We start from the raw sequence: 57671 nt of genomic DNA, 5'->3' as shown, positions 1-57671 counted from the left end.
GTATGCCACCGGCAAATGTAGCTACCGTGCTGAAATCACTCGAAATTCTTCAGGAAGAACCATGGCGCCTCGAACGGCTGGAGGAAATCTCCAACTATATGCGAACCGAACTCAGAAACCTTGGTTTTAACGTCTGGACAAGCCAGACCCCGATTATTCCGGTTGTGATTGGTGATATGTTCGACTGCTTTAAATTCTGGAAAGCCCTGTTTGAAGAAGGAGTGTATTCCAATGCAGTCGTTCCGCCTGCTGTACCACAAAATCAGGCACTTCTGCGAACAAGCTACATGGCCACCCACACAGACGAGCATCTCGACCAGATTTTGAGTGCATTCCGAAAAGTGGGAATAGACAGGGGAGTCATTGATCAAAACGGACATTCACTGATTGAACAATCCTGACCGCGGTGGAAAGTAAAAAAAGCACAGACGCCGTAACTGTTGTAGAAACGAAAAGTGAGAAGTCCAGTTTTCTAGAATTCCCATATTCACACTATAAAGAAGATCAATACTGGGTTCCTCCGCTGAAAATCGAACAGAAAAAACTGATCGATACAGATAAAAACCCTTTTTACAACAATGCGGAGATTGAGCTTTTCCTGGCCTACCACAACGACAAGCTTGTTGGAAGGGTTGCAGCAATTATTGATCACAGGTACAATAGGTATCACAATTCTAAAACCGGTTTTTTTGGATTTTTTGAGTGCATCAACAGGGAGCAGACTGCTGCATTGATGTTCAGAATCGTGGAAGACTGGTTAAGATCTCGTGGCATGGAAGAAATTCTGGGGCCAGCGAATCCCGGTATGATGGATGAAATAGGGATTTTGGTCAAAGGATTTGCAAAATATCCATCCATACTGATGCCTTATCATAAAGAGTATTACGATCCGCTTTTGAAATCTGTTGGCCTCGAAAAAGCGAAGGATCTTTTTACATACGATGTGAACCAGGATAATGTCAATCGTGAACGGATGAACAGGGCTGTTGAGATTGTGTCTAAACGATTGCCCGACATAAAGATTCGTAAAATTCGACTGAAAAAAATCAAGGAAGAGATAAAGATCATCCAGGAAATTTTCAATGCCGCCTGGAAAAATAACTGGGGATTTATCCCGCTCAGTGAAGAGGAGTTTGATTACCTGGCGAAAGATCTGAAAGCTATTGTGGATGAAAACTACGCACATATAGCTGAAATTAAAGGGCGGCCAGTTGCTTTTTCGGTAGCTCTGCCCGACTACAACCAGGTATTCAGGGATATGGACGGTACCCTGTTCCCAACAGGGATCTTCAAAATTTTATGGAATCGCCGAAAGATTACAAAAATTCGCACGGCGCTGATGGGAGTTTTACCAGAATACCAGGGGAAAGGGATTGACGCACTTCTGCACCGGGAATCTATCGAAAATGGATTGATAGATAACCGATACGCATCAGAGATTGGATGGATTCTGGAAGATAATGTTCAGATGAACAGAGTTGCGGAAAAAATTGGCGGTGAACACGATAAAACCTACCGAATGTACACCAAATCATTGCTTTCCTGAGGACCTCATTTTTCTGATTGAACGGTAAAAATCATATATTCAGGTACTGACTACAACCTGAATAAATAATTCAATCTGATGAGTGAATACCGAGTAGAAAAAGATTCCATGGGCGAAGTTCGCGTCCCTGCCAAAGCGTACTACGGAGCCCAAACCCAGCGGGCATTTGATAATTTCCCAATCAGTAATCTTACATTCAGCAGGGAGTTTATTTCTGCACTCGGCCGTGTGAAATCGGTTGCAGCAAAAGTGAATGCTGAACTGGGCCTGCTTGATGCCGGTATTTCAGAAGCGATACAAAAAGCGGCAAAAGAAGTCATTGACGGTGCATACGATCACGACTTTATTGTAGATATTTTTCAAACCGGTTCCGGTACTTCATCAAACATGAATGCCAACGAAATCATAGCAAGGCGGGCGAATGAACTCTACTCAGGCTCAGAAGGGCCCGTGCACCCCAACGATCACGTAAATTTTGGTCAAAGTTCTAACGACGTAATTCCCACTTCTATCCGTGTGGCGGCCGTACTTGCCGTGAATGAAGAATTGATTCCCGCCCTGAAACATCTGCACAAAACACTTACAAAAAAAGGCAGTGAGCTCAAGCACGTTGTAAAAACCGGGCGAACTCACCTGATGGATGCTATGCCGGTGACCATCGAACAGGAATTCAGCGGGTATGCGCGGCAGATTGAGCTCGGAATAGAACGGCTTGAATCTGCATTAAAACGAATGAGGGAACTACCCCAGGGTGGTACTGCTGTTGGTACCGGAATTAATACAGATCCCAAGTTCGGAGCCGAATTCGCAAGGGAGATGTCAGATCAAACCGGGATCGATTTTTCGGAAGCCAGTAACCATTTTGAGGCTCAGGCCACGGTTGATGCACCAGTGGAGCTGAGTGGTCAGCTAAAAACAATAGCCGTTGGACTGATGAAAATCGGAAATGATTTCCGCTGGATGAATTCCGGACCAAATAGTGGTTTGGGCGAAATTCAGCTGGAAGCACAGCAACCAGGATCCTCGATTATGCCGGGCAAAGTAAATCCTGTTATTGAGGAATCACTCACAATGGTTTCTGCACAGGTAATCGGAAACGACGCAGCAATTACCGTGGGCGGACAGGCAGGTAATTTTGAATTGAATGTGATGCTTCCTGTCGTCGCTCATAACTTACTCGAATCCATTCGAATTCTGGGTAATGCAGCTGCAAATTTTGCGGATAAGTCTGTGAAAGGGTTTATTGTAAAAGAAGAGCAGATCAATCAGATGGTTGGAAAAAACCCGATCCTGGTAACTGCACTGAATCCGCTGATCGGATACGATAAAGCCGCAAAAATTGCTAAAAAAGCATATGCCGAAAACCGGGCAGTTCTGGAGGTGGCAAAAGAATTAACCGATTTAAGTGAAGAAGAACTAAGCAAGGCTCTTGATCCGTTAAATATGACAAAAGGTGGGTTTGTGGATTAAAAAAGCGGTTTTATTAAAAAAATCTCTTTGGTTTATGCCCGGTAACACCTTATTATTCCGCCGCAAATATGGGCATTGAATTTCAGCTGAACTGAACACTATATTTGTCTGAATCATCTAAATGACATTATGACGAAAACGAATGAAATAGCGCAGAGTACATTTTCGAAAAAAGAAGTCAGTGAAATATTAAATGACTATACGCTTGCCTGGATCAGTCGTCATATATCTATTCTCGGGAGAAAAGAAGTTCTGACCGGAAAGGCAAAATTTGGAATATTTGGTGACGGAAAAGAGCTCCCGCAGATTGCGATGGCAAAATTTTTCCGCGAAGGGGATTTCCGTGCCGGTTACTACAGGGACCAGACATTTATGCTCGCAATCGACGGGGTAACGGTAGAGCAATTTTTCTCCCAGCTTTACGCTAATCCCGATATTGAGAAAGATCCCAATTCAGGTGGCAGGCAGATGAATGCGCATTTCGCCACACGACTTTTGAATGAAGACGGATCATGGAAACCGCAGACGGAAATGAAAAATACCGCAGCCGATCTTTCTCCAACAGCCGGTCAAATGCCAAAACTGTTAGGGTTAGCCCAGGCTTCAAAAGTATACAGAGACAATGAATTGCTTCACGACAGAACAAACTTTTCCCGAGACGGGAGGGAAGTGGCGTGGGGAACCATTGGTGATGCAAGTACCTCTGAAGGGCATTTTTGGGAGACAATGAATGCCGCCGGGGTTCTGCAAATTCCGATGATTGTATCGGTGTGGGATGATGGCTATGGAATTTCAGTTTCAAAAAAATATCAAACCATTAAAGAGAGCATCTCCAAAGCTCTGCGCGGATTTAAGCGTACAAAACATCAGCCCGGCTTTGAAATTATCACAGTAAAAGCGTGGGATTATGAAGGGTTGATTGATGCATACAAAGAGGCGTCCCTGATAGCCCGTGACGAACACGTTCCGGTTCTCGTCCATGTTGAAGAAGTTACACAGCCTCAGGGACACTCCACATCAGGATCGCATGAACGATACAAAAGCGAAGAGCGCCTTGAGTGGGAAAAGGAGCACTGCTGCAACTACCAGTTCCGCGAATGGATACTTTCCAGGGATATTGCCACAGAAGAGGAACTGGATGCCATTGAACAGCAAGCTCTCGAAACTGTAAAAAAGAAGCAGAAAAAAGCGTGGGAGGAGTTCCAGGAACCGATTCAAGCTCAGAAAAAAGAGCTGGATACTCACCTGGGGAAGCTAATTAAAGCGCATAGTGATCTGCACAGACTCAAAACCTTGCGGAAAGATCTGAGAAGAAAAACTCGGCCGTACCGAAGGGATATCATCTCTATCGCCAGGAAAATTTCGATGGCTCTGCGAAGTGAAAATTCCAAAACCTTAACTGAGTTCAGGTCGTGGCTGGATAAACGAATACATGAGAATATTGAAATTTTCGATTCACACCTTTTAAGTGAAACATCCAGCTCTCCACTGTTAATTGAAGAGAATAAACCTGAATACTCTGAATCTCCCGCTAAAGTGGATGGCAGAGTTGTACTGCGAGATAATTTTGATGTGCTTTTTGATAAATATCCGGAAGTACTGGTGTTTGGAGAAGATGCAGGTCAGCTTGGGGATGTAAACCTCGGCCTCGAAGGGATGCAGGAGAAATATGGTGAAACAAGAGTTTCTGACACCGGAATCCGGGAAGCAACCATTCTGGGGCAAGGTATGGGGATGGCACTTCGCGGGCTCAGGCCTATTGCCGAAATTCAATACCTGGATTATCTTCTGTACTGTTTCCAGGGCATGAGCGATGACCTGGCTACTCTGCGGTACAGAACAAAAGGAGGGCAGGCCGCACCTTTGATTGTCCGCACCCGCGGGCATCGGCTTGAAGGAATCTGGCACGCCGGATCACCTATGGGTATGATACTGAACGGAATCCGGGGTATGCATGTATGCGTGCCGAGCAATCTGACTGACGCCGCTGGTTTTTACAACACCCTGCTGCAGGGTGATGATCCCGCATTGGTAATTGAGCCGCTGAACGCTTACCGGCTAAAGGAGAAACTGCCCGATAACCTGGGAGAATTTACCGTGCCGCTTGGAATTCCGAAAATTGTACAGGAAGGCGAACACATCACACTTGTCTCTTATGGTTCAACGCTGAACCTGGTACATTCTGTTCTGCCCGAACTTGAAGAAGCCGGAATTTCAGCGGAACTAATCGACGTTCGGACCCTGCTTCCGTTCGACAGAGATCACCAGATTGTGAACTCGCTGAAAAAAACGAACAGGATTCTTTTTATTGATGAAGATGTACCCGGTGGGGCAACGGCATTTATGATGCAGCATGTTCTGGAAAAGCAGAAAGGGTATTACTATCTCGATTCAGAAGCGAAATGTCTCACGGCAAAAGCGCATCGTACAGCGTACGCAAGCGATGGGGATTATTTCACAAAACCGAGTGCTGAAGATGTAATTGAAACGGTTTATAGTATCATGAGCGAAAGCAATCCAACGAAATGGGTGCCACTCGAAAGCTGATCAGTGAGAGGGGAGGGATATACGCGGCATTTAAGGATGACCTTCCTGGTGTGTATATCACAACTTCGCATTTCTTTCAAAGCCGGAAAAACTCCGGCTTTTCTATTTAAAGGATAATCCAGTCTGCAAAGATAAATATCCACACCAGGGGCAGATATGCGAAAGAGTAGAACATCACACCTTTAGCGGTGGAGATATCCCGTTTTAAGGTGAATTTGATCCCATACCATAGAAATCCTGCCGTAGTAACCATCGCGCCTGCCAGGTAGATCCAGCTAACAAGGTCCATTACAAAAAGTTTGTAGACGGTGGGGAAAAGGATCAAAATAGGGAGAATCACCCAGATGGATGCTTTGATACCGTGTGGGTCGTTTTTGGGCAGCATTTTAAAACCGGCATGTTCGTAATCTTTTCTGCAAACCCATGCAATTGCGATCACATGCGGAACCTGCCAGCAAAAGACAATTCCGAAGAGAATCCACATCCCGTGTTCAAACACAGTGCCTGTGGCTGCAGCCCATCCGCCAACTACGGGAAGTGCGCCCGGTATAGCCCCCACAAAAACATTCAGCGCTGAAATTCGTTTCAGCGGAGTGTATGCAAAAAGGTAGATGATCGTGGTTACAAGTGACACAATTCCGGCAACGATATTTACCATTGCAAGCAGGTAAAAAAGTCCCGAAAAAATCAGAACTGAGGAGAAGATCAAACTGTTACGGGAAGTAATCCGGGCGTCGGGAAGGGGTCGCTTGCTGGTGCGATGCATGAGACCGTCAAGTCCGCGCTCTATAAACATGTTGTGCGCCGAAGTTCCTGCAGCGATCAGGTAGGTTCCCAGCAGCGCATGAAACATCAGCACATAATTGAGTGAACCGGCAGTACCCATAATGAAACCGATCAGCATACTGGCAACCACACTGAGGGTAATGCCCGGTTTGGTCAGTTCATAATAGTCTTTGGCGGCTTCGAACCAAAAACTGAAAGATTCCGATTTTATGCGTGTATTATCCATGCAGATGATTAAAATATGACAGCCTTTAATTTACCCTTTTTCGAATTGAGATGTTACCTTAATATCCCCTTCAAAAAATCAGGCTATATTCAAGCGGAATATCTACGCAGCTGTTGTTTGATTACATTAATGCCGTACCAGATATCAGATATGAAAATCTAACTTTTTTGTGAATACTGAATGAAACTGAATCTCTACCAAAAAACGGCTCTCACCACTGTAATTGCAACTTTAGTTCTTATTCTGGTTGGAGGACTGGTCCGTGCTGCAGGTGCCGGGCTTGGCTGCCCCGACTGGCCGCAATGTTTCGGGATGTGGATTCCGCCCACAAGCGCTGCGGACCTTCCGGCCGGCTATGATGCATCACTCTTCAACCCGGTTCATACCTGGCTGGAATATGTTAACCGATTGGTTGGCGTGTTGATTGGGTTTTTAATCACCCTCACATTTGTTTTCTCATTTCGGTACAGAAAAACGGATCCGCTCATCACCTGGATTTCAGGGCTGGCATTTTTCCTGGTTCTTGTGCAGGGCTGGCTGGGCGGACAGGTGGTGCGATCCGGACTCAGCGCAGGAATGATTACCATCCATATGGTACTCGCGATGGTGATTGTAAACACGCTTTTGTTTGCAACATTTCGGGCGATGAATGACCGGCTCTCGATGACTTTGAGTCCCTCAACCCAGAAGCGCCTTCTCTGGATTTCAGGAGCCGTACTTTTTCTCACGTTGATACAACTTGTGCTCGGCACCCAGGTTCGCGAACAGGTGGATGTTGCCAAAAATGTACTGGATTTGCCCCGGGAGAGCTGGCTCGATACATCCACATGGCTTTACTCGATCCACAGAAGTTTCTCATGGCTGATTATTATTCTGGGCGGTCTGCTGGTCTATCAAAACAAAGTGCTGAAAGCTCCCCGGAAATTAATAACTACAGGATATGTGATTTTCGGGTTGATTATTCTGCAGATGTTCATCGGGTTTGGAATGGAGAGGCTTGATATCCCCGGAGTACTGCAGCTTCTTCACCTTGTGAGCGTGGCGGTACTGATCTGTGCAGAATTTCTGTATATGCTGATGGTGGGATTTTCACACAAAAAAGAGCAAATACCGAAAATCTCAGAAAAGAAAGCCGATCAGGTTACCGTGTGAAAGTCAACCTAAACCTGATAGGTTTGAGGAATAAAAGCGTTGTTATGAAGTTAAAACCGAATAAACCTGGCAGGTTTTACCCGACATTTCATCGATGATTCGATATAAAAATTTTGACCCTAAAAAAGACCCTAAAGCTTTTCCAAAAGTTTGTTTAGAAACAGGTTCACCTCGCGTAAGTCTTTCTGCATGTCAATGGGCAGTGCCTGCTGATCCTGATTTTGATCTTCCGGTGCTCCCTCTTCAATGATTTTTTTAGCACCGGCAGTACTGTATTTTTTAGTTTGAATCAGATCTTTAAGGCGCAGAACAAAAGAGATATCCTCTTCCCGATAAGTACGGTTCCCGGCTTTATTCTTACGGGGGGTCAGGTCGTTAAAAATCGTTTCCCAGTAACGCAATACGTGCGGTTCTATCGAAGTTATTTCACTAACTTCGCCAATTGAGTAATAGAGTTTCTTCATAGCACTGAAATCTGTTATTTTGCGTCTTATTTTATTTCGGTAGAATGATAAGTTTTTAAAGCATATGCAAGCCTTGGCTGAAGAAGATAAAGATAAAGTGATACATTCTGCACATAAACCGCAAGTTAGCGTAGTGATTCCACTGTTCAATGAAGAGGAATCACTAACTGAGCTTGTGGAGAGAATTAAGAAGGCGCTGACCGGCTTCAAATTTGAAGTATTACTGATTGATGACGGATCGGACGACCGTTCCTGGCAGATAATCGAGTCGCTGTCTTCCGAAATCCCGGAAGTGGAAGGTGTGAAGTTGCGCAGAAATTACGGCAAAAGTTCTGCCCTGCAGGCTGGTTTTCATTCGGCCCTTGGGGATTATATCATCACGATGGATGCCGATCTTCAGGATGATCCCTTTGAAATTCCAGCCATGATCGAGAAATTGGAAAACGGTGCTGATCTTGTCAGTGGCTGGAAAAAGAAGCGGCACGATCCGATCAGTAAAACCGTTCCATCCCGGTTTTTTAATACGGTAACAAGCTGGACCACCGGCATCAAACTAAACGATTTCAATTGCGGGCTGAAAGCGTATCGCCGGGAGGTTACCGAGCATATCCATCTCTACGGCGAACTACACCGCTACGTACCTCTGCTCGCTAAATGGCAGGGTTTCGATAAAATTGAAGAGCAGGAGGTAAAACACCATCCGCGCAAATACGGAAAGACCAAATTTGGACTTTCACGGTTTATGAATGGATTTCTTGACCTGTTGACCCTTCTTTTTGTGAATCGCTATATGCAGCGCCCGATGCACTTTTTTGGTACTATCGGGGTTCTGCTAACCGTAGTAGGAATGGTGATAAATACATATATTGCCGCGCTCAAAATATTTTGGGGTCAGCCAATAGGTGATCGCCCGTTAATCTTTTTAGGAATCCTTCTTGTTGTAATCGGCGTGCAGTTCTTTTCAATTGGATTCCTCGGGGAGATGGTGAACAAAAACAGGGTTCATAAATATATGCCCGGAATTGAGAAGAAAACCGGTGTATGAGTACAATCGAATATGATCCGGTGAAAGATAAATTCTCTTCGATCATTAAAAACTCCCGGTTTTTACGGCGCATCTTCTATTTTCTGCTCGATCTGTTTTTCCTTCGAAGCTGGCATCTGCGTCGGCTGATCAGAAAAACAGGCAGCGAACTTGATAAACAGGGAGAATGGGACCTCCTGGATGCAGGATCAGGATTTGGGCAGTACGACCGGTTTATTCTGAAGAGCTTCCAAAATGTGAAGGTTGATTCGGTGGATGTTAAAAAGGATTACCTGGAAGATAGCCGCCACTATTTCAAAAAGGAGATCGAAAAGGGAAGAATCCGTTTTTATCCGGCCGACCTGCTGGAGTTCAAATCAGATAAACTCTTTGATATGGCGATCTGTATCGATGTGCTGGAGCATATCGAAGAAGATGTGAAAGTGATGGAAAACATTGCCGGTACTTTAAAGCCGGGGGGATATTTTTTGATGCACTCTCCATCACACTACTCCGAAGAAGATGGCGATGAGGATGATACGTTTGTAGGCGAACACGCTCGTCCCGGATACTCGAAAGAAGATATTTCTGAAAAGTTGAAAGCAGCAGGCTTTAAAGTAGAAAAGGTGCATTACACCTATGGATTCTGGGGCCACAAAGCGTGGATTCTTTCTGTAAAGTGGCCGATGATGGGATTCAATAAACTGGGCCTCGTTGCTGCTTTCCCTCTGCTGCTTTACTATCCGATTACGCTTCCGTTCTGCTTGTTGATGAATTTCGCAGATCTCTATACCCGTAATGAGAAGGGGAATGGAATTTATGCGTTGGCTAAAAAGGCTTAAAACTGAATCTTAGCCATGGCATTTCTAAGGGCTGATAGCCTCTCTGAATGAGAGAAGCCACTTCCTGGCGTTTCATCATAAGTGGTTTAATTCCCCGACCCTCTGGGTCGTAAAAAGATAAAAGTCCCCCTTTGAAGGGGGAAGCGAACGGAGTGAGCTGGGGGATGATCGAGTAGGCGTTGATTCAAGCAAATTAACAATTTTTATGGGCTCAAAACTCTACAAGTCATCCCCCATTGCCCCCTTCGAAGGGGGACACTCCAAAATAAGCTTTGTATTGACCAAAAAGTTAAGGGTTCTTATTTGATACCTCGCGGGCTCTGCCCCGAGGTAGTTCATTTTGCAATACGGTGACAGTGCAGAAATACGATGTCTTGTTAAGGGCAGCTCACCAGACCTGCAACACCGCGAACGCCATAAGCTTCCGGTGCCGCCCGGTCAATAATGAGTGTGCTGGATCAACACATCGAGATTTTCAGTTGGAGCGAAATTCCCCCAAACATCTCAACGGATAGAAATTTTAGGGATTACCATTCTTGAACCTGGGGTTCTTCCAATAGAATGTCTGAGGAAAGACCATCCTCAAATTCTATCTGATCAAGCGGGAAATCAGATAAAAAGACAGCTCCTGTGTGGAGGCCCCTGAAAAGCAATGGTGTGCCGTCGAAAGAATCCTCCAGTGTTACATTCTTCATCGTTAACTCAAAAGCATCCTCTACAATCATTGCCCTTTTAGTTGAATGGATCTCAATATTTTCGAAAGTAACATCTTTCACTCTTGTTAAACGAACTCCTTCCTCTGAACTGGCAACAACGATATTTTTCAGGTTGATATTTTCAAGCCATTTTTCAGGCAAACCGGTCATAACAATGGCATTTGGCACTCCATCAATATGTATATCCGAGATGTAAATATTACGGAATTGGGGGGAAGGCCCGGTTACCTGTGGTCCGGTATAAAAAGTGTTGAAGTTGATTGCTTCATAGGTAATATTCCTCATTTCGATGTCGTGAATGTAGATGTTTTCCACAACGTTTCCACGGCCTCTTTCGGTTTTAAACCGCACACCACGATCACTTCCATCAAACAGTGCGTTGTGTACATAAACGTTCTTTATTCCTCCTGATGTTTCACTTCCAAATACAACTCCGCCGCTGCCGGTTCTGACATCTCTTGCTTCAAAATTTCGAACGACAACATTTTCGGTGGGAATATTGATATTGAGTCCATCCTCATTCAGGCCAGATTTTAATACCACGGCATCGTCGCCGGTTTCAAAATGATTGTACTCAATCAATACATCTTTGGATGAATCAATCACCACACCATCACCGTTTGGAGCCATCAGGCTATTAATTCTGATGTCCCGTACTATAATTTTATTACTATAAACCAGGTGCACGTTCCACATGGGGGAATCATTCAGGGTGACGCCTTCAACAAGAATGTTTTCAGATTCCCAGAAAATGACAAAGTTTGGCCTCATACCTTCCATGCCTGAACCTTTTCCAAAATCGCGGCGTGAGAGCGGAACTTTCGATGCAATAGCTCTGGGAGGTGCGCCAAGTTCTCTGTACCATTCCCACCAGTGTTCTCCCTGTGCATCCAAAACGCCTTTTCCTGTAATTGCTACATTAGAGAGCTGGTATGCATAAATCATTGGGGAGTAGTTAAAAGCCTCCACACCCTCATGGCGTTGTTTCACTACCGGCAGATAATCCTCCTTATCTGTACTGAAATAGATCGTTGCCCCTTCCGATACATGTAAATTTATATTACTCATCAGATGAATGGGTCCGGACAGCCAGTCACCTTCCGGCACCAATACTTTGCCGCCGCCAGCATCATAAGCCGCTTCAATCGCTCTGTGAAATGCATCTGTATTTTTGTGGCTCTCATCCTCAGCCATTTTCACAGCTCCATAATCCCTGATGTCAAATGTTTGATCCGGGAATTCCGGTCTTTCAAGAACCGGCATCTCGAATGGGGGAGACATCGGGGCAATCTCGAATGGAACGTCGCTTTGTTGAGCAAAACAATTCGAAAAAGTATAAATAAAGAGAACGACGATCGATATTAAAAATTTACAGATTGGAGGAGGTGAATTTTTCATAGGGATTAATTTCTTTATCAGTATTATGGGTTTAAATTCAAATTAAACAGTTGCTTATTGTCTTTGAATAGTAGCCTGATATCTAATGGTACTCTTTTTTGAATAGATGATGATTGACAGCCTCGGCACTTTAAGTTACCGGTTAAATTATATATATTATTTCCTGTATATGCAAAGTTTGTAGCGTTTTAGACTCCATAACTCTCATAAAAATGCTTTGAAATATACTTGAGGAGTCTGTTTAATTTTTATATATCGAAATGAATGCATTAAAACTCAGTTACCGGATGGTGATTTTTTTTATTACGATAGCTGTGCTGTTCAACAGTCAGGTCGGAAAGGAGTTAAATGCAGCATCTATCTGGGATCTCAATTGTGAATCCATTGAGCTATCCTCTGAAATATTACAGGTGGTGATACAGTTTGCCGAGAATGTATTAGAAAATGGCAGGGATCGATATGGAGAGGTTCATTCACCATTGTTTGCAGATGGAATTTCAGTTGAAACGGGAGAGCCTGTCAGATGGGATTTTTATGAAGGTGAATCATGGATTATATCGAATTTTGCCAGCCAGCAAAACCTGATGCGGGTTTTAACCGGACTATCAGAGGTAACCTGTGATATGAAGTATAAGAATGCTTCTGCCGAAGCCGTGCAATATATGTTTGATCATCAAACCGGCTCGAATGGCCTGTTGTACTGGGGCGGGCATCAGTTTGTAGATTTGGAATCGATGCAGAATCAGTTTGATTCTAGGCCTCATGAATTAAAGAATCACTTTCCGCTATACAAGTTTATGTGGGAAGTTGACCCGAAATCAACCCGACAAATGTTAGAGGCGATTTGGAACGCACACATACTAAACTGGAATCTGCTGGATCTGAACCGTCACGGAAATTACGATCTGGAGATGGGTAAACTTTGGGATCATGAATTCGATCATCCAGATCCGTTTTTTGAAGGGCTGGGGCTGACGTTTATAAATGCGGGATCGGATATGATACAGGTTGGTATGGCTCTCTACCACCTGGATGACAATGAAAAAGCCAGAACATGGGCTGCGAGACTTTACGAACAATATGTGAATGCGCGACACCCTGAGACCGGACTTGGCGTTTATCAGTACAGCCAGCCCAAACAGCGGAATATACCACCAGGAGAGGGGCCGCTTGAAGAGGAGCTTACCTATTCAAATTATGGTGACCGGGCAAAAAATCAATTTGGCAGTGTGTATGGAGATATTGCATTGGAGGGAAATGTATTGTGGGGCGGCCGTGTACGCACTATTTATGGGCAAAGCGCAGTAATCTTACTCCATATTGCTGAACAACTCCATGGCACAGAAATCGGCCAGGATTTTCTTGAGTGGACTGTCGATGGTATGAAAGCACTGGCTCACTATGCTTACAGTCCTGAGGACAACTCATTTCTTCCTATGTGGGCAGATGGAAGAGATTTAACCGGTGAAACTTATCCAAGAACCGGATATTACGGGGAAAAAGGTACTGAATTTCGATCCGTGAAACCCGATGGAACCATGATGATTTCGTATGCCCGGGCAGTGAGATTAACCAATGGAGACGGCAAAATCTGGAACGTTTTAAGGCATATGTTTATAGATGAAGGCCTGGGAGATCCGGGATCAACTCCTTTTGATACACCAGCTTTAAATTTTGCAACCTCCATTACGGATCCTGATATTTTAATATCTGTACTTGATATTTATCAGTTAACAGGTGAAGAGCCATTCCTGCAGCTTGCAGAAAGAATTGGAAATAATATAGTTGCAGAGAGATTTCATAAAGGATATTTTTTGCCGACTGCTAAACATAAGTATGCAAGGTTTGATGCTCTTGAACCTTTGGCTTTACTACACCTCGTTGCAACGCGATATGGCAAATCAGACCTTATACCCGCTTACCTTACAGGGTCAGGAAGTACAGATGGTGAAAAATTTGTTGATGAAATTGATGGAAGGCCTACGGATCGGCTGATCTATGAACAAACGATAGACTAACTTAAATACTTCAATATAGAACCCGATAATAAAATCCGGAAAATGATCAGGATCAGCGAGTAGATTTTTTATCCATACACCGTGTAATTAAATTCCCTGATTTATTGTCTCTGTCTTGAAGGGCTGTTTTTTAAAAAAAGGAATGCAAGAATATATAGTTATTGTTTAATTTTAAACTAAACTCCATTTACCGACTGAAATTGGGAGGCCGTTTAACAACTACTGAGGTGAAAACTGATCCTATATCAGAATCAATACATAAATAATTAAACTGGAAATTTGATGAAAAATGTTCGATTAGTTGATATTGCGGAAAAACTGAATATTACTAAAGTCAGCGTATCTAAAGCTTTACGTAATCATCCCGATATTTCGGAGGGCACAAAAGTAAAAGTTAAGGAGATGGCAAATAAGTTGGGCTACCGTCCTAATCTTGTTGCCAGATCGCTCACATCTTCCAAATCGAAAACTATTGGAGTTATCATTCCAAAGATTGCTCATTTTTTCTTTGCCTCTGTGATGGAGGGAATTTACAGAGCTGCCAAAAGTAACGGGTACGAAATATTTCTTGGTGTTTCTTTTGAAGATGAGGAACAGGAGAAAAAGTTACTTGAAACTATGATGGAGATGCGTGTTGATGGTCTGTTAATTTCTGTAACAGAGGAAACGAAAGATCCTGAAAGGTTTAAGGAATTACAAAAGATGGGTATCAACCTGGTCTTTTTTGATCGTGGAATTAAAGATGCAGGATTCAGCTACGTAAAAGCGGGTGATCGCGAAAGTGCAAAACTTGGAGTAAAAAAACTTATTGAAAAAGGCTATACCGATATTGCCCACATTGCCGGGTATGATTACGTGGAAATTGGTAAAGATCGTAAGAGAGGTTACATGGATGCAATGGAAGAAGCCGGTCTTGAAATAAATCAAAAAGGTATTGTTGAAGGTGGGTTCAGTGAAGATGACGGATATAAAGGTTTTGAAACATTACTCGAGAATTATGGAGTACCAAAAGCTTTGTTTACCGTCACGTACCCGGTTGGATTAGGTGTGCTTAAAAGTATGAAAGAGCATAATATCGATCCAAAAGAGGTCCAGTTTCTCTCTTTTGGTAAAAGTGATTTTAACAACTATCTCTCATCTCCTTTTCTATGCATTGATCAGCCAACGTTTCATTTGGGTGAGAAAGCAATGGGGCAATTATTGAACGAAATCAATTCTGAGAATTCTTCAGAACCAAAACTTATCGAATTACCTTCACTCATACCTGAATAATAATGCATAATCAGGCATAAAATTATAGAGGCAGATCGTTTTCCGGATCATATAAAATGTATTTTTATCTAATTGAGGGCTTTGCAAAACCGTGCTTTCGTCAAATTTCGGCGTTATCGTGGAATCGAAATCCTCACGTATTGTACATACGCTCCGGTTCCGATTCCACTCTGGTCTTGAACTATGACAAAATCCCTGGTTTTGCAAAGCCCTCTAATTATATATGGTTTTTGATCTGCCAGTTCAAATTAGAAGCTTGTTATACTCCGCTGTAGGCACTGAATCCACCATCAACAGGAATCACTGTGCCGGTAACAAACGAGGAAGCATCGCTGCATAACCAAACTACAGTACCTATCAATTCTTCTGCTTCTCCGAACCGTTGCATCGGTGTATTGTTGATAATGGTTTGACCACGATCTGTAAGGCTTCCATCGGAATTCAGTAACAGATCACGATTCTGCTCTCCAATAAAAAATCCCGGTGCAATCGCATTAACCCGAATTCCATCACCATATTTAAGAGCTGTTTCAATTGCGAGTGAACGGGTAAAATTGTCAACCGCCGATTTGGCTGCAGAGTACCCCATTACCCGTGTAATTGCCTGTTGAGCGGCCATTGATGAGATATTGACAATCACACCGCGTTTATTCTCAATCATCGATTCGGCAAATAATTTAGAAGGTAAATAGGTTCCCTTAAAATTCAGATCCACTACCTTCGAGAGTGCCTGATCGTCCATATCAAGAAAAGATTGGTCGGGGTTGATGGTTGCACCGGGCATGTTTCCACCTGCAGCATTTACAAGAATATCAACCTGCCCCCATTTCTCTTCAACTTGTGTACGTACTTTTTTGAGATCATCTTTTTGCAGTACATCAGCAATTAATGAAAGAGCTTCACCACCAGATTGATTAATTTTATCGACCTGTTCCTGAACAGTTTTTTCAGTTCTGCCCAATACTCCCACTTTTGCACCTGCATTGGCAAGTCCTTCACTCATTGCACCTCCCAATACACCATTTCCACCGGTTACAATTGCAATTTTGCCTGACAGATCAAATAGATTTTTCATGATAAAATGATGTGGTTACGGTAATAATGGATTAGATTTTGGTGATATGATATTGTGTTGGATAGTTGACAAAAAGCTATTGTTTTCTTCAGTACGTTTTGGTTGTAAACTCATCAATGAAATTATCTGCGATACGAGTTCCAATTTATGCAGAGTTTCAATGGCAGTTAAAGATACTGCCATGCTGTTTATTACACCCCGGACATTAGATCAAACGGAATTATTTGCGTATACAAAGATTCCCTAAAATGAGTATGGTGATGTAATATCTTGCCAAAAGCATTTACTTATTTCATAGTTGATTGCGTTTTAAAAATCAAAATACTCGTTTGCGTTGTTATAGCAGATATCTGAAACGATTTCACCTAATAGATCCAGATCATTTGGCAGTTCTCCATTTTCCACATCGCTGCCCATCAGGTTGCACAATATCCTGCGGAAATACTCATGCCGCGGAAAAGAAAGGAAGCTTCGCGAATCAGTCAGCATACCTACAAAGCAGCTTAAAAGCCCTATGTTTGACAAAGTATTCATTTGTTTCTCCATGCCATCTTTTTGATCCAAAAACCACCAGGCTGAGCCGTACTGCATCTTGCCTTTTACCGAACCGTCGTTGTAATTGCCAATCATGGACGCCATCACTTCATTGTCAGCCGGATTCAGATTGTAGAGAATGGTTTTCGCAAGCTGATCGGTTGAATCAAGCTGATTGAGGAAGCGGGATAAATTCCGGCTTTGGGAAAAATCACCAATGGAATCGAATCCTGTATCAGGACCCAGTTCGTTTAGCATCCGGTCATTGGTATTTCGCAGTGCCCCAAGATGGTATTGCTGGACCCAGTTTATATTTTCATACATTTTTCCAAGCTCAATCAGAATAGCATAGGTTAGCCCATATTTTTGGTCGATACTCAGTTTATTTCCTTTGCGAACTTGTTTAAATGCATCCTCCAATTCGGAAGGAGAAAGGTTTGCATAAACGATTTTTTCCAGTCCATGATCCGAAAGTTTACATCCATTATCATGAAAGTAGTCAATCCGGCTTTGGAGTGCATCGTACAGGTCAGTCAGCGTTTTTATCTCAATACCGCTCACATCACTTAGTTGGTCAATATAGCTGTTGTACGTTCCCGGTTCATCAAACGCATAGGATTTATCCGGACGAAAAGCCGGGAGAACTTTTATACCAAAAGGATTTTTACTGATATTTTGATGATGCTTAAGATTGTCAACCGGGTCATCAGTTGTACATACAATCTCTACATTCATTCGTTTCAGGAGTGACCGCGTACTAAATTCCGGTTTTTGCAGATCCTTAGTACATTGATCATAGATCTCTTCAGCCGTTTCCGGATTCAGCAATTTATCAATACCAAAGTAGTTTTTGAGTTCCATATGCGTCCAGTGATAGAGTGGATTCCGGACGGTGTACGGGACAGTTTCTGCCCATTTCAGGAATTTCTCTTTGTCTGGTGCATCACCCGTGATGTATTTTTCATCAATGCCGAATGCTCTCATCGCCCGCCATTTATAATGGTCACCATCCAGCCATATCTTGGTCAGATTATCAAAATTCTTGTCATGATCGATAGCATCAGGTGGAAGGTGACAGTGGTAATCAATAATAGGTTGTGGAGAGGCGTAATCATGATAGAGTGATTTTGCCGTATCTGTTTCCAGTAAGAAATGTTCGTTCAGGAATGGTTTCATATGGTATAAGCTTGTTTATAATGTTATTTGGTTATTCAATCTTTCGATTTCAGAGATGAATTTCTGATAATCAATTCCGGCTTCAGTACTGTTTTAGTGGGAGTATGAGTTTTATTATTGTTATTCATTATATCCAGAAATATACGCGCAGCATACTCTCCCATCTTTTTGCTGTGCTGATCAACTGTACTTAGTGATGGCTCAACAAATGAGGTAAAGGGTTCATTGCTAAATCCAACAATGGCAATCTGTTCCGGAATTTTAACCTGGTTCTTTTTCAAAACTCCCATAGCTCCCATAGCCGCATAATCACTGGCTGAAAAGATTGCATCAGGCAATTCTTGCCAGGTAAGCAGATCATTAGCTAACTGTTTGCCAGCATCTAATTTCAGATTGCTTTCAAGTACCAGGCTTTTATCTAAGCTGATTCCATTTTGGATTAACGCCTCCATATAACCGCGTGTACGTTCCTTGTAAATGCTTACATGCTGCGGGCCGGAAAAATGGACAATTTTTCGACAACCCTGTTCAATAAGGTGCTGCGTAGCTTTATAAGATCCAAGGTAGTCGTCTATCACTACAGCATCAACATCAAGTAATTCGAGTGATTCGTGAAGACGATCAAATAAAATCAGCGGTACATCACGCTCAACGATCTCCTTATAATGAGAAAAGTCGGTGGTCTTTTTAGCATACGAGGCGATAATACAATCGACTTGAGATTCAAGCAGTGTGCTAATATTAGCTTTTTCCTTTTCCGGAGAATCGTTTGATTGGCATATAATTACGTTATAACCGGCATCATTTACAATTTCTTCGATTCCCCGAATGATTGACGCAAAGAAGTTTCTGTCGGCCATGGGAATGATAATTCCCACGATATTACTTTTTCCTTTGCGAAGAGCTGCGGCAATATTGTTGGGTTGATAGTTCAGTTCTTTTGCAGCTTCACGAACGGATTTAATGGTGGCATCACTGATACGTGAATTGTTTTTTAACGCTCTGGATACCGTAGATGCGGTAATGTTCAGATGTTTGGCAATATCATGAATTGTGGTTTTTTTACTTTTCATGGATTAGAATATGGTATAGAGACAGTTATGCCAGTAGCTGCAATTTTTCATCATTGTTTTGATCTGTTTCGTATCGGTCATCAGAATGATTAGTCTTCATTGGCAGGTTTACCGATGGTGGCAAGAATTCCACCATCCACATAAATAATTTGTCCATTTACAAAATCACTGGCTTTTGAGGATAGAAACACAGCCGTTCCTGCAAGATCAGATGGATCTCCCCAGCGTCCGGCCGGCGTCCGGTTGATAATAAAATCGTTGAACGGGTGTCCATCTTTTCGGATTGGTTCAGTTTGGGATGTGGCGAAATATCCCGGGCCAATACCGTTTGCCTGAATATTGTACCGGGCCCATTCTGTCGCCATACTTTTCGTCAGCATTTTCAAACCGCCTTTTGCAGCCGCATAGGCTCCCACCGTATCACGGCCGAGTTCGGTCATCATCGAACAAATATTAATGATCTTTCCTTCATTGCGGGGAATCATGTGCCGAACGACCTGCTTAGCCATAATAAATGGGCCTGTCAGGTCCACGTCAATCACTTTCCGGTACTCTTGAACATCCATATCCTTCAGCGGCATGCGTTTTATAATACCGGCATTATTAACCAGAATGTTGATGGGGCCAATCTCTTTTTCAACTTGATCCACATGTTCTGCCGCTTTTTTCTCATCGGTTACATCAAATAAGAAACTGTGCACCTCGTAGCCTTCACGTTCATATTCTTCTACAGCATTTTCCATTCGGGAAGGGGTGGTACCGTTTATGATAAGTTCAGCCCCCGCTTCAGCCAGTCCCTTCGCCATCGCCATTCCGAGCCCATGTGTTGCACCCGTCACGAGTGCCCGTTTGCCCGATAAATCGAATAATGAACTCATGATTTTGCTTTTTAAATTGTAAAGTCGTTATCGCAGTTCAGTAGGTTTAGATTTATCCATATCGCTATAATCCAGGTTTTCGCCGGCCATTCCCCAAATAAATGTGTAGTTGCTTGTACCTGAGCCGCAGTGGATAGACCAGGGAGGTGATAGAACGGCCTGCTGGTTTTTCATCCAGATATGCCGCGTATTGTCGGGTTCGCCAAGAAAATGACAAACAACCTGGTCTTCAGGAAGCTCAAAATAGAAATAGGTTTCCATACGCCGGTCATGTACATGGGGCGGCATGGTGTTCCATACGCTGCCCTCCTCGAGTTGTGTCATTCCCATCTGAAGCTGACATGTTTCTACTATACTGTGTACAATTAATTTACGGATGACCCTGTGATTGGATGTTTGAAGAGATCCCAATTCAACAATTTCAGCTTCGTCCTGCGTAATTTTTTTTGTGGGATACAGGTGATGTGCAGGTGCAGAATTGAGGTAAAACAGAGGCTGTTTGCCATCCGACTGATCGAATTGCACACTTCTTGATTCTTTGCCCACATACAGAGCTTCCTTATAATCAAGTGTATACTTCTGACCATCAACAGTAACCATTCCGGTTTCTCCCACATTGATGATCCCAAGTTCCCGCCTGTCAAGAAAATGGTCTGCTTTTAGGGGCGGAATTGATTCGAGCTTAAGCGGAGTGCTCCCCGGTTTGGCACCACCAACGATAAAACGATCGTAATGGGTATAGATCAGGTTGACGTCACCATCCGTAAAAAGATCCTGGATCAAAAAATCATCCCTGATCTTTTGCTTGTCATAAGTGTCAAAGTCATCTGGATTTGCAGCAAATCGAACAGTATAATTAATAGACATGGCATAGTTGATTGACTTATAATGTAATCGATTGCGCATTATATATATATTTTCCTTTATTTTCACACAATATTTATGAATCGACAAGATGTAGTCTGTAGTTTATTGCCAATTGTTACGAATTCTATATTCACTTAAATTTAGAGATTGATATGAAAATTGAACACTTTGCTATAAATGTAGAAGAGCCGGAAAAGATGGCTGACTGGTATATTGAACATGTTGGCTTGGAGGCTGTCAGTCGAAAAGAGAAAGCGCCTTTCACATCATTTTTAGCAGATGACAGTGGGGATGTGATGCTTGAGATTTATAAGAATCCGCCTGACAATATTCCGGATTATCATCAAATGGACCCATTAAACCTGCATTTGGCATTTGTGTCAGATGACCCGGATAGTGATAAAAAAAGACTTGTAAATGCAGGTGCTGCACTTGTATCCGAAGACCACCTGGAAGATGGATCCCATATAGTCATGCTGAAAGATCCATGGGGAATTTCTATTCAGCTATGCAAAAGAGGGGTGCCAATGCTCAAACCTGGCGACCATTCCCATTGATCAGAAGATTAACCTGGGAATTAATATTTGCTCTCAATTCCGGAACTGTTTAATGGATCTCATACAACCGATTGCACAAAAAATTTTCTGTCAGCTTAATATCATAATTAGGCCCGTTTTTGGTCTATTTCTACGCTCATTGATATGGAAATAATCCTGATATATCTAATAGATCGCCATGAAGGCCTGTAGAGAATCTAAAATCTGATTTCGTATTAATAGTTTTTTTTGGTTAATTAAATTAACCGGTAAAGCTATAGAATTTGTACTCTTCAAAATGCAGAACAACTTGCTCTTGAATATCAAACAGTTTTTACTTTTACTTGTTAGTCTATGGTTGATCAGTGCAGTATCTATTGATCCAAGTACTACTGGAGTAACAGTGTACATGATTGGGGATTCAACAATGTCGGAGAAGGAGGTCCGCGCCTATCCCGAAACTGGCTGGGGTACACCCTTTGCACATTATTTCGAATCTGATGTTGTGGTTGAGAATCACGCCAGAAATGGAAGAAGCACGCGTACGTTTTTGGAAGAAGGCCGATGGGATCCCATAAAAGAGAATCTGAATGAAGGGGACTACGTATTTATTCAGTTTGGTCATAATGATGAAGTTCAATCAAAACCACAATCCACTACTAAAGAAGAGTATCAAACGAACCTGGTGAAATACGTCACAGAAACTTTGGCGCGTAATGCGCAACCTGTATTGCTAACCCCGATTGCGCGCCGGCATTTTGATCAAAACGGTGACCTAGTGGATACTCACGAGCTGTACTCCGAACTGATGCGTGAAGTAGCACAATCTGAAAATGTACCGCTGATTGATATGGACAGAAAAAGCCAGGAGCTTTTAAAAAGTCTGGGACCCGAAAAATCCAGGTTTTTTTACAATCATCTTGAACCCGGTCAAAATCCGAATTATCCCAATGGACTCGAAGATGATACACACTTTAATGAACTGGGAGCCAGAAAAATGGCGGAACTTGTAATAGAGAGTATCAGGGAATTAAACCTTGATCTTAAACAAAAAATTGTACAGTAGTGATATAAAAAATATAGTTGAATAACGAACCATAAAGGTCACTGGGAAAAGTGCATCAAAGGAACAGACTATTGCCCCATTGACATCACAGATAAAAAAAGCATCGATTAAATCAAAAATAACTGAATATGTTAGGAAAATACTCAATTGGCACCGGTGACAGATTTGGACAAGAAGGCGAAGCACAATTAAAAGCAGTTTTAAATGCGAATAATGGTGATGGTGTTACGATCTATCCCGTGTGGAATAAATCTCATCGAGAGCATCAAATCATAGGCACAAATCATGATGAAGTGAGGGAGGAGGCTGATTCCGCCATAAAGAAATTAAAATGGGATAAACCCTATTTTGTGGATGCCGATCACATCACAAGAAAAATCGTGGATCCCTACATTCAGTCATCAAATTTTTTCACCATTGACGTGGCTGATTACATTGGGAAACCAGCAGATGAATCTGATAAAGAAGAATTTATCAACAACAATAAATCACTAACCGGTGAGGTATCGATTCCCGGCATCTCAAAATCATTCAATGTAAGTGAAACTTTTCTTCAAAATTGGTGTGATCAATATCTTCATGCAATCCAGGAAGCTGCTGAACTGTATCAATACATCAAAAATAATAAAACTAATGGTGAAGCGGTCTTTGAAATTTCAATGGACGAGGTTGAAACTCCCCAAACACCCGTAGAACTGTTTTTTATCCTGAAAGCCCTGGCAGATCATGATGTTCAGCTACACACCATTGCGCCCAAATTTACGGGTGATTTTTATAAAGGCGTGGATTATGTGGGTGATATCGACCAATTCGTTAAGGAATTTGATGAAGATCTGTGGGTCATCGACTATGCCATAAAAGAGTTTAACCTTCCGGATAATCTGAAACTAAGTGTACATTCAGGCAGTGATAAATTCTCATTGTATCCTAAAATGCGGGAATTGATTACAGATCACGATACAGGACTTCATCTGAAAACATCAGGAACTACCTGGCTCGAGGAACTGATTGGCCTGGCAGAATCGGGCGAAGAAGGTCTCAATATGGTGTATAAAATATACAGTGAGGCTTACAACCGGTATGATGAGTTAACCGGTCCCTATCTTCCTGTGATTGATATAAATAAATCAGAGCTGCCAACACCTTCTGAGTTTTCTAAATGGACCGGTCAGCAGATCGTAGATGCTGTTGAGCATAATCCGGATCATCCAAAATTTCATTCCGGGCTGAGGCAGTTTTTTCATTGCTCCTATAAAATTGCGGCTGAGCAGGGTGAATCCTTCATCAATCTGTTGGTGGAAAATCAGTCCCGAATCTCAGCTCGCGTAACTGACAATTTGTACCAGCGTCATATCAAGCCACTGTTTGTAGGATAAGCTGGCTGGCTGTATGAATAGATTCTTCAAACTTTGGATTGTTATTTGAATTCTAACAGGTAGGATTAGAATTGAACCTAAATGGAAAGGTGACTTCTATTAAAAAGAGGTTCTAAAGAAATTTGGGTTTACCCACTCATCCGAACCGATGGCGGGAAGTTGTCGGGTAAGGAGGGAGGTGAAAAAACAAGTTACGGCAGAGTTATAGCAGTTCCCTGGCTGTTTCTCTGATCTCTCAATTCTCCTTTGCCAGGCTTTTTCCTTTTTTCTGACCTTCCCGGATGGCAAGCTGACCACATCCGGCATCAATATCATCACCGCGGCTGCGGCGGACGGTTGCCGTTACACGCTGTTTCACCAGCTCCTTCATAAACCGGTTGAGCCGTTCTTCCCGTACGCGCTTCAGCTCAACACCGGCCACATTGTTGTACATGATGATGTTTACTTTTGCTGGAACCCAGCGAGCTATGGAAGCGAGCTTTTTAGCATCTGCATAATCATCGTTAAAATGATCAAAAAGCAGATATTCATACGTAAGTGAAAGGCCGGTTCGGTCGAAGAAATAGCGTACTGCTTCTTCCAGTTTTTCAAGATTCAGGCTGCTGTTGATCGGCATGATTTCGTTTCGTTTTTCGTCATCAGCCGCATGGAGAGAGATTGCAAGATTTACGCCAAGGTCAAGATCTGCAAGCTGTTTGATCTGTTTGGTAAGCCCCACAGTAGATACGGTAATTCGTTTTGGGGAGAGATCAATACCTAACGGACTCGAGATCATTCGCGCAGATTCAGTAACTGCTTTGAAATTATGGAGTGGTTCGCCCATTCCCATATAGACAATATTGGTAATTTTCTTTCCATACTTCTCCTCAGCTACTTCATTGATAATCTGCGCCTGGTCAACAATTTCGCCGTGTGTGAGATTTCGGAAAAATCCCATTTTACCCGTAGCACAAAACGAGCAGCCAAACATGCAGCCCACCTGTGAGGATACACAGACTGTCAGCCGGTTTGCGGCACCGTCCGGATAAAAATCAGGAATGAGTACAGCCTCAACTTTGTATTCTTCCGGTCCGTCGAGCGCAAACAAGAACTTGATGGTGCCATCTTTCGACTGTTGCTTACTGTGAATGCGGATTCGGCGAACTTCAGCTATTTCGTTCAGTTTTGAGCGGAGATCTTTGGAGAGATTCGTCATTTCATCAAATGAAGAAGCTCCTTTTTGATAAAGCCACTGTGTGAGCTGATCGGCACGATAGCCCATCAAACCGAGATCATCGGTAAACTCCTTCAATTCCGCTGTTGTGAGTGACTTGAGATCAGTTTTTTTTGCTACGTTCAGTTCTTTTTCCATCTGTGTAATATACGAAGGAATGAGTGGAATCTACAGCTATACTGCTTTTCGAAGTATCGTTACATCGGCCAGGTGCTGTTTCTGATAACGTAGGAGCAAAAAAACAGGTCAGATGCTCACGTGAGTTGACGCTTACAGGAAGAACCCGGTTAGGTAGATTGAAACCAAAAAAAATGATTACCTGTAATTTAGAGCCATTTTTGCAACATCCGGGGTGTGGTTTTTACGTAACGATCGATGAGGATGTACCACGGAAATCCGACTAAGATCAGTTGAATTACGAATGCATCAAACCGGATGTTCATGGTCATTGTGATGCCAAAATGCATTCCGATCAGCAGGGCAGTTGTGTAGGGTCTGATCTTTTTCCACCACATCGTAAACCCGATAAACTCCGTGAACCATCCAATGAGAAGTATAACTGATGCTACAGCCGTACTTTGCAGCGCCATCGATTGTAAAAAGTTTGGGTTGTAAACACCTTCACGTGAGAGTATATCAATGCTTTTCTCACCAATCCAGAGCCAGAGATGACGGCCATCATACCAATTGATTCCGGTTCCAATCAATTTTGCAAAGAAGGCTGATGTATATCCCAAACCTATAAAAAAGATGATTGAACCCATCACAAAACGCGGCATCTGCTTCTTATCGGGAAACCAGATGGCACCAATCGCAAAGCATAAAACCGACATTCCGATCAGGTTCTGGCTATGCGGAATTTCACCCTGTGAAAAGCGGGCAACATACTGAACATGCAGCAGCACCATCACAACCATATATTGCCATTTGTACCCGAGCCTGAAATAGCATGCAACCGACAGTATGGTGATGAAAGCTGCGTTGATAATTGCGAGATAGTTCTCAAAGAAAATGGAAATATCAAAATAATTGGCAACTCCGAGCGCCAGTACAACTTCTGTATTTCTGAGTTCGGTGTATATTCCCCATTCCCAGGCGAAGCGTATGGTATAGTAGATGACAAATAGTTCGAAAAGCTTAAAGAAGATCACTTCACCGGGTGACTGATCACGATCAGGCTCAAAAAGCTGATACGAGATTTTTTCTGTCCACTTCATTATTCAATCCTCCCATACTCTGATGCCGGAAGGTTGGGATTCGTGAAGGTACTGTCAGAGGTAATCAGAATAAATGGCTTAATCTCAATGGCAACCGAATCCCGCCCGATCAATTCTCCCCGAACTTTTGTCACCATCCAGCGTCTGCCGGCAATGGCCTCGCTGCCAAACATATGGATCAGCGCCCGCTGGCGTTGTTCGGTCCAGTGTTCTGTTTTGGTTACGAAGTTGGAGAAGTCGATCTGGTCTACTCCATAGGTTCCTACAGGAACCACATCGGCAGTTCGGTTTTGCAGCAGGTGCTCTTCCCAGATATCCATTTCCGGTTTATCGGTGACATCCAGAACCATCGCGCGGGTCCACGGATTGCCGGCCTGGGAAAACATCGGGTAAATACTAAATGGCCAGAATTCACCTTCATGCGGTGCAACAAGGAGCGCATAGATCAGCAGGGTAACTCCAATTACTTTGATGCCCCGCCTGGCAAAGGATTGATTCATAATAAATTTGCTGTTTAACGGAATTTATAGAAGTCTGTGCAGATCAGGTTTAACAAAAACAGAATTTGTGCGTATGTTTGATGACGGGAACTTAATACCTCATGCAAACTTAAACAGATATAAAGATACGTTACGCTCAGCTTTTCCGTTGTGGATGCGAAAATAAGAAATATTCCCGATATATAAATCTACAGAAATGTTTTTAGAAGAAATAAGTAAAGTATTCATCACAGCACTTCTTTCGTTTGGTATAACCGGTGTGGTGGTTGCTCAGGATTTTGACGGAGATGCGATTAATAACATTCGTTTTGGTGATAACGGAGTTGTGTATCTCGAGGACTTTCAGCACTACGAAGTTGGCACTATTCCAGACGAATGGTATAACCGTGACGGAGATGCCATACCGGCGACTTACAGTGAGCGCGACAGAAGCGGATATAAGTACAGTGTTGTAAAGGAAAACAGTAATAAATTTTTGAGGTTTGAAGGTATAGAAGCCAAACATCTCAATTTCCCATTGATTGATAAAGAAGGGCTTGATATACATGAGACTCCGATTCTGAAGTGGGATTGGCGTATTTTTGATATTCCTGAAGGCGGTGATGAGAACAGCAGCAGCCGGAATGATGTGGCCGCAAGTGTATACGTGGTGTTCGATACCGGCCGCTTGTTTTTCAGGACCGTACCAATCACAATTCGATATACCTGGAGTTCCAAACACCCCGTTGGGTCAGAATTCTCAAAATTGAGGGGCAACCAGCGTATTGTGGTGGTAGGTACAGGACTGGAGAACAGGGGCGAGTGGCAGACTTTTGAGCGGAATCTGGTGGAAGATTACAAACACTTTTTTGGTGAGAAACCTCCGCGGCGGCCAATTGCTCTTCTGATCTTAAGCGCATCTGATGATACCCGATCCTTTACAAAAGCGGATTATGACAATTTTGAATTACATCCTATCCGAAATTGAAGTACATTTCATTGCTTGTTTTATGATATGATGCAATCCTCTGAACTACCCGATGGCTTCCATAATAATCACATTTCCGCAAGTTGTATTGGACTCTAACAACCTTAAAAATTGCGAGAACTTAACCCCTTGCAACGGATATACTCCGAAGCGGATCAATGCCTCTCATTATTCAATTAACAACTTTTGTGACAATACCTTGCAGGTATGATTTTTTGTACTTAGCTGCCTGACAGATCAACACTATGTTAAAAATTACCCAGTATTTTAAACCACTCGTTAAGCTGAATATCAGGCACCCGTATTGGGTGATTATGATTGCGCTCCTTGTTGCGTTAGTTTCTGGTTTTTACGCATCAAAGCTTACGGTGGATACAGATCTTGCAAATCTTCTCCCGCCTACAAATCCGAATGTTTTGGCGCTGGAGAAGTTACAAGAGACTTCCGGAGGAGAAACCGAAATGGAGGTGGCGGTTCGATCTCCGAGTTTTGAAGCTAACGTTGCGTTTGCCGAGCGTCTTGCCGAAGAAGCAATGCAGCTTCACTATGAACGGCGCAACGCACCATTCTTTACCGGCGCCCAGTTTCGCAGAGACACCGAATTTCTTGAAGATAACGCCCTCTACCTGGCTACAGAGAACGAACTGGATGAGATTATAGAGTATCTACGTGAAGAGATTGAGGCTGCCAAAGAGGAAGCCAATCCGTTTCTGGTTGATTTCGACGATTTTGATGATGAAGAGGAAGAAGATGAGCAGAATATCGATCGTTTTAAGGATAGCTACGATCAGCTTGTTCCATCAGAATACCCGGTAAATGCCGACAGTACGTTGGCTATTCTTACAATGTATCCAAGCGGCTCGCGAAGTGATATCACCTACCTTGAAGATATGTTTGCCGAATTCGATCAACTGATTGAACGGCTTGACCCCGCTTCATTTCATCCGGAAATGGAAGTGCAGTTTGGTGGCCGCCTGAAACGCCACCTTGCAGAACTCGACTCGATTATGAGTGATGTGATTAACAGTTTTGCGGCAGGTTTTTCAAGCGTTATCCTGCTGGTGCTGCTCTACTTTACCATCAAAAAATATATCAATTACAAGCGCACAGATTCCCGCCTGCAAAAACACTCCCTGTTTCAGCATATTATTCGCGCCCCGATTCCTGTACTTGTGATCGGTATACCACTGCTGGTCAGTTTGATGTGGACATTTGGAATCACCTATTTTAACCTCGGGGTTCTCAACACAATGACCTCCGTTCTTTTTGTGATTCTCTTTGGGCTGGGAATCGATTACGGCATTCACTACTATGCCCGGTATATCGAATTCAGGGCCGACGGATTGAATGTGGAAAACAGCATCCTGCAGGCGTATGAGCGAACGGGTACGGCCATTATTGTAAGTGCACTTACAACAGCACTTGCATTATTTGTATTGATGTTCGCCGATTTCAGAGGATTCTCTGAATTTGGTTTTATTGCTGGTGTGGGAATCCTTTTGGCACTTTTTTGCATGTTGTTTGTTCTGCCGTCACTGCTCGTGCTATTTGAGCGATGGAACTGGATTCTTCTCCCGCCCAGATCTGAAAAAGTAGTGATGAAACCGCTCTTCAGGCGATTTCCTTACGCACGGAGTATTGTTGCCTTCGGTATATTAACAGCCGTTATTGTAACCGTCTTTTCACCGAACCTTGAGTTTGAATATGAGTTCGGTAACCTGGAACCGGAGTTTCCTGAATACCGGGAATTCAGAGAGTTTACGCGTGGAGTAGACGAAAGTGATCGCCGGAATCCTGCATTTATTGTGGCCGATACCGATGAAGACGTGTTTGAAATTGTAGATATTCTGCGGGAAAGAAAACGGACCAACCCCGATACCATGATCCTGGATGTTGAAGCCCTGCAGGAACGTTTTCCGCCGTTTGAGGATATGCAGGAGAGGAAACTCCAAAAAATTTCAACCATTCGTCAGCTTTTGCAGGATCCGTTCATCGTAAACCAGCAGGACGAGAACCTGGATATACTCCGGCAGTCTTCGCAAACTACAGAACCGCTGACCGAAGAGCAGATTCCTGACTTTTTGAAGAACCGTTTTATCACCAGGGATGGAGAGATAGGCCGTTTTGTGATTGTATATCCGAATGAGGGACTCTCAGATGGATTGAAGTCAATCGCTTTCAAAGATGAGCTCTCAGATATAACATTGGAAAGCGGTAAAACCTATCATGCAGGAAGCACCTCGATAGTAGCAGCCACAATGCTCGACCTGATGAGAACCGAGAGCCCTTACATGGTGATTGCTACATTCATTATCGTGTTTATATGTATATCACTCTCGTTTATGTCGCTTCGATGGACACTGATTGCCCTGATCCCGCTGGTAATTGGTTTACTCTGGCTGTTTGGCATACAACTGATTTTTGGGTTAAAATTCAATTTTTACAATCTGGTAGTACTTCCGGCTATTTTAGGTATTGGTTGCGATAACGGCGTTCACCTTGCTCATCGGTACCGCGATGAGGGATCAAAAAGTATGTGGAATGTTCTTTCAAGCACGGGACAGCATATCACTATAGGATCTTTTACGACTATGCTTGGATTTGCCGGACTTCTCTTTACGGTACATCCGGGGCTGCAGTCGATAGGAATTATGGCTGTGATCGGGATTGGAATGACGCTGCTTTCGGCATTAACATTTCTGCCTGCGATGGTTCAGTTTCTGGAGGATAAAAACCTGATCAATCACCGGTCCGAAGATTAACGGAATTTCGAACCTTTATCCGGCCGGTTAATTCAAAGCGATATGCTGGTTAAAACCAAAGCAATTGTACTTAGAACCGTCGACTACAGCGAGTCGAGCATTATCGCTACGATTTTTACACTTGAAAAAGGGAAAGTAGCTGTAATTGCTAAGGGAGCCCGAAAACCAAAAAGTAAATTCGCCGCATTTCTGGTTCCGGGACAGCTTGTGGAAACCGTGTTTTTTTACAAACAGAGCCGTTCTGTTCAGACACTTTCAGATATTGCATATACTCACAAACTGAACTCACTTCGTGTAGATATGGAGAAAATGGCTCTCACTATGTCTGCAATGGAGCTTACCGGGCAAATTCTTCATGAAAATGAAGTAAATGAACAACTTTATCGATTTCTTGAAACTTTTCTGAATTGGGCCGATAAACAAAAGGAGATACCTGCTCTGCTGTTTCCTTATTTACAACTACGCCTTGCAGAATACATTGGCGTGGGAATTCAGCCTTCAGAGAACAGCACTGGCGGGGACAGCGGATTTATCAACATACGCTCTGGAACCGTTTCCGAAGAGCCGGAGGATGAACATTCGGAAAGATTGACGTCCGGCCAGTTTGCGTTTGTTAAAAAAACCCTGCATTCTACAAACGCATCCGTGTTGCGAATCGTTATGGATTCACGAGAAATAAAAAAATTGATCGCAATATTAGATCGCTACTTTACCTTCCATATCGAAGGTATCAAACCTCGGAAATCAGATAAGATTTTCGAACAACTTTTGATGAAATGAATTCAGGCAACAGATTACTATCCGGCATTCTCATGATTCTTATCGGTATCCTCATCGGGATGATCGTAATGTTTCTCAGGCAGGATATGTCTGCGGTTGATCTCACAGAGGTTCGTTTTACAGAAGTAAACCGAAGCGATGTACCGGTCTGGACCAATGAAGATCTTGAAAAAATTGATGATCGATTTGTTTTTCGTTCTGTGGCCAGGAATGTAACGCCTACGGTTGTCTACATCGAAACCATCGTACCGACAAGAAATCAGAATTTTCGGGGAGAGGGTGAAGAGGAAGAAGATAGCTCCATATGGCGTCGTTTCATGCCGCCAAGAGCACAAACGGTGGGTTCCGGTGTGCTTATTTCTTCGGATGGATATATTCTCACAAACAATCACGTGGTTGAAGACGCAATCCGGGATGGGATTACAGTAACACTCGAAGATAAACGAAGCTTTGAATCGAGAGTTGTTGGCCGTGATCCAAGCACGGATCTTGCCGTGATCAAAATAGATGGTTCTGGGCTTCCACATGCTACTATTGGTAACTCCGACTACCTGGAAGTGGGCGAATGGGTGATGGCAATCGGAAATCCGTTCCGACTTCAATCAACAGTAACTGCGGGTATCGTGAGTGCACTTGGACGGGAAGTGGACATCATCAATGATCTTCTCAGAATTGAAAGCTTTATTCAAACCGATGCTGCAATCAACCGTGGTAATAGTGGCGGGGCTCTTGTGAATACAAGCGGTGAACTGATTGGCATCAATACCGCTATTGCCACTCAAAGCGGAAGCTACCAGGGGTACGGTTTTGCAGTTCCCAGCAATCTTGCTATGAAAGTCGCTACGGATATTATAGAGCATGGAGCGGTTCGCAGAGGAATGCTTGGTGTACAGATTCGTTCAGTTGACAGTAATCTTGTCCGGAGTACCGGATTAGATCGAATTCGTGGAGTGTACGTATCAGATGTAGATAATTCTGGTGCTGCGGGAATTGCGGGGCTCAGAGCTTCTGATGTAATTCTTGGCGTGAACGACCAGCAGGTAAATGCATCCAATCAGCTCCAGGAAAAAGTGGCAATGTTTCGTCCGGGTGATTCTATAACACTCACCGTTTGGCGAAATGGTGAAACAATCGAGATCAAAGCAGAACTTAAAGAACTTGAACGACCCGAACCCGAACCTGAAGAGCTTTCACAAAATAATCAACAACAAATTGAACCCCGGGATGAACCATATTACGAAGAGCGTCCGGCTCCCGGCGATAACTCCGGGATCTCTTTTCATCTGTTTGAACCGTTTGGTTTAACGGTTCAGGGGCTCTCATCCCCGCAAGATCCTGATCAGTTCGATTTTTATATCGAGGAGATCAGCCCGGACTCCCCGGCACACAGAAGAGGAGTGCCGGTTGGATCACAAATTGTGGAAATCAACGGAGAGGAGTTGACCGGAAGCGATCAAATGGAACAACTTTTCAGCCGGGCAGTTCGTAATCAGACATCCGTACAACTAAAGATAAAAACTGAACAAGGCTCTGTAGGCTACTATAATCTCACTCCCTGATGAAATCACTCTTTCTTAATATTACTCTGCTGGCGCTGCTTTTTTCCGCGTGTACAACGGTTGAAACTACAATTGATGATGAAGAGACCGTTCCGGACGAAGTAGAAGTAACAGAAGAAATAAACCGGCCAGAGTGGTACGACTTTAACAACAGATCCTATTCAGACTCAGCCGGATTTAACGGTATTGGCCTTTCTGCAGCAACATCCCGGGATAATGCACGGGAAAAGGCAGTTCAACAAGCTATTGCAAATCTGAGATTTGCCGTCGATCAATTTGTTGAGGAAGTGAGAGTGGAACAGGCTGAACAGGCAGGTGTTTCGGAATTTGAAAATGCTGCTTTTATTCTTGATTTAAGAAATGCAGTCCAGGATTTTTCACTAATAGATGATATAGAAATTACTGAAGAGCATTTCGAAACATCCGATTCGGTGCACCAGGTGTATATTATGGTTACACTGGATCATGATGTTGCGTTGAATCGTGTGAGCAGCGCACTTGGACATAACACATTTACAACTGCACTGAACGAACACCAGGTTCAGTAGAATGGAATGATGTTAATCACATCACATAACAGCTCCATGATTTATTAAGGTGTAATCGTTTTTTCACCGTCCTGCCATTCTACTTTCAGAGGAGAACCATCATCAAACTGTTCCCGAGAACGAATCCAGGTTTCGCCTTGCCACACGCGGGAAAACCCTCTCTCCATCGGTTCATTTGGATTTTTTCTGTCAAGGCGGTGAAGGATTTCTTGTAGTTTAGCACGTTTATTCAGCCGTATTTTCTGCTGCAGGTGATGAAGTGTACGCTGATGCGTATCGACTGTTCGTTTCATGTGTACGATCCTGTCTTGTACTTTTAGCAGGGCATGTGAATGTCCGAGCCGGTGCACATACTCTTTATATCGATCAATTTTCTGTTTCAGATGGACCTCAATTCCATGAGCATAATCGTCTATTTGCATTCGCAGGTCGTTGATATCCGGCGCAGCGATCATTGCTGCCTGGGTTGGAGTTGCGGCTCGAGCATCGGCAACAAAATCGCTGATGCTGAAGTCAACTTCATGGCCCACAGCACTTATGATCGGGATCGGGCAGTTGTAAATCGCTCTCGCAACTTTTTCTTCATTGAAGGGCCATAAATCTTCGAGAGAGCCGCCACCACGTCCGATTATCAGAAGTTCAATATCCGGATGTTCAGATAGCGTTTGAATAGCATCTGCCAGCTCCCCGGCGGCATTTAAGCCTTGCACGCTGGCGTGATGGAGATAGAGAGTAGCCAGCGGCCATCGCTGTTCAAACGTGGACCGGATATCGTGAAAGGCAGCACCTGTTGAAGAGGTAATCACACCGATATTACTTGGAAATGGAGGCAGCGGTTTTTTGTGTGCATCATCAAAAAGGCCTTCTTTCTGTAACTTGTTTTTAAGTTCCTCGAATTTTTGCTGCAACCGCCCCATTCCGGCCTGCTGAACCAGGCGCACAATCATCTGGTAACGCCCGTGAGGGGCATAAACCTGGATATCTCCTCCAAGGATCACCTGTTGGCCATCACTGAGTTCCACATCCATTCGCTGCGCTGTTGAGCGCCACACCACACACGGAAGCTGGGCATGATCATCCTTCACAGTGAAATAGTAATGGCCGTTGCGGCTTTGGCTTACGTTACTGATTTCGCCTTCTACCAAAACATCCCTGAAATTTGATTCAAGGATCTGTTTGATCTGGTTCGTGATATCAGTTACTGTAGCAACATCAAATGAGAAAGGAATCTGGTCTGCCATGAAAAAACTATGGATTGAAAAAGATAAAAAAATGACCGGGTACATAATGAAACCCGGTCATGTTCCAGCTGGAAGATTAATGTTAGGGCGGATTCTTACGTTTTACCAAGAACAGAGTTTACAATGGCGATGGCTTCATCCTGAATCTGTTTCAGGTGATCTTTCCCTTTAAAACTTTCGGTATAAATTTTATAGATATCTTCCGTCCCCGAGGGGCGGGCGGCAAACCAGCCGTTCTCGGTTTCTACTTTCAGTCCGCCAATCGGAGCATCATTTCCGGGCGCACGGGTCAGTTTTTTAAGAATCGGTTCACCTGCCAGTTCATTCGCCTGAACCTGGTCAGGTGATAAGTTGGAAAGTACTTTTTTCTCCTCAAGAGTTGCCGGTGCATCGAGCCGTTCATAAACGGGGCTGCCAAAACGAGTTTCCAGCTCTTCGTAATGTTCAGATGGATTTTTCCCGGTCTTTGCAGTGATTTCAGCAGCGAGAAGATTTAAAATTATTCCGTCTTTGTCGGTTGACCATACCGTCCCGTCTTTTTTCAGAAAAGACGCACCGGCGCTTTCTTCACCTCCAAAACCATATTCTCCGTTGAGCAAACCGTCTACAAACCATTTAAATCCAACGGGAACTTCAGCGAGTCTGCGGTCCATTGATTTTGCAACCCGGTCGATCATACTGCTGGATACAAGAGTTTTGCCAATTGCTGCGTCACTGCTCCAGCCCGGACGATTCTGAAACAGGTACTGAATGGCAACAGCAAGATAGTGATTTGGGTTCATCAGCCCGCTTTTGGTTACAATTCCATGCCGGTCAAAATCGGTATCATTGCCAAATGCGATGTCGTATTTATCCTTGAGCCCAATCAGGCTTGCCATGGCGTAAGGGGAGGAGCAGTCCATGCGGATTTTACCATCTTTGTCTACCGTCATAAAGCGGAAGGTGTGATCCACCTCTTTATTCACCACATCGATATTGAGATTATACATTTCGGCGATCGGTTCCCAGTAGGCAAGGCCTGATCCACCCATTGGGTCAGCGCCAATTTTAAGTCCCGATTTGCTGATCGCCTCTACATCAATCACATTTTTTAAATCTGATATGTAAGGCGTAACGTAATCAAACGGTTTAGTGCTGCTTTTTTGAAGTGCTTTTTCAAGAGGAGTTCGCCGAACACCCGTGAGTTGTTCTTCAAGATATGCATTTGCGCGGTTTTCAATCTCTTTGGTGATGTCGGAACCGGCAGGGCCACCGTGAACTGCATTGTATTTAAACCCTCCGTCAGAAGGCGGGTTATGTGACGGGGTGATAACCACGCCATCGGCTTTATTATTTTGATTGTTGCGATTCCAGGCCAGTATTGCATGTGAAACGGCAGGGGTTGGTGTGTACCCAAAACCTTCCTGGTACCGGACTTCAACGTTATTAGCGGCAAATACCTCCAGGGCAGATATCAGTGCCGGTTCCGATAGCGCATGAGTATCCATCCCAAGATAAAGCGGACCGGTAATCCGGTTTTTATTTCGATAGTCGACAACGGCCTGGCTGACTGATAGAATGTGATCTTCATTAAACGTATTGTTCAGCGAAGTGCCGCGGTGGCCGGATGTACCGAATGATACAGTTTGTTCAATCTGGTTGGGATCTGGCTCCCGGCTATAGTAAGATGCGACAAGCCGCGGAATATTTTCGAGTAGGGAATAGGGTGCTTTTTTTCCTGCAAATGAGTCTTCAGCCACTTTTATGTACTCCATTTTTGGTGATGGATTTTTCTGCAACTACAAGCCTTAAAAATGAAGTATAATCACATAAATGGCAAATTTGAGACAGATTAATGTGTGCTGTATTTCTGTAAATCAAAAACGGAAAGAGACTCTGAATCGGTCTGAAACAACATCATTAACTTCATCTACTGAAAATACAAGGTTAAACCATCGCACGGTTGTTACGAGCACAAGGTCATCAAAAACAGCTATTCCATCGCTGTTTGTCTGTACAACTAAAGTGCCAGAGTCAAAGCTCTGACCCCGTTCTGTAGATACCGTTACTGTAATATCAGGAATGCCGTCCCCGGATGAATCAACAACCCGGACGGTCGGTGGACCTTCAATGGGTTCTCCGCTCCTGGAATTTTGCGGCTGAACCTCAATGATGATTTCGTGAGGAATGGGCGGATGAAATTCAACTTCCGGCTCATCCTCAAGGTTCACTCCATTTGCAGAAATGGATACATTGACGGTTTCGGTTATTTCACTTGTGAATTCAAATTCGTATACCCCGGCCGATGATGTTTCTTCAATTGATGATCGGTTCGTTTCCTCTCCTAAACTTACTGTGAAATCACTATCCCCGAGACCGCTAATCGGATTATCAAATTCATCCCGCAGTTCTATGGTTACAGTTGAGTATTCTCCGGGGGACAGAGCGAGAGGATCAGCTGTTACTGTTGAAACGGATGGACTGATATCTGCAGGAGAAATTTCGCTTGTGTACGGGCTGTCAGCCACCGGGTCACCATTAAACAGAATTTCAATTTGATCGGTTCCGGCTTGCTCAGGCCTGTATTCAGCCAGGTATACGACAGGATCATTACTTTCTGTTGGCGTTAGTGACCGGCTGTTTGCACCCGTAATTTCTATAGATAGATTTTCTGACATCCCTCTAACAGAGTTATCAAACGCATCAACCAGGGTGATTCTAAGTTCAGTAACCGAACCGGCAACTCCATCCGGAACTGTTGCAGTTGAAGAGGCGAGATCTGGTTGTGCAGGTGTCACATTAAAGCTGTTGGAAGATTGTACCAGGTTTTCTGCAGAGAATTCAATTCTATACCCATTTCCGGCTGTATGAATAATCAGCGATTCAAAACGGGCAACTCCTTCACTGTTGGTCTCTGCAGTGGTTTCAGAATTTGATGTAAATGACGCTCCTGACAACTCAGCAGACACAGATACTCCTGAAACCGGATTCTCAAATTCATCCGTTACAAGAACCGATGGAGCTGGAGAAATTGCATCTCCCGCAACAGTATTTTCAGGCTGTTGTGTGACCTGCATTTCATCCGGCGGGCCTGCGGCTACATCGCTGCTAAACGGGCTGCCAGAGATTGATTCACCGGAAAGCGTTACTGAAATTTCATCAGTCCCGGTCTGCATCGGTGTGTAAAATGCAGTATAGATGCCGTTTTCAGTTTCTGTAATCTCCGCATTTGCGTTGTTTGCTCCGCTGATGGATACCGCAAGATCACTGGAAACTCCGGAAACCTTATTCTCAAACCGGTCAAGAACGGTGATGGTAATTTCGGTTGGGGATGTCACAGATCCGTCAGGAACGTCTGCACTGCTGTTCGCTGCGTCACCTTCAGCGGCAACAATAGTAAACGGTCTGGAAGAAATGGCCGAAATTTCGTCACTGTCTGTTTCAAATGATAAAACGTATCCTGAAGCGGCTGTGTTGAGGATTAACTGGTTGAACACAGCGATACCGTCGCTGTTCGTTGTTTCGGATAATTCAGATTCTGAACTGAATGAATTTTTGTTTAGAGAAACTATGACTTCTGTTCCCTCAACTGGATTGCCCACCTCATCCGTTAGCACAACGGAAGGTGCAGGGAACATCTCTTCACCGGCTGTAGTTTCAGACGGCTGCTGACGAATAGAAAGTGCAGGCTCTTCAAGTTCTGAAAAAAGAGCGGTAGCTTCTATATCGTCAAACATTTCCACAGTCTGAGAGTTTGAAGTGCCTGTAAGATCTCCCTGCCACTCTGTAAATCTCCATCCAGACTCTGCTGTTGCCGTAATAATAACTTCTTCCCCTTCATCGTATTTGGATTTCTCAGGATCCAGCTGAATCGTACCGTTTCCTTCAATATCAATATCAATTATATAATCCCCCGGTTCACCTTCTTCAAAAATTACAGATACACGCTTTTCGCTGTCTACAAATATTGTCTCGGGATTATCTGAACCGGTGAGATCACCCTCCCAGCGACTAAAATACCAGCCATCATCAGGAACTGCCGTCAGCCGCACTGTAGTGGCCGGAACAGCGAGAGAATCAGATACTTCGGACGTATCTGCCCGTGCAATAATCTCTTCCGTTATGGAACCTGCTCCTTCAATCTCAATTTCGAGTGGGTAATCTCTTTCCACGAAATAAGCGGTTACGGATCTGTCTTGACTTAAAACCAGAGATTCCGGGTTGGAATTTCCAGAAAGACTACCACCCCATCGGTCAAAAATAAAACCGTCAGCGGGCCGGGCTTCAATTTCTATACCGGTATTAAACTCAAACTCACCATCAGAGGGATGAATGGTTCCACTTTCAGCAGGGATAACTGTTGTGGAGAGGCGGTGTTTAGGTATAGTATCTTCAAACGGTGATTGCCCGGAGTCGCAGCTAAGTACCCCGCAAAGGATGAAAAGGAAAAACAGATATCGTAAACGATTTATTTTCACGTGGTTACCTGGTTGAATTTACCGTGCCAGTTTGAGATACTTTGCTCAACTTCTTTAAATCTGAGAAGTTTCAGTAAATTATGGCATCTAAATGCGATACACTCCATACGTATAAATAACCGGATGATCTTTGATTAGCATTCCTATAGTATGAAATATTAAGGTTTATATGGTTTTTATTAATAAGTTTTAATTCTGTAGCAGAACCACAAAACTGTGTGGATGCAGCCCATGTTATTTAGGAAATGGCAGAATTTTCACAGTTCATTTATTCATAAAAGTGATAGGCAGATTGGCAACGAATGAACTATATTCAAAAATTCTCAGATGCATTCCTTTCATCTAACTCTGAAGCCAGATTTCTGTTTATATGACTGATACTCTTTATGAATCTTTTTTTACAGAATTAGAACTATTTGTTGGATTTCTTCCTCGGCTGATTATTGCAGTCACAATTTTCCTGTTGATCTATTTTATAGGAAGAGGAATCGCAAAACTTGTGGTTAAGATCCTGAGCCGTAGTTCAATGCCTGCTGCTCATCACGATTTTTTCAGAAAACTAATCAGTACCATTGCGGTTTTTGTGGGTATTGTGGTCTTTTTAAATTTGATTGGTTACAGCACATTGGCTGCGAGTCTCGTAGCCGGCGGCGGATTGACTGCTGTGATGCTCGGTTTTGCCTTTAAAGATATCGGGGAAAATTTTCTGGCCGGTTTTTTTCTCGCCTTCAGCCGGCCATTTAATTCCGATGACGTAATTGAATCGGGAGGAATTATGGGGCGGGTCAAAAGCATACAGCTGCGGCATACTCATGTTCGCACCAGTGAGGGGTGTGATGTATTTATTCCAAGCGCACAGTTATTCACCAAACCCCTTCATAACTATACGCTGGATGGCTTACGGCGGGGTGGTTTTACTGTTGGTATCGATTACAGTGATGACAGCCAGGCAGCTATCACACTATTACAACAGACTTTGAAAGGGGCGAGGGGTGTTTTAAAAAAACCATCGGCATCCGTCAGTATCAGAGGATTTGATCCCGATTTTGTTGAGCTGCAGGTCTATTTCTGGATTAATGCAAGAGACCAGGAGGCCACTCTCCCGGTTGTTCGTACTGCTTTAATGAACACCTGCCGTAAAGCTTTAATAGAAGCCGGTTTTACATTTAGTGCTGATGTGTCAACAGCTGTAGACTTAAGTCCGGTCAGTGTGAACATGAATGATTCAGCTGATGACTTTGGATAGTTCACCATTGAGATACCACTACGGTTTACCGCCGAGCTCATCATATTTTTTTCGCACAGCCTGCACATCTTCCCAGGTTGGCCGTTTCCACTGCTGATTTCTGAGCAGAGCAGCCGGATGATAGGTAACGGTAAGCTCCGCACCGCGAAACGGATAAAACTGTCCGCGCATATTCTTGAGGGCCTCATCCCGATCAAGAAGTGTAGTGCCGGATATTTTCCCTACACATAGAATTACTTTGGGGGAGATCAGGTCAATCTGTTTCAGGAGGAAGGGCAGACTCCGTCCGCGCTCTTCATCGGTGGGATTCCGGTTATCCGGCGGACGATGTTTTAGTATGTTTGCGATGTAGACATCCTCCCGCTTGAAATTTATTGCTGCAAGGATTTTGTTCAACAGCTGACCGGCAGCCCCAACAAAGGGTTCGCCCTGTTTATCTTCATTGAAGCCGGGTGCTTCACCCACGATCATTAAATCTGCGTTCGGATTTCCCACTCCAAACACAAGGTTTGTTCCTTCGAGGTCCGTTTTTAGCTGGTCTGATTCCTCACAAAGATTTTTCAGTTCATCGAGCGAACGGCAATGTTCCAGTTTTTGATCAATTGTAAGCGGTTCGGTCTCAGATTCGGAGTTGGTTTGAGATGCGGGCTCATTTTTTTCTTCTGCATCCGGTTGATCATCCGGGGGAGAGAGCGTTTGCTTACTCTTAACTCCCACATTCACGGAAAACGGCCCGTACATCTCTTGTTCGTTTTCGAGAAACTGTATGATATCATCCAGAAGATCAGGTTTATGCTCACTCATAGGGTTACTGCTCTGTTTTTTCGAAGTTAACGATCCGGTAGTAATTTGTTGGATACGTTCCAACCTGAAGCATCGCCGGCCTGAGGGCGTACCGTTTGTCAAACGATTCTACGCCGCCATCAAATCCGAGTCTGAAAGTTAGCAAATCTTCGCGCAGTGCCGGATTACGCCATATCACGCGGAACGTATCGTGGTGCCAGTGTTCAAGGTCGGCGGTCAGGTCTTCATCGTCCCAAAACCGGATCGCAAGTTCGCCATTTTCCATAAAGACTTCTGCATTGTCATATAGCTGATCTTCATAAACACCGGCATAATCATTCAGCGGTTTAGTGGGGGAGGTTCCGCTTTCCCGTTTGGCTTCAAACTCTTCTCTTCGCTCCATGTTGCGCTCGTAGTTTGCCAGGTAGTTCTGTCTGTAGAGGTTGTTCCAGTCGGTGTCACCTGGCGATTCGATGTGGTGATCGATCAGGGTGCGGGCAACGGCCTGCTGAAACGAGCTGAAGGTATTTGTGATGACAATCACGCCGAGTTCAAGTTCCGGCAATATCATAAATACGGTGTTAAATCCATCGGTTGCGCCGCCGTGTGATAGTACTCTGTACCCGTTATATTCTGTGATAGAGAGCCCGAACCCGTACGATCGCTGCGGGGCAGTCACAGAGCCAATATTTTGCGATACTTTTGGAGTTTGAATCACTTGCATGGTTTCAGCACTCACCAGTTCTGTATCGCCATAGCTGCCGGGGGTTCCGAGCTGAAATTTCATCCACCTCGTCATATCTGCAGCGGTGCTGTTGACGCCGCCGGCGGGTGCTGCGTTATCCCAGTTTCGGCGGGGGATTTCAACGACTTCTCCTTTGATTTCCTGATGCGGCCAGGCTGCATTTTCTTCATCCAGATCGTTGATCGAACTCACGGTCCGGCTCATACCGAGCGGACCGAAAAGCTCTTCTTCGAGAAATTCACCAAACTCTAAACCGGTAACCTCTTTGATGATGTGTCCGGCGAGGGTATACATCACATTGCTGTAGACGTACTGGGAGCGAAACGGCTGCTCAAATTCATGGTAGCGCATTCTGTAAAGCAGCTCTTCTGTTCCGCGTTTGGTCATGAACTGAAGACGGTTTCCGAGCATCCGGCCTACGCCCACCTGGTGGGTGAGAAGATCACGAATGGTTACGGTGCCCGTGGCGTGCGCATCGCTGAGCTGAAACCAGGGCACATGGTCGATCACGCGGTCATCCCAGTCAATTTCGCCGCGATCCACAAGAATTCCGAGCGCGGTGGCGGTCATATGTTTGCTGACGGATGCAATCCCAAACTGGGTGTGTTCATCAATCGCTTCACCACTGCTCAGTTTTTTGATGCCGTAACCCTGTGTAAGAATCACCTCTCCATCCTTCACCAAACCGACTGTGATTCCCGGAATTCCCCATTCTTCCAATCCATCTTCAACCCATTGGCCGAAATTTTCCGGAACGGCTTCCTGGGCAAAAATTGCGGGTTGCCAGGCGAGAAAAAACAGTAGGGTGAGAAGGGATTGGAGAGTGCGTTTCATAAAAAAGATGTGGTTTTAGCGATGGTTGTCGGGTTGACCCAAACATACAAAAATGAAGAGAATCGTGCCTGTGGGAAAAGGGAGAAAAGTGATGAAAAGGGAAAAGTGAAAAGTGAAAAAAGGAGGTACCGTGCTGTCAGCGTATTTGAGGGTATGATGAAATTCTTTTTATCCCATCATAACCCCGGAATTTATTGAATAGCGGCATCATCCATGCGGCGCAGCATCTCGAAATAGCGCTCAATCAGCCGCTGGTGCTCTTCGCTGAACCGGGTGTAGTTAGGGTCTTGTAATCTTGAGCGGATCTCCTGCTGGAGTTCCTCGAGAGTGAGGTCAGGCGGTAGTTCACTATCGAACGGTTCGGCAAGCTGGCCTTCGCGTTCTTCCTCCTCACCGCGCCGCTCCATCGCCTCTTCGGCGCTCAGCATCCGGGAGAGTATGTTTTGCTGGCGTTCAATCATCATCCGGTCGGTCACGCCGCCGCGCATGTCGTTAATACTGTCTTCCATCTCGTCAATCATCCGCTGGAGTTCACTCAGTGCCTGGTCGCCTTCACGCAGAGCTCCGCTTCTCTGGAGTTCTCGGAGCTGACGCCGAATTTCATTTTGCTGACGGGCCATCTCGTCCAGTCGTTCTGATTGCTCACGGCTAAGGCGATCCCCCTGCATATCATTCACCATTTCCTGAAGCTGCTGATTTAGCTGCTCCTGGTCGCCCGACATTTGCTGCATCTGTTCAATCATCTGCTGCATCGACATCCCGCCGCCACCGCCGCCATCTCCATCCTGATCCATAAGCTGTTCAATCAGGGATGCAATCGTGGAAGAGAGATCGTTTATGCCGCCCAGAGATTCCCGCGATGTGATCATAGCACTTCGCTGGTTGCGTTCAGACATCTCATCTACAGCCCGCTGGAGTGTGCGTTCAACTTCAGCTTTTTTCCGGTTGATCCGGTTGGGAACACCCGGTATCTCCGATGAGATTTGAAATATGGTATCCGCAACTGCAGAAAACTGACCCCTGACATAATTCTGCTGGCGGGCTAAATTCACAAAGCCGGCACTTCGGTTGGCGGTCTCCTGCGAATCTTTTGTGAGAAACTCCTGCGTTTCAGAAAGTTCAAGCAGCGTGTAAAGAGCCCACTGCAGGCCAAGTATATTTACCTGTAACTGCTGACCGCCCATCTCCTGGCGCATTTCCCGCATATTATCAGCCTCCTGCTGGAGTTGTTCACTGATCTGCTGTTGCTGCTGCTGCATCTGGGAGTCGGGGCTCGTTTCGCCATCCTCCATTTTGCCATCCATCTCCTGGCCGAGCTGTTCCATCTGCTCCTGAATCTCCTGAAGTCGCTCCTGGGCCTGCTCTTTCAGTTCTTTGAGCTTCTCTTCAGAACGTCTGGGAGGGTTATCATCCAGCCGCTCCAGCTGATCTGAAAGTGAATCCATATCGTCGCGGGCAGTTTCCATTTCCGATTTAAGCTGCTCAAGCGTTGCTTCAGGCTGTTCACGCATCCGTTCAGACAAATCCTGGTATTGCTGAGCCAGTTTATCCAAATCGCTGTTCATTTTAAGCTGTTTAAACAGCTCCTTGGTACGTTCAAGACGCTCTTTGTAGAGTTCCTCGTTGAAACTTACATTTTCCAGCGCCTGTTCAATCTGGTTGGGGTTCATATTCTCCATCGCTTCCCGAAGCTCGCGGAGTGCATTTTGAAGATCCGGATCATCCAGCTCTTCCATCAGCTGCTGAAGCTCCCTGTACGATTCGCGTGTTTCATCCGAAATGCTGCTGCTCTCTTCCATTTCGCGGCGAAGCTCCTCATACTGCTCTTTAAGCTGTTCAACGGTTTCGTCAATTCTCTGCTGTTGTTCCGAAACGCTTTCAAGCATCTCCTGTTCCTCGAAACCACCTTCAGGGTTTTGACGCAGCCGTTCCAGGAACCGTTCATACTCCTGTTCCATCTGTTCAAATTCGTCGGATACCTGATCGAGCTCACCCTGAACGCTTCTCTCTTTTGAATCAATCTCTTCAAAAAACTCTGCCATTGAAGGCCTTCGGATCACAACTTCCTGTGATTCACCCCATTTTCCGCCCGATACTGCATCGTTGTCGAGTGCGCGAATTCTGAATCGCACTTCATCGCGCGGCCGCAGTTCCAGCTCGGTCAAATCCCAGCTTATGCGTGTGTTTCTGCCATTTTCCGGGGTGGATAGCTGTTGAGCTCCATGCTGAGGCTCATCCACATAAGAGCGATAGATACTCCATTGAAGCTCAGCCCGCTCGATTCCGAAATCATCGGTGGCCTGGTAGAGGATATCAAGGTCCCGGGGTTCATTTTCCATGACAACTCCTGTCGGCTCCCGGATAACCACTACCGGAGGCTCATCTTCTGTCATCCGAAGAATTGTTCTGAAAGGGTTTCGGTTAGAAAGCCCGTCGTGATCTGTCATTTGAAATGTAAGCGTATCAGTAGTTTCAGGCGTAATCGTTGCGAAGTAGGTCAAACGTGAATCGCTTTCAGTCAAAGTCATCTCTAACGGTTCGCCGGATGATAGCAACTCAATCTGATCTACTTCTTTGTTCAGTTCACCTTCAAAATGGATTTCTGAACCGGGATAAAATCGCAAGGCAGAAAATGGGTATTCGTGCTCACTTTCGGGCAGATTCGTGTAGGAGGGAGGAGTGATACGTGCGATGAGATCATCAAACCGGGGCTGCACCTGCACGCTGAGGCGATACGACTCAGATCTGAATCCATCCATCACCACATGGTAACTGACGGAGCTGGAGATTTCAAATTCACGCGGCTGAAAACGGGTGCCTTCAGAGAGCTGCATGGGCCGTTCCCTGTAATTTTCCTCAACATCAGTTTTATAGAGAAACGTCACGGTCTCGGGAAGACGGTCGCCGCTGAACTCGATGGTGGGTTGAATCGATTGCCCCTGCTCGATCGTAGTATCTCCGGGGGAAATTGCGTATTGATAGGGGTTGGGCTGTTCGAAGGTTTGCCAGAAGGTCATCGTACGTTCAAAACCGTCCGGATTCTGGAAGATTGTCAACGAAAAAACTACAAGTGCCAGGAGAAGAGCACCAAACGAGCGCGTCGCAGATTTAATGGTGTGATGTCTGCCAAGATACGATTTCAGATCCCGGTTCAGTTCATCCGGTTTTACTTTTTCGAGATTTGATTCCAGTGCAGCTTCGTAAAACAGGGATTGATCTCTGTTTTGGTCTTCATACAGATCAATGGCACTCTGAATATTTTCGCCATCTTTGGGTCTTGTTTTCAGGTAGCGCTTAACAAAAACGTCGAATGAGCTGTCACTGATCTGGCGTGAAAAGAGATAGGTAATGGCTATTGAGAGAGCTAAACCGGTGAGCAGACCACCAATTTTCCAGGCTGAGGGCAGAAAGTACGCTGATTCAGCCGCCGTAATGCTTGCGAATAACAGCAAGAGAAGTGATAAAAAGATGAACGCGAGGGAGAGTATTCTTCCCCGGCCTGATTTTTTCCAGGCATTGCTCAGCAATTCTTTAATTTGTGCGGCTTTGTCGCCTGAATGTTGATCGTAATCCGGTTTCATCCGCTGAAATTTGTGAAGTTAATATCGTAGATGAACATGTGTAACCAACCAGGTGAAATTTAATTATACCAGATCACGAATACGTAAGGTTTTATCAACGGAAAATTTACCGTTTTCTTTTTGTATCGTGATTATTTCATGATTTGCGTCATGTTCGAGATAGAGGTACCAGCCATTTTCTGCGGCTTCATTCAAAAAAGGTTCTTTCTCAGTCAGTGTTTGCAGCGGATGCATATCATATCCCATCACCCAGGGCAGGGGCACGTGGGCGTATGTGGGAATCAAATCGGCAGCATAGACCAGTGAACGTTCATCATCATAAATAAACGGAAGCTGCTGGCCGATGGTATGTCCGTCGAAGGGCAACATGGAAAATCCATCCTCAAAAACATGCCTGTCATCAACAAGGTTCAGTTTGTCGTACTCTGAAATCGGCTGAATGTTCTCTTTAAGGAAGCTCGCCTTTTCCCGGGCATTCGGGTGCGTTGCTGTTTCCCAGTGCCGTTTATTCACGTGATAGATTGCGTTGCTGAACCGGTGCTCAAGATCTCCTTTGGCATTATATGTTGTTGTTCCGCCGCAATGATCAAAATGGAGATGGGTAAATACCAGGTCGGTGACATCTTCGGGCTGAACACCAATTTGATCGAGGGAACGCTCCAGATCGCTATGCTCAAAATCAAGAGAGTAGATGCTGCTCATTTTCTCATTAAACTTATCACCGCAGCCGTTATCTACAAGGTAGAGCCGATCGGTGCTTTTTGAACGTATCAGCAGACAGCGAGCAGCCATGGGAATCCGGTTTTTATCATCCGGAGTAATTTTTTTGCTCCACAAGGTTTTAGGCACAACACCAAACATAGCACCTCCATCAAGCATAAAACGGCCCGTCTCTACACTGTAGAGTTCCAGGTTTCCAATGTTAACAGGACGGATTGAAGTGGCTTGATCTGCCATGAGTCTTTAAATGAGTTTAGGATTAAACCGGGCTTTCTATATCGTTTTAAACCTGAGTTCGATTTTAAAAAATTTTAAATATGTGACTGATGCTGTCCAAAAATAAGGCGTACAACAAGGGATTTATCACAAGAACCATCAAACCAAGCCCCGGCGTAGCATCTCCTGCACGTATCAGGGATTGGAGATCCCGCATCCCCCGAAGGGATCAATCGCGGGAAAGTACTCGATGACGCCTTTTTCGGACAGTATCACATTAATTGAATTCAGAATTTAAGTAAGCATTCTCCTGTAAAATAGGGTTTAGAAGGGGATATAAAAAAAGCCGGATTCTGGTAGAATCCGGCTTTCAGGAAAACTTGTGGTTGTATTAAAAACCGGGTATCGGATCGGATCGGAAAAGTGTATCCAGCAGGGTAATTCCGATCAGAAGTATGAAAAATGCAATGGACATGATAAAAAGCAGGGTATTAAATTTGCTGTCCCACCACAGGTTCATAAAAAAGGCAACCACAATCAGAGACTTTACAACTGCAATTGCTACTGCTACAACCACGTTCCAGGGACCGGGAATTTCGATCCAGGTTACGGCAACCGTAACGAACGTGAGGAAAAAGAGAGTGATTGCTATTCCCCAAAGAAATTTAGCTGATGATATATGATGTCCGCTCATGGAAAAATAAGTTGTTGGTTAGTCAATTAAGTATAACAGTGGGAACAGGAAGATCCAGATCACGTCAACAAGGTGCCAGTAGAGGCCTGTGATCTCAACAGGAGTGTAATATTTGTTGCTGAATACTCCTTTTTTGGCTTTAGCAACGAGCCAGAGCATCAGACCGATACCGATAATGACGTGGACTCCGTGGAGGCCTGTCATCATATAGTAGATGCTGAAGAAAATGTTTGCCTGATCGTGGGCTATTCCTTCGTAGTTGTAGTAGTTACCGGGCATAATCCCTTTGGCGAACTTCTCCTGGTATTCGAAGAACTTAATCACCATAAAAACACAGGCCAGACCAATGGTAATCCAGAGATTAATAATCAGCCCTTTAATTTGGTTCAGCTGGGCAGACCGTATGGCCATGGCTACGGTAAGTGAACTACCGATCAGTACGGCGGTATTCACGGTTCCCCAGAAGGCATCAAGCTCGGTTGATGCCATAAGGTAGAGTTCGGGGTACCACGACCGGTAGACAATGTAAGCGGCGAAAAGGCCGCCAAAAAATAGGATTTCAGTTACAAGAAACACCCACATCCCCATTTTGGATGCATCGAATTGTTGATCGGAATCAACAAAATAATGTTTAACGTGTTCCTGTGTCTTATTAGCAGCAGAAGTTTCAGACATCTGTACGTTTAGAGTTTAAGCTTTTTCTGTAGCTGTTCCTGTTTCAACATCCACTTCTTTCCCTTCGTCGTGGTGTCCGTTATGAGAGTGTGCAATTCCAAGCTGGAATTCCGACATTGGCTTATGATAGTCATACGGTCCGTTGATGACAACCGGAGTATGCTCAAAATTATGGTGCGGTGCCGGCGATGGTGTTTGCCATTCAAGAGCACGGCTTCCCCATGGATTCGGCCCTGCTTTTTTGCCTCTCAGCAGGGAGTGAATCAAGTAGGCTGCCATGATAAGAAATCCAATACCTAAAACGTAGGATCCCATCGTAGAAAACTGGTGGAAGCCCTGGTACTGATCAATGTAGTTGAAATAGCGGCGAGGCATTCCCTGGGCCCCCATAATAAACTGTGGGAGGAAGGTCATGTTGAAACCGATAAAAATGATCACACATGTAATCCTTCCCCAGAACTCACTGTACATTTTTCCGAACATTTTGGGCCACCAGTAGTGAACGCCTGCGAGAAATGCCATAACCATTCCACCCATCATTACATAGTGAAAGTGGGCGACAACGTAATATGTATCGTGAAGGTGAATGTCTACAACCAGTGCACCCAGCATGATTCCTGTAAATCCTCCAATCGTAAAGAGGAAGAGGAAGACCATGGCGTAGAGCATCGGGGTTTTCATATCGATTGACCCCTTATACATTGTGGCAAGCCAGTTGAAGATCTTAATACCGGTTGGTATACCTACCAGGAATGTGAGGAATGAGAACACCATGTTTGCCAGGGAAGATTGACCGGCTGTGAACATGTGATGGCCCCAAACCAGGAAACCGATAAATGCAATTGCCAGTGATGAGAGTGCAATAGCCCAGTATCCAAAAATCGTTTTCCGGGAAAAAGTGGATATAACTTCAGATATCACACCGAAGCCGGGAACAATCATAATATATACGGCAGGGTGTGAATAAAACCAGAAAAAGTGCTGGAACAGAACCGGATCACCACCCATGGCCGGGTCAAAAATTCCAATTCCGAGAGCCCTCTCCATTGTAAGCAAGAGAACGGTGATGGCAAGCACAGGAGTTGCAAGAATCTGAATAATACTGGTCGCGTAAAGTGCCCACATCATCAGCGGCAGTTTGTTCCAGGTCATCCCCGGTGCGCGCATCTTATGAATGGTAACAATAAAGTTAACACCGGTTAATATACTCGAGAATCCAAGTATAAAAATTCCCAGCGTCATCATGATGATATTTCCGCCGGTTTCGATGCTGAAGGGAGTGTAGAACGTCCAGCCGGTATCCACACCACCGGTAAAAATCGCGATCAGTGTAAATATGGCACCAATAGCATAGATATAGAAACTTGCGAGGTTAAGCCTGGGGAAGGCTACATCTTTTGCTCCAAGCTGCAACGGCAGAATAAAGTTTCCGAGCGCTGCCGGTACAGACGGCACAAGGAAGAAGAAAATCATAATTGCCCCGTGCAGAGTAAAAATCTGGTTGTAGACGTCTGCATCCATAAAAGACCGGGCAGGCGTTAACAATTCTGTACGAAGGAGGAGTGCCAGGATACCGCCAATCAAAAAGAAAAAGGTGATGGATCCAAGATACATCAGCCCTATTTTCTTATGGTCAACAGTGGTTAGCCATGCCCAGATACCTTTTTCGGCATTCAGGTAGTGGTGCTCCGGATTTTCTTCCGGCTTGAACCGCTTGACATTAATCTTAACTATGTTTTGAGGTGTTTCAGATTTAGGCATATTCTTATTCTAATGATTTGATATACTCAATAATATCGTCGATCTGGCGATCACTGATGACTCCCTGGTAGGAAGGCATCACCGGGTCGTAGCCTTCTGTAATTTTTTCATTTGGTTCAAGGATACTTTCACGGATGTAATTTTCATCAGCTGTAATTACTTCCCCGTCCTGCATGGTTCGGTCACTCATCCAGAGTCCCTCGAAAGAAGGGCCAACTCCGCTTGTACCGTCAGCAGAGTGGCATGCTGTACATCCATTACGTGTAACAAGAGCTTCACCACGCTCAGCGGGCGGCATATCTTCATCGATTGAGTCACCTTCTTCAAGCCAGGTGTCAAACTCTTCCTGGGTTAGAATATTTACAGTGGCGTCCATGTTGGAGTGCTGGGTTCCGCAGTATTCAGTGCAGAAAATAATAGACTCACCTATCTCAGTGGCTTCAAACCACACGCTGGTATAGCGGTTTGGCAGTACATCACGCTTGATTCTGAAATCCGGTATGAAAAAGGAGTGAATGACATCATCGGAGTTCATCACAAGTTTTACCGGGCGGTTAACAGGAGCGTTGAGCTCATTAATACTTACTGCACCGTTATCATAATGAAATTCCCATAACCAGCTCTTTCCAACAACACGAATTTCGTAGGCATCATCGGGAGCTGTGGTGAGATTCATGTACCCGGTGAATCCCCATCCAAAGACGATCATTACCAAAATAAGGGGAATGACGGACCAGGTAATTTCAAGTTTACTATTGTGGGTGATAACCGGCGTTACATCATCATCGGACCTTCTGCGATATTTCCAGGAGAAATAGATAATCGCAATGGTGATACCGGTTAGGAGAATGATGCTGGTAACATTTATGAAATGAAACAATGCATCCGTTTCCCCGGCCATGGTACTCCGGGCCGGTGGGAGCATGAATTCGGTAAGTCTATTCATTTCTGAAATTCAATTTTAGGTGGTTGTGAAGAACCGCTGTTGCGCCTCCATAAAATAGTTAGAAATATACCCAGAATCAGCATGGTAGCCAAGCCGCCAAGTTTCATTATGTTGACCGCAACGGGCACATAACTTTGCGAGGATGGATCGTAGGTAAAACAGTATAAAACAGCTCTTTCGAGGGTAGAACCGATCTTTCCGTCGGCAGCTTCGTAGAGCGCGTTCCGAAGATCAAATTCACTCATGTTCAGTCCGTAAAGGTAACGGGTAATTTTACCTTCAGGGCTTATCATCATAATACTTGCCAGGTGAAGGTATTCACCTGTCTTTTCATCATATTTGTATTTAAAACCAACTGCTTCTGAAAGTGCAGTAATGGCTTCTTCAGACCCGGTTAAAAAGTGCCATCCTTCATCTGCACCTCTGCGTTCGAGGTCAGCCATAATTTCAGCTTTTGACTCGGCAGCAAGTTCAGAGGTTTCTTTAGGATCGATACTATATGAAATAATGGTGTACTCACTCCCGGGACTCCATGCGAGATCGTGTACTACGTTAAATACCGCATCGAGTACGATACCGCATAAAGTAGGGCAGTCGTAATAAAGTGGGTTCAGTAAAACCGGTTTGCCATCTTCCATTAACTCTGCGATGGTTACGGAATCGCCTTCAGAAGTGGCGAATGTAAGATCCATTGGGATGTAATCTCCCAGTTTTTCTTCAACACCAACATCTTCAAGTATTGCCGGTTTTTCTCTGTTGAGCTGACCATAGGCCAAATCTGCAACAAAAAACACTGAAACCACAATGATCAGGTTCAGTGTGTGTTTCATAATATTTTACTTCTATTCAGTATCCTGAGCTAAACGTGTAATCGCACTGTCTATAGGTATGCGATAGATATTTTCATCAAGGTCAACTACTCCAAAAGAGTTCAAATGGGCACTATCTTGTTCTCGTTGTTGCTCAATTTCATAAAAGTGGCTTCGATCAGCACTTTGCTGGCCCATACCCTGGTATGTATATTCATAAACAAAAAATATAGCTACGATGAACAACACTATAACAGTAGTTCCAAAAGCCGACCAAAAGAAAAGTGTACGATAATTCAGATTATCAGGTGTAGCTCCGAATTCGTAATCGTCTGCGAACTCTTTTGTAACCTGTAAATCTACATTCTCCTGGTCTTCTACGTGATCTTTTTTGGGCTCAACATATGTTACATCTTTTTCACGTATCCATGTTTCGAGAAGTTCAACATCCAGATCGTACTTTTCAGCAACTTCTTTAACATGCTCCTTATCGCCATCTAATGCTTCTTCAAGAATTCTTGTCTTCTCTTCAGCTCTAAGTTCTTTTGGATCTGTACTCATGGGAGTTATCTAAAAATCAAAAAGTTATTGGTGATAGTGCTTATTTAACGATTCCGGCAGTGTGGGGTCGTTCACCGGTACGATGTTATTTTTTTTCAACGTGCTGAAAAAGAGCCCCATGAAAATTCCGCCTAATCCGATCAGTGTGGTAATATCGAGCCAGCTAATGGAGATGCCGCTGGCATGCAGAACCGGCATTACAATCCAGTGCATTTCAATTAAATGCATGACAATGATCAGCACGGAAGTAAATATTAGCAATTTTTTATTGTGTTTTCGGTCCCGGTTCAACAGTAGTACAAACGGAATGAGGAACCGGCATATTATCAAACTGTATGTGATATATGCCCAGCTTCCTTCAAGTCTGAAATAGAACCAGAGGGTTTCTTCAGGAATATTGGCGTAGTATTGCAGAAGAAACTGACAGAATGCGATATATGCATAGAATACGGTAAATCCAAAGAACCATGCGCCAAGATCATATATATGCGCCTGAGTGACCGTGTTTTTAAGAATCCCATTTTTATGCATCCAAAATACAAACAGGATAAGTACCGGAAACAGCGCCTGGAAACTCATCGCAAAGAAGTAAACCGGAAACATGGTTGAGAACCAGTGAGCATCGAGAGACATCAGCCAGTCGAAACTTGCAAAGGCCAGGGTTAGTGAAAAAATGAGAATTCCGGGTGCACTGATTTTTCTGAGTAGAACGGTCAGTCCCCAGTCATTCGTTCGGTCCATCTCAACTGAAACTTTGTGTAGTCTGTATCCAAAATAGCCCCAAACCCCGAAGTAAATAATCTGGCGAATAACAAAGAATGGTTCATTCAGATATGGTACTTTGCCCAGCATAATCGGGTCGTCCAATACATACTCCGTATTTGTCCACTGGTAAAGGCTGGACATACCAAGTAAAATAGGAATAAAGAAAATCCCCCAAATCCAGATATTGGCTGAAAAAACCTCAGGTATTCTTCGGATAACGGTTCCCCAGGAGGATTTTGTGATATGATGTATCATCACCAAAATCATGGAGGCCAGTGCAATACTGGTAAAAAAGGAATAGCTGGTCAGATAGGAGTAGAAAAACTGCTCTGAGTTCAGAAAATAGCCGACACCGCTTGCAATTAATCCCACAACACCTAAACCGTAAAAGGTTTTTGTGAGATCTACCTGGGCCGGTAGCTGAACAGAATCTGTTAATTTTGGACTGTTTGAAGCCATTGAATAAGGTCTTTCGCTGTTCTTTAGTTATCTGATTGTGCTTTAATAAATTCCACAAGCGACTGCAGTTCACTTTCTGAGAGATAGTCGTAGGCCGGCATTACGTCGTTGTAGCCTTCAACTATTTTTTCACTTGGGTATACAATTGATTCTATGAGATATTCTTCATCAGCTACTACTGATGTACCATCTTCTAAATTTCTTTCACTGTTATAAAGTCCTGCAAATGTGGGACCTACGAGGTCTGTGCCATCAAGGGAGTGGCAGGTATGGCAGGCATAGGCGGTGTAGTGTCGCTCACCTCGTTCTGCTGAAACTTCTTCTTCACCTGCAGCAGCCGCAGCAGCTTCAGCCCGAGCTTCCTGGCGGGCTCTTTCTTCTTCGTATTCAGCCTGAAGCTGGGCAATATCGACATCATACTCTTCAATTTCATCGAGAGGTACGTTCTGGCTGCGCTGCAGTGCGCGAATATAGGCCACAATTGCCCATCGGTCTTCTACTTTAATTTGAGTGTTATATGCCGGCATGTTCCGAATACCGTTCGCGATGGCAGAGTAAATTTCACCGTCGGTCATTTCATAACTTGCACTTCGATGAAAAGTGGGGGCAGGTACATATCCATACTGGCCAGTCATGATGATTCCCTGACCGTCCCCGGTGGCACCGTGGCACGTGGCGCAAAAAATATCATACCGATCTTTACCGCGATACATGAACGATCGAGTGACATCCATCGGGTTTTCGGTAACATAATCGCCGTTTTCGTTCACACCTTCGAACAGGGCCGTATCATGGCGTAATCCTCCGCGTGAAACCGTTCCTTCAACCGGCGGACGCATGGCCATATTATTTTCAAAAAAAGGATTTTCCTGCTGGGCATTAAACCGCTCCTGAAACTGCATGTTTTGTTGCGGGCTGATAGGGGGCTTATCCGTTGTTTGTCCCCGGCATGCCATAAGCAGCAACGACAAAAGAACAAGCGATGCGATATGTGTAATTGACAATCTCATAATTTTAAAAAGGTCTTCTTAGTAAAAATAATCGGTTTAAATCAAGAGTCATCACGGATCTCTTCGATATTGGTGGCTCCGGCATCAGCAAGCAATTTACTTACTTTTTCAGGTTCAAATTGAGGATCGTCAGCCTCAATGCAGATAAAAAAGCCGTCATCGGTGGCTTTTTTAAAGTTTTCAGATGTAAATAGCGGATGATTTAGCTTGGGGAGGCCGTTCAGGAAAAACATGCCAAATACAGCACCAAAAGCTGAAAGTAATATGGTAAGTTCAAATATTACCGGGATCCAGGCCGGAATGTTAAGAAGAGGCTTCCCTCCAATGATCAGTGGGTAATCAACAACCATCATGTAGTAGATCATGGCAAAAGCACCTGTAAACCCGACAATGCCGTGACCAAATACAATCCAGCCGAGTTTAGACTTTGGAAGGCTCATAGCCTTGTCCATGCCGTGTATTGGAAACGGGCTGAAGGTATCGAATTTTTTGTAGCCGCTTTTGTTCACGGTACGGGCGATATCGATCAATTCTTTTGGATTTCTGACCTCAGCCAGGATACCATATACTTTTTCATTGTCATTTGAAGATTCAGTACTCATATCTATACGGATTCTTTATTGGGTTCAGGAATCTCAATCTGTTTTGGTGCATAATCACCGGTTTCAGAATCGTAATTGTGCGGATCTGCTTCCGGCATAGCCCCTTTTAGTTCAGCAACAGCAACCATAGGGAGGAACCGGAGAAAAAGCAGGAAGTTGGTAAAAAAGAGTCCAAATGTACCAACATAGGTCAGTACGTCCCAGATGGTTGGGGAGTAATAGCCCCAGGATGAGGGGAGATAATCAGTTGAAAGCGATGTAACGGTAATTACAAACCGTTCGAACCACATTCCTATATTTACAATAATAGAGATAATAAACGTGAACGTAACATTTCGTCTTAATTTCTTAGACCAGAAAAACTGTGGGGATAGTACGTTACAGGCAATCATAATCCAGTATGCCCACGCATATGGCCCTGTAGCCCGGATAATAAAGATCGCTTTTTCATATTCAACTTGTCCATACCAGGCGATGAAGAACTCCATAATGTAAGCAAAGCCAACCATCGAACCGGTAACAAGAATAATAAGGTTCATTTTTTCGATGTGGTCATCCGTCATCACATCTTCAAGGCCGTAAATTTTACGGCAGATGATCATCAGGGTAAGCACCATGGCAAATCCTGAGAAAACCGCACCGGCAACAAAGTACGGAGGGAAAATGGTTGTATGCCAGCCTGGAATGATGGAGACGGCAAAGTCAAAAGAAACAATGGTGTGTACTGAGAGAACAAGCGGTGTGGCAAGGCCGGCAAGGATCATATACGATTTCTCGTAATTCCACCAGTGGCGGTTACTTCCTCTCCATCCAAGTGCGCCGATACCGTAAATTATTTTCCCGAATTTACTTTTCACCCGGTCACGCAGAGTTGCGAGATCCGGAACGAGACCTACATACCAGAACAGAAGGGATACGGTAAAATAGGTTGATACTGCAAATACATCCCAAAGCAGGGGAGAGTTAAAGTTAGGCCACATTGCCATGGAGTTAGGAACCGGAAACACCCAGTAGATCACCCAAATACGGCCAACGTGAATTGCCGGAAAGATACCGGCACACATAACGGCAAAAATTGTCATCGCTTCCGCAAAACGGTTAATTGCCGTTCTCCATCCCTGGCGAAACAGAAACAGGATCGCTGAGATCAGGGTTCCGGCGTGACCAATACCTACCCACCATACAAAGTTAATGATGGCCCAACCCCATCCAACAGGCTGATTCAATCCCCAAATACCGGTTCCTTCCCAGATCAGGTAGGCGATTGCAAATAACAGGACAAACAACAGGATATTCGAGAGACCGAACGCCACATACCAAAGCGGGGGCGTGGGTCTCATGTTAATATCCGTGATGAGGGAGGTGATACTGCTAAAATCGTGATTCCCCTTCACCAAAGCCGGTTCAGGAACGTATTCGTACGTTTTGCTCATGTTGTATTCGTTGCGATTAATATAACGTTTTGAATTAGGCTAATTCAGAATTTGTGTTATGCAATTTTCCTAAATAGGAGGTCCGCGGGCGTACGTTTATCTCTTCGAGCATCACGTAGTTACGCTCGTTCATTTTGTTTTGAGATACAACGCTTTCACGATCTGTCAGGTCGCCAAAACTAATGGCATCAGAAGGGCATGCCTGCTGGCAAGCCGTTTTGACAGTGCCATCGGCGGGCTTTCTTGATCCGGTATTGATTCTTGAATTGATTTTGGCCCGGTTAACCCGCTGTACGCAGTAACTGCATTTCTCCATCACTCCGCGGAAACGGATTGTAACTTCGGGGTTCATAGCCATTTGGATCACTTCGGGATCGTCGCCGGTGGTTAAATATTCTTTAGTGTAGTTGAAAAAGTTAAATCGGCGAACTTTAAACGGACAGTTGTTAGCACAGTACCGGGTTCCGATACAGCGGTTATAGGTCATCTGGTTCATCCCATCTTCACTGTGAACTGTTGCTGCTACCGGGCACACTTCTTCACAT

The 57671-nt window shown here is 44.3% G+C and carries 47 protein-coding genes (2 of these 47 running past the window's edge); 18 read left to right on the top strand and 29 right to left on the bottom strand.

Annotated features, from left to right (window positions below):
• The 4 genes from DYD21_RS13115 to DYD21_RS13100 form a co-directional block, all read left to right on the top strand.
• Positions 1-401: the final stretch of an aminotransferase class I/II-fold pyridoxal phosphate-dependent enzyme gene (locus tag DYD21_RS13115; protein WP_116037447.1), read on the top strand. It extends 847 nt beyond the left edge of the window; the window shows 401 of its 1248 coding nt (coding positions 848-1248); its start codon lies beyond the left edge, outside the window; its stop codon occupies positions 399-401.
• A gap of 5 nt (positions 402-406) precedes the next feature.
• Positions 407-1546 (top strand): hypothetical protein, encoded by a 1140-nt coding sequence (locus tag DYD21_RS13110; protein ID WP_116037446.1) that lies wholly within the window; start codon positions 407-409, stop codon positions 1544-1546.
• 78 nt (positions 1547-1624) lie between these two features.
• Positions 1625-3016: an aspartate ammonia-lyase gene (locus tag DYD21_RS13105; protein WP_116037445.1), complete on the top strand. Its 1392-nt coding sequence runs from the start codon at positions 1625-1627 to the stop codon at positions 3014-3016.
• Between the two features lie 129 nt (positions 3017-3145).
• Positions 3146-5563, top strand: a complete 2418-nt coding sequence (locus DYD21_RS13100; RefSeq protein ID WP_116037444.1) for a thiamine pyrophosphate-dependent enzyme — start codon at positions 3146-3148, stop codon at positions 5561-5563.
• A gap of 106 nt (positions 5564-5669) precedes the next feature.
• Here DYD21_RS13100 and cyoE read toward each other — a convergent pair whose 3' ends face one another.
• Positions 5670-6575, bottom strand: coding sequence for a heme o synthase (gene cyoE, locus DYD21_RS13095; protein WP_116037443.1), 906 nt, complete (start codon positions 6573-6575; stop codon positions 5670-5672).
• 180 nt (positions 6576-6755) lie between these two features.
• On the opposite strand from cyoE, the gene DYD21_RS13090 reads away from it, so the two are divergent.
• Positions 6756-7727, top strand: a complete 972-nt coding sequence (locus DYD21_RS13090) for a heme A synthase (protein ID WP_116037442.1) — start codon at positions 6756-6758, stop codon at positions 7725-7727.
• Positions 7728-7858: 131 nt separating this feature from the next.
• On the opposite strand, the gene DYD21_RS13085 is transcribed toward DYD21_RS13090, so the two are convergent.
• Entirely contained in the window at positions 7859-8191 is a 333-nt protein-coding gene (locus tag DYD21_RS13085; RefSeq protein ID WP_233505541.1) for a MerR family transcriptional regulator, read from the bottom strand.
• 64 nt (positions 8192-8255) lie between these two features.
• On the opposite strand from DYD21_RS13085, the gene DYD21_RS13080 reads away from it, so the two are divergent.
• A complete protein-coding gene (locus DYD21_RS13080) occupies positions 8256-9236 on the top strand; it encodes a glycosyltransferase family 2 protein (protein ID WP_116037441.1) in 981 nt (326 codons plus the stop codon).
• Positions 9233-10057, top strand: coding sequence for a bifunctional 2-polyprenyl-6-hydroxyphenol methylase/3-demethylubiquinol 3-O-methyltransferase UbiG (locus tag DYD21_RS13075; RefSeq protein ID WP_116037440.1), 825 nt, complete (start codon positions 9233-9235; stop codon positions 10055-10057). Before DYD21_RS13080 ends, DYD21_RS13075 begins: the two co-directional genes overlap by 4 nt.
• Before the next feature lie 527 nt (positions 10058-10584).
• Here DYD21_RS13075 and DYD21_RS13070 read toward each other — a convergent pair.
• Positions 10585-12054, bottom strand: a complete 1470-nt coding sequence (locus DYD21_RS13070; protein WP_199535540.1) for a glycoside hydrolase family 28 protein — start codon at positions 12052-12054, stop codon at positions 10585-10587.
• A 377-nt stretch (positions 12055-12431) separates the two neighbouring features.
• On the opposite strand from DYD21_RS13070, the gene DYD21_RS13065 reads away from it, so the two are divergent.
• Positions 12432-14189, top strand: coding sequence for a pectate lyase (locus DYD21_RS13065; RefSeq protein ID WP_116037438.1), 1758 nt, complete (start codon positions 12432-12434; stop codon positions 14187-14189).
• A gap of 282 nt (positions 14190-14471) precedes the next feature.
• Entirely contained in the window at positions 14472-15461 is a 990-nt protein-coding gene (locus DYD21_RS13060; protein ID WP_116037437.1) for a LacI family DNA-binding transcriptional regulator, read from the top strand.
• Positions 15462-15720: 259 nt separating this feature from the next.
• Here the strand turns inward: DYD21_RS13060 and DYD21_RS13055 are convergent, their stop codons facing one another.
• The 5 genes from DYD21_RS13055 to kduI all read right to left on the bottom strand — a co-directional run bounded on the left by DYD21_RS13055 (position 15721) and on the right by kduI (position 21064).
• On the bottom strand, positions 15721-16536 hold the full coding sequence (locus DYD21_RS13055) for an SDR family oxidoreductase (RefSeq protein WP_116037436.1): 816 nt from the start codon (positions 16534-16536) through the stop codon (positions 15721-15723).
• A gap of 309 nt (positions 16537-16845) precedes the next feature.
• On the bottom strand, positions 16846-18246 hold the full coding sequence (uxaC, locus tag DYD21_RS13050) for a glucuronate isomerase (protein ID WP_116037435.1): 1401 nt from the start codon (positions 18244-18246) through the stop codon (positions 16846-16848).
• A 35-nt stretch (positions 18247-18281) separates the two neighbouring features.
• Complete coding sequence (locus tag DYD21_RS13045; RefSeq protein ID WP_116037434.1) at positions 18282-19319, bottom strand: LacI family DNA-binding transcriptional regulator; 1038 nt, start codon at positions 19317-19319, stop codon at positions 18282-18284.
• Between the two features lie 89 nt (positions 19320-19408).
• On the bottom strand, positions 19409-20197 hold the full coding sequence (locus DYD21_RS13040) for a gluconate 5-dehydrogenase (RefSeq protein WP_116037433.1): 789 nt from the start codon (positions 20195-20197) through the stop codon (positions 19409-19411).
• A gap of 27 nt (positions 20198-20224) precedes the next feature.
• Entirely contained in the window at positions 20225-21064 is an 840-nt protein-coding gene (gene kduI, locus DYD21_RS13035) for a 5-dehydro-4-deoxy-D-glucuronate isomerase (protein ID WP_116037432.1), read from the bottom strand.
• A 152-nt stretch (positions 21065-21216) separates the two neighbouring features.
• On the opposite strand from kduI, the gene DYD21_RS13030 reads away from it, so the two are divergent.
• From DYD21_RS13030 to DYD21_RS13020, 3 genes are all read left to right on the top strand, one after another.
• Positions 21217-21621 carry a VOC family protein gene (locus DYD21_RS13030; RefSeq protein WP_116037431.1) on the top strand — a complete coding sequence of 135 codons (405 nt, stop codon included), beginning with the start codon at positions 21217-21219 and terminating at the stop codon, positions 21619-21621.
• Between the two features lie 388 nt (positions 21622-22009).
• Complete coding sequence (locus tag DYD21_RS13025; protein ID WP_209388426.1) at positions 22010-22666, top strand: rhamnogalacturonan acetylesterase; 657 nt, start codon at positions 22010-22012, stop codon at positions 22664-22666.
• Positions 22667-22794: 128 nt separating this feature from the next.
• Complete coding sequence (locus DYD21_RS13020) at positions 22795-24042, top strand: tagaturonate epimerase family protein (protein ID WP_116037429.1); 1248 nt, start codon at positions 22795-22797, stop codon at positions 24040-24042.
• 235 nt (positions 24043-24277) lie between these two features.
• On the opposite strand, the gene rlmN is transcribed toward DYD21_RS13020, so the two are convergent.
• The 3 genes from rlmN to DYD21_RS13005 form a co-directional block, all read right to left on the bottom strand.
• Positions 24278-25393, bottom strand: a complete 1116-nt coding sequence (rlmN, locus tag DYD21_RS13015; protein ID WP_116037428.1) for a 23S rRNA (adenine(2503)-C(2))-methyltransferase RlmN — start codon at positions 25391-25393, stop codon at positions 24278-24280.
• Positions 25394-25581: 188 nt separating this feature from the next.
• Complete coding sequence (locus tag DYD21_RS13010; protein ID WP_116037427.1) at positions 25582-26472, bottom strand: hypothetical protein; 891 nt, start codon at positions 26470-26472, stop codon at positions 25582-25584.
• Positions 26472-26972 carry a hypothetical protein gene (locus DYD21_RS13005; protein ID WP_116037426.1) on the bottom strand — a complete coding sequence of 167 codons (501 nt, stop codon included), beginning with the start codon at positions 26970-26972 and terminating at the stop codon, positions 26472-26474. Before DYD21_RS13005 ends, DYD21_RS13010 begins: the two co-directional genes overlap by 1 nt.
• 196 nt (positions 26973-27168) lie before the next feature.
• Here DYD21_RS13005 and DYD21_RS13000 point away from each other — a divergent pair, with 196 nt between their 5' ends.
• The 5 genes from DYD21_RS13000 to DYD21_RS12980 all read left to right on the top strand — a co-directional run bounded on the left by DYD21_RS13000 (position 27169) and on the right by DYD21_RS12980 (position 33588).
• On the top strand, positions 27169-27939 hold the full coding sequence (locus DYD21_RS13000) for a DUF3047 domain-containing protein (RefSeq protein WP_116037425.1): 771 nt from the start codon (positions 27169-27171) through the stop codon (positions 27937-27939).
• A 245-nt stretch (positions 27940-28184) separates the two neighbouring features.
• Positions 28185-30701 (top strand): RND family transporter, encoded by a 2517-nt coding sequence (locus DYD21_RS12995; protein WP_116037424.1) that lies wholly within the window; start codon positions 28185-28187, stop codon positions 30699-30701.
• A gap of 42 nt (positions 30702-30743) precedes the next feature.
• A complete protein-coding gene (gene recO / locus DYD21_RS12990; RefSeq protein WP_116037423.1) occupies positions 30744-31481 on the top strand; it encodes a DNA repair protein RecO in 738 nt (245 codons plus the stop codon).
• Positions 31478-33040 (top strand): trypsin-like peptidase domain-containing protein, encoded by a 1563-nt coding sequence (locus tag DYD21_RS12985; protein ID WP_116037422.1) that lies wholly within the window; start codon positions 31478-31480, stop codon positions 33038-33040. Before recO ends, DYD21_RS12985 begins: the two co-directional genes overlap by 4 nt.
• Positions 33040-33588, top strand: a complete 549-nt coding sequence (locus tag DYD21_RS12980; protein ID WP_116037421.1) for a hypothetical protein — start codon at positions 33040-33042, stop codon at positions 33586-33588. The genes DYD21_RS12985 and DYD21_RS12980 overlap by 1 nt, the downstream gene beginning before the upstream one ends.
• Positions 33589-33632: 44 nt before the next feature.
• On the opposite strand, the gene xseA is transcribed toward DYD21_RS12980, so the two are convergent.
• The 3 genes from xseA to DYD21_RS12965 all read right to left on the bottom strand — a co-directional run bounded on the left by xseA (position 33633) and on the right by DYD21_RS12965 (position 39286).
• Positions 33633-34829 carry an exodeoxyribonuclease VII large subunit gene (gene xseA, locus DYD21_RS12975; RefSeq protein ID WP_116037491.1) on the bottom strand — a complete coding sequence of 399 codons (1197 nt, stop codon included), beginning with the start codon at positions 34827-34829 and terminating at the stop codon, positions 33633-33635.
• A gap of 95 nt (positions 34830-34924) precedes the next feature.
• Positions 34925-36568 (bottom strand): phosphoglucomutase (alpha-D-glucose-1,6-bisphosphate-dependent), encoded by a 1644-nt coding sequence (gene pgm / locus DYD21_RS12970; RefSeq protein ID WP_348636188.1) that lies wholly within the window; start codon positions 36566-36568, stop codon positions 34925-34927.
• A gap of 117 nt (positions 36569-36685) precedes the next feature.
• The gene (locus DYD21_RS12965) at positions 36686-39286 is read right to left on the bottom strand and encodes a filamin/ABP280 repeat domain-containing protein (protein ID WP_116037419.1); all 2601 of its coding nucleotides are present in this window, start codon (positions 39284-39286) and stop codon (positions 36686-36688) included.
• Positions 39287-39656: 370 nt separating this feature from the next.
• On the opposite strand from DYD21_RS12965, the gene DYD21_RS12960 reads away from it, so the two are divergent.
• Positions 39657-40532, top strand: a complete 876-nt coding sequence (locus tag DYD21_RS12960) for a mechanosensitive ion channel family protein (protein WP_116037418.1) — start codon at positions 39657-39659, stop codon at positions 40530-40532.
• A gap of 18 nt (positions 40533-40550) precedes the next feature.
• Here DYD21_RS12960 and DYD21_RS12955 read toward each other — a convergent pair whose 3' ends face one another.
• The 15 genes from DYD21_RS12955 to DYD21_RS12885 form a co-directional block, all read right to left on the bottom strand.
• Positions 40551-41336 carry a uracil-DNA glycosylase family protein gene (locus tag DYD21_RS12955; protein ID WP_116037417.1) on the bottom strand — a complete coding sequence of 262 codons (786 nt, stop codon included), beginning with the start codon at positions 41334-41336 and terminating at the stop codon, positions 40551-40553.
• A 4-nt stretch (positions 41337-41340) separates the two neighbouring features.
• Positions 41341-42894 (bottom strand): serine hydrolase, encoded by a 1554-nt coding sequence (locus tag DYD21_RS12950; protein WP_116037416.1) that lies wholly within the window; start codon positions 42892-42894, stop codon positions 41341-41343.
• Positions 42895-43085: 191 nt separating this feature from the next.
• Positions 43086-46475 carry a DUF4175 family protein gene (locus tag DYD21_RS12945; protein WP_116037415.1) on the bottom strand — a complete coding sequence of 1130 codons (3390 nt, stop codon included), beginning with the start codon at positions 46473-46475 and terminating at the stop codon, positions 43086-43088.
• A 63-nt stretch (positions 46476-46538) separates the two neighbouring features.
• A complete protein-coding gene (locus DYD21_RS12940; RefSeq protein WP_116037414.1) occupies positions 46539-47432 on the bottom strand; it encodes an MBL fold metallo-hydrolase in 894 nt (297 codons plus the stop codon).
• A 370-nt stretch (positions 47433-47802) separates the two neighbouring features.
• Positions 47803-48105: a cytochrome C oxidase subunit IV family protein gene (locus tag DYD21_RS12935; RefSeq protein ID WP_116037413.1), complete on the bottom strand. Its 303-nt coding sequence runs from the start codon at positions 48103-48105 to the stop codon at positions 47803-47805.
• Between the two features lie 18 nt (positions 48106-48123).
• Entirely contained in the window at positions 48124-48780 is a 657-nt protein-coding gene (locus tag DYD21_RS12930; RefSeq protein ID WP_116037412.1) for a cytochrome c oxidase subunit 3 family protein, read from the bottom strand.
• A 15-nt stretch (positions 48781-48795) separates the two neighbouring features.
• Positions 48796-50541, bottom strand: a complete 1746-nt coding sequence (gene ctaD / locus DYD21_RS12925) for a cytochrome c oxidase subunit I (RefSeq protein ID WP_116037411.1) — start codon at positions 50539-50541, stop codon at positions 48796-48798.
• A gap of 4 nt (positions 50542-50545) precedes the next feature.
• Entirely contained in the window at positions 50546-51487 is a 942-nt protein-coding gene (coxB, locus tag DYD21_RS12920) for a cytochrome c oxidase subunit II (RefSeq protein WP_116037410.1), read from the bottom strand.
• The gene (locus DYD21_RS12915) at positions 51484-52317 is read right to left on the bottom strand and encodes an SCO family protein (RefSeq protein ID WP_116037409.1); all 834 of its coding nucleotides are present in this window, start codon (positions 52315-52317) and stop codon (positions 51484-51486) included. Before DYD21_RS12915 ends, coxB begins: the two co-directional genes overlap by 4 nt.
• Before the next feature lie 12 nt (positions 52318-52329).
• Positions 52330-52857 carry a helix-turn-helix domain-containing protein gene (locus DYD21_RS12910; RefSeq protein WP_116037408.1) on the bottom strand — a complete coding sequence of 176 codons (528 nt, stop codon included), beginning with the start codon at positions 52855-52857 and terminating at the stop codon, positions 52330-52332.
• Positions 52858-52881: 24 nt separating this feature from the next.
• Positions 52882-54081 (bottom strand): hypothetical protein, encoded by a 1200-nt coding sequence (locus tag DYD21_RS12905; RefSeq protein WP_116037407.1) that lies wholly within the window; start codon positions 54079-54081, stop codon positions 52882-52884.
• Positions 54082-54104: 23 nt separating this feature from the next.
• Entirely contained in the window at positions 54105-55091 is a 987-nt protein-coding gene (locus DYD21_RS12900; RefSeq protein WP_199535538.1) for a c-type cytochrome, read from the bottom strand.
• Between the two features lie 41 nt (positions 55092-55132).
• Entirely contained in the window at positions 55133-55693 is a 561-nt protein-coding gene (locus DYD21_RS12895; protein WP_116037406.1) for a DUF3341 domain-containing protein, read from the bottom strand.
• A 2-nt stretch (positions 55694-55695) separates the two neighbouring features.
• A complete protein-coding gene (gene nrfD / locus DYD21_RS12890; RefSeq protein ID WP_116037405.1) occupies positions 55696-57126 on the bottom strand; it encodes an NrfD/PsrC family molybdoenzyme membrane anchor subunit in 1431 nt (476 codons plus the stop codon).
• Between the two features lie 34 nt (positions 57127-57160).
• Positions 57161-57671, bottom strand: partial view of a TAT-variant-translocated molybdopterin oxidoreductase gene (locus DYD21_RS12885; RefSeq protein WP_116037404.1) — the final stretch only. The gene runs 2528 nt beyond the window's last position; 511 of the gene's 3039 nt are visible here — the last part of the coding sequence; its start codon lies beyond the right edge, outside the window — the gene reads right to left on this strand; the stop codon is at positions 57161-57163.

It is taken from the genome of Rhodohalobacter sp. SW132 (assembly GCF_003390325.1).
Lineage (GTDB): Bacteria > Bacteroidota > Rhodothermia > Balneolales > Balneolaceae > SW132.
This window is presented reverse-complemented; position numbering and strand designations above follow the sequence as displayed.

Excerpts from the sequence above, each read along its gene's own strand:
- DYD21_RS13105 (WP_116037445.1), top strand. The coding sequence starts at position 1,625 with ATGAGTGAATACCGAGTAGAAAAAGATTCCATGGGCGAAGTTCGCGTC.
- DYD21_RS13100 (WP_116037444.1), top strand. The coding sequence starts at position 3,146 with ATGACGAAAACGAATGAAATAGCGCAGAGTACATTTTCGAAAAAAGAA.
- cyoE (WP_116037443.1), bottom strand. The coding sequence starts at position 6,575 with ATGGATAATACACGCATAAAATCGGAATCTTTCAGTTTTTGGTTCGAA.
- DYD21_RS13090 (WP_116037442.1), top strand. The coding sequence starts at position 6,756 with ATGAAACTGAATCTCTACCAAAAAACGGCTCTCACCACTGTAATTGCA.
- DYD21_RS13085 (WP_233505541.1), bottom strand. The coding sequence starts at position 8,191 with ATGAAGAAACTCTATTACTCAATTGGCGAAGTTAGTGAAATAACTTCG.
- DYD21_RS13080 (WP_116037441.1), top strand. The coding sequence starts at position 8,256 with ATGCAAGCCTTGGCTGAAGAAGATAAAGATAAAGTGATACATTCTGCA.
- DYD21_RS13075 (WP_116037440.1), top strand. The coding sequence starts at position 9,233 with ATGAGTACAATCGAATATGATCCGGTGAAAGATAAATTCTCTTCGATC.
- DYD21_RS13070 (WP_199535540.1), bottom strand. The coding sequence starts at position 12,054 with ATGTCTCCCCCATTCGAGATGCCGGTTCTTGAAAGACCGGAATTCCCG.
- DYD21_RS13065 (WP_116037438.1), top strand. The coding sequence starts at position 12,432 with ATGAATGCATTAAAACTCAGTTACCGGATGGTGATTTTTTTTATTACG.
- DYD21_RS13060 (WP_116037437.1), top strand. The coding sequence starts at position 14,472 with ATGAAAAATGTTCGATTAGTTGATATTGCGGAAAAACTGAATATTACT.
- DYD21_RS13055 (WP_116037436.1), bottom strand. The coding sequence starts at position 16,536 with ATGAAAAATCTATTTGATCTGTCAGGCAAAATTGCAATTGTAACCGGT.
- uxaC (WP_116037435.1), bottom strand. The coding sequence starts at position 18,246 with ATGAAACCATTCCTGAACGAACATTTCTTACTGGAAACAGATACGGCA.
- DYD21_RS13045 (WP_116037434.1), bottom strand. The coding sequence starts at position 19,319 with ATGAAAAGTAAAAAAACCACAATTCATGATATTGCCAAACATCTGAAC.
- DYD21_RS13040 (WP_116037433.1), bottom strand. The coding sequence starts at position 20,197 with ATGAGTTCATTATTCGATTTATCGGGCAAACGGGCACTCGTGACGGGT.
- kduI (WP_116037432.1), bottom strand. The coding sequence starts at position 21,064 with ATGTCTATTAATTATACTGTTCGATTTGCTGCAAATCCAGATGACTTT.
- DYD21_RS13030 (WP_116037431.1), top strand. The coding sequence starts at position 21,217 with ATGAAAATTGAACACTTTGCTATAAATGTAGAAGAGCCGGAAAAGATG.
- DYD21_RS13025 (WP_209388426.1), top strand. The coding sequence starts at position 22,010 with ATGATTGGGGATTCAACAATGTCGGAGAAGGAGGTCCGCGCCTATCCC.
- DYD21_RS13020 (WP_116037429.1), top strand. The coding sequence starts at position 22,795 with ATGTTAGGAAAATACTCAATTGGCACCGGTGACAGATTTGGACAAGAA.
- rlmN (WP_116037428.1), bottom strand. The coding sequence starts at position 25,393 with ATGGAAAAAGAACTGAACGTAGCAAAAAAAACTGATCTCAAGTCACTC.
- DYD21_RS13010 (WP_116037427.1), bottom strand. The coding sequence starts at position 26,472 with ATGAAGTGGACAGAAAAAATCTCGTATCAGCTTTTTGAGCCTGATCGT.
- DYD21_RS13005 (WP_116037426.1), bottom strand. The coding sequence starts at position 26,972 with ATGAATCAATCCTTTGCCAGGCGGGGCATCAAAGTAATTGGAGTTACC.
- DYD21_RS13000 (WP_116037425.1), top strand. The coding sequence starts at position 27,169 with ATGTTTTTAGAAGAAATAAGTAAAGTATTCATCACAGCACTTCTTTCG.
- DYD21_RS12995 (WP_116037424.1), top strand. The coding sequence starts at position 28,185 with ATGTTAAAAATTACCCAGTATTTTAAACCACTCGTTAAGCTGAATATC.
- recO (WP_116037423.1), top strand. The coding sequence starts at position 30,744 with ATGCTGGTTAAAACCAAAGCAATTGTACTTAGAACCGTCGACTACAGC.
- DYD21_RS12985 (WP_116037422.1), top strand. The coding sequence starts at position 31,478 with ATGAATTCAGGCAACAGATTACTATCCGGCATTCTCATGATTCTTATC.
- DYD21_RS12980 (WP_116037421.1), top strand. The coding sequence starts at position 33,040 with ATGAAATCACTCTTTCTTAATATTACTCTGCTGGCGCTGCTTTTTTCC.
- xseA (WP_116037491.1), bottom strand. The coding sequence starts at position 34,829 with ATGGCAGACCAGATTCCTTTCTCATTTGATGTTGCTACAGTAACTGAT.
- DYD21_RS12960 (WP_116037418.1), top strand. The coding sequence starts at position 39,657 with ATGACTGATACTCTTTATGAATCTTTTTTTACAGAATTAGAACTATTT.
- DYD21_RS12955 (WP_116037417.1), bottom strand. The coding sequence starts at position 41,336 with ATGAGTGAGCATAAACCTGATCTTCTGGATGATATCATACAGTTTCTC.
- DYD21_RS12950 (WP_116037416.1), bottom strand. The coding sequence starts at position 42,894 with ATGAAACGCACTCTCCAATCCCTTCTCACCCTACTGTTTTTTCTCGCC.
- DYD21_RS12945 (WP_116037415.1), bottom strand. The coding sequence starts at position 46,475 with ATGAAACCGGATTACGATCAACATTCAGGCGACAAAGCCGCACAAATT.
- DYD21_RS12940 (WP_116037414.1), bottom strand. The coding sequence starts at position 47,432 with ATGGCAGATCAAGCCACTTCAATCCGTCCTGTTAACATTGGAAACCTG.
- DYD21_RS12935 (WP_116037413.1), bottom strand. The coding sequence starts at position 48,105 with ATGAGCGGACATCATATATCATCAGCTAAATTTCTTTGGGGAATAGCA.
- DYD21_RS12930 (WP_116037412.1), bottom strand. The coding sequence starts at position 48,780 with ATGTCTGAAACTTCTGCTGCTAATAAGACACAGGAACACGTTAAACAT.
- ctaD (WP_116037411.1), bottom strand. The coding sequence starts at position 50,541 with ATGCCTAAATCTGAAACACCTCAAAACATAGTTAAGATTAATGTCAAG.
- coxB (WP_116037410.1), bottom strand. The coding sequence starts at position 51,487 with ATGAATAGACTTACCGAATTCATGCTCCCACCGGCCCGGAGTACCATG.
- DYD21_RS12915 (WP_116037409.1), bottom strand. The coding sequence starts at position 52,317 with ATGAAACACACACTGAACCTGATCATTGTGGTTTCAGTGTTTTTTGTT.
- DYD21_RS12910 (WP_116037408.1), bottom strand. The coding sequence starts at position 52,857 with ATGAGTACAGATCCAAAAGAACTTAGAGCTGAAGAGAAGACAAGAATT.
- DYD21_RS12905 (WP_116037407.1), bottom strand. The coding sequence starts at position 54,081 with ATGGCTTCAAACAGTCCAAAATTAACAGATTCTGTTCAGCTACCGGCC.
- DYD21_RS12900 (WP_199535538.1), bottom strand. The coding sequence starts at position 55,091 with ATGAGATTGTCAATTACACATATCGCATCGCTTGTTCTTTTGTCGTTG.
- DYD21_RS12895 (WP_116037406.1), bottom strand. The coding sequence starts at position 55,693 with ATGAGTACTGAATCTTCAAATGACAATGAAAAAGTATATGGTATCCTG.
- nrfD (WP_116037405.1), bottom strand. The coding sequence starts at position 57,126 with ATGAGCAAAACGTACGAATACGTTCCTGAACCGGCTTTGGTGAAGGGG.